A 54,305-nucleotide genomic window follows, 5' to 3' on the forward strand; every position below is an offset into this window, starting at 1 on the left:
CGATCAGCGCGTCGACGATCGGGGAGTCACCGGAGGTGCGGTACAGCGTCTGCTTGATCGCCAGCACGTCCGGATCGGCCGCGGCCTGCTCCAGGAACGCCTGGACGGAGGTCGAGAAGGAGTCGTACGGGTGGTGCAGCAGGACGTCCCGCTCGCGCAGCGCCCCGAATATGTCCGGCGCGGACGCCGACTCCACCTCGGCGAGGTCGCGGTGCGTGCCCGCGACGAACTTGGGGTACTTCAGCTCCGGCCGGTCCAGCGACGCGGTCCCGAAGAGCGCGGTCAGGTCCAGCGGGCCGGGCAGCGGATAGACCTCCGCGTCGGACACCTTCAGCTCGCGGACCAGCAGGTCGAGGACGTACGGGTCGATGGACTCCTCCACCTCCAGCCGTACGGGCGGGCCGAAGCGGCGCCGCATGAGTTCCTTCTCCAGCGCCTTGAGGAGGTTCTCGGCGTCGTCCTCCTCCACCTCCAGGTCCTCGTTCCGCGTGACCCGGAACATGTGGTGCGCGAGGACCTCCATCCCGGGGAACAGCTCCTCCAGGTGCGCGGCTATGACGTCCTCCAGCGGCACGTACCGCTGCGGCGACGCCTCCAGGAAGCGGGACAGCAGCGGCGGCACCTTCACCCGGGCGAAGTGGCGGTGGCCGGTCACCGGGTTGCGCACGACGACGGCCAGGTTGAGGGAGAGGCCGGAGATGTACGGGAACGGGTGCGCCGGGTCCACCGCCAGCGGGGTGAGGACGGGGAAGATCTGCTGCCGGAACAGCGTGAACAGGCGTGCCTGCTCCTTCTCGGTCAGCTCGGGCCAGCGGATGATGTGGATGCCCTCGTCGGCCAGGGCCGGGGCGACGTCCTGCTGGTAGCAGGCCGCGTGCCGGGCCATGAGTTCGCGCGACCGGGTCCAGATCAGGTCCAGCACCTCGCGCGGCTGGAGGCCGGAGGCGGAGCGGGTGGCGACGCCCGTCGCTATCCGTCGCTTGAGGCCGGCGACCCGGACCATGAAGAACTCGTCCAGGTTGGACGCGAAGATGGCGAGGAAGTTGGCCCGCTCCAGGAGCGGGGTCGCGGGATCCTCGGCGAGCTCCAGGACCCGCTCGTTGAACGCGAGCCAGCTGCGCTCGCGGTCCAGGAACCGACCCAGCGGCAGCTCGCCGTCGCCCCCGGGGCCGGCGCCGTCCACCTCGTACGCGTCGAGGTCGGAGTCGAGATCGGGGGCCAGGCCGGAACCGGTGGCACCGGTGGCGACCGTGTGGGGGCGGTGCGCGGCTATGAAGCCCACGGACGGCTGCTGAGGGGGCTGGGGCTGCTGGACCGGTACCTCGGCGGGCTGCTGGCTCATATCCCCATTGTTCCGCGCGGACGGGACGACGGGCGCGTCGGAAAGGGCGGGGGTGAGGCGGAAGGGGCCGGTGCTCTTGCCGTTCGGGGTGGGGGGCACAGCGGGCTGCATTCAGAGAGAGTTACAAGGGTGTCTGAATGCCCGGTAACGGCGACATGACGTGAAGGAAAGCGGGACGGGGCTCCCCGGGGGCGGGCGGCCCTGATCCCCCGGGGGCGGGACATGGCTCCCCGCGGTCGGGACGGTGATCCCCGCGGGCGGGGCCCGGCCTCCGGGGATCCCCGTCCCGCAGGGCGCGGTGCGTACACGGACACGACGTACGAGGTCAGCGTGGCGTACGTGGGGCAGCGGCGTTCGAGAACAGCGTGACGCATGCGGGTCGGCGCGGCGCACGCGGGTCGGTGCGGCGCGTGCGAGCGCTCCCCGGCCGCGGTCACCCCAGGCGGCGGACGATCCGGAACGCGGCGAACGCGGCGACCGCCGCCAGGGCCAGGACGACGCCCGTCTCCACGAGCTGGAGGGGCCAGAAGTGGGCGGCGGGGTGGTAGTCGACGAAGTGGGTGAGCCCACCGCCGGAATCCGCGCACGGGGACGGATCGAAGGGCAGGCACTCGTTGTAGGACGCCCTGCGGCCGGACGGCGTCACCGCCCCCTGCTGGACGACCCAGGCGTTCTCCTCGAAGTACTGCCGCTTGCCCTCGACCGTCACCATCGGCCACAGATGGCTCCGCAGGTACTGGGAGAAGACCGCCAGGACCGGGCCGACGGCGAGCGCGGTGACGGACATCGCCACGACCGTACGGCGCACGAGCAGTCCGACGAGCGCCCCGACCGCGATGCCGAGCAGGGCGTACGCCACGGTCAGCGGGCCGCGTCCGGTGAACGCGAGCGGTTCGTACCAGGGGAAGGCCCCGAAGTCGTCGCCGGTCGCCGACCGGGCCCAGCGCAGGACGCCGACGGCCACCGACAGCAGGGCGACCGTCCACACCGCCGGTACGGCGAGCTTCGCCGCGAGCCAGCGGGCGGGGGAGGCTGACTGGGTCCAGGCGAGCTTGTACGTGCCGGACTCCAGCTCCCGGGCGATCACCGGGCCCGCCACGAAGGCGCCGACGAGCACGGGCAGCACCAGCAGGACGACGCCCGCGTAGTTGACGTACCGGCCGAAGTCGTACCGGGTGTCCAGGAAGTCCCGGACCTGCTGGTGGCATTCCCGGGTGGTGTGCTCGACGGAGCAGCCCGACGCGGCGAAGTCATGGGTCACGCCGGAGGCGTGGAGCCGGGAGGCGAGCAGGATCCCGGCCATCAGCACCAGGATTCCGAGGCCCGCCCACAGCGTCCGGCGGTGCAGCCGGACGGTCACCAGGACCGGGCCGCGCAGGGCCGGACCGCCCGGGGCCGGCGGGCGCGGGGCCGACGTGCCGGAGGCCGGGTCGCCCGGGGCCGGCGGGCGCAGGGTCGAAGTGCTCACGCGGACACCGCCTTCCGGAGCGCGGCCGGCTCTGCCTCGGCGCTCGGCGTGAGCAGCGGCGGCGCGTCGGGGGAGCGCAGATGCGACAGCAACAGTTCCTCCAGGGACGGGGCATGGGTCTGCCAGGTGTCGTCCAGCGGGCCGTCCGGCCGGACCAGCGCGGTGAGCTGCCGGCCCGTCGTACGGGACTCGACCACCGTGTGCGGTCCCAGGTCGCCCGCCGGCCCCGTCACCACGGTGTGCGCGGTGAGGATGTCGTCCACCTCGCCGCCGAGCCGTACCCGGCCGCCGTCCATCAGCAGCAGGTAGTCGCAGGCGTTCTCCAACTCGGCGAGGATGTGCGAGGAGATCAGGACGGTGGTGCCGTGCTCCGCCGCGCCGCCCAGCAGGATGCCCATCAGCTGATGGCGGGCGAGCGGGTCGAGGTCGGCCATCGGCTCGTCCAGCAGGAGCAGTTCGGGCCGCTTGCCGAGGGCGAGGGCGAGGGCCACGCGGGTGCGCTGGCCGCCGGAGAGCGTACGGATCCGGGCGCCGCGGTCGAGCGCGCCGCCCTCGACGATCCGCTCGGCCGTCGCCGCGTCCCAGCGCCCGGGGTTCAGCGTGTGCCCCATGCGCAGTGTCTCGTCGACCGTCAACTGCGGGTAGAGCGGCTTTTCCTGGGCCACGTACGCGATGCGCTCGCGGGCGGCCGACGGGACGGCGCCGAGGGTACGGACCGAGCCCTCGGTGGGGAGCAGCAGCCCGGCCGCCTGGGCGAGCAGCGTGGACTTGCCCGCGCCGTTGGGGCCGACGAGGGCGCAGACGCGGCCCGTCGGTATCCGGAAGGAGCAGTCGCGCAGGGCCCAGCGCCCCTTCCGCCGGGTTCCGTACCGTTGAGCGAGGCCGGTCGCCTCGATCGCCGTGCTTGTCATGCGCCATCCCCTTCGGATGTCTCGTCTTCGAGCGCCTTGTCTTCGAATGTCTCGTCGATCACGGCTGTGAAGAGCGCGGTCACGTCGTCCTTCTCCATGCCTTCCGTCCGCGCGCGGGCCACCCAGGCGGCCAGTTCCGCCCGCAGGGCGCTGTCCGCCGAGCCGTGGCCGAGGGTTCCCCGTACGAACGTGCCGAGCCCGCGCCGGCCCTCGGCCAGGCCCTCGCGCTCCAGCTCGCGGTACGCCTTGAGCACGGTGTTGGGGTTGACGGCCGTTGCCTCGACCACCTCGCGGGCGGTGGGCAGCTTGTCCCCGGGTTCCAGCAGGCCGAGGCGCAGGGCTTGTTTGGTCTGCTGGACGATCTGGAGATAGGTGGCGACGCCGCTGCGCCGGTCGATGCGGTACTCGATCACCGCAAACACCCTTTCACTAAGTAAGTAGTGAAAGCATGGTCGAGGGAAGGGGCGGCGTCAATGACGCCGCCCCTTATGCCCTGGAACAGGCGGGTCAGGACTCCGTGCGGTACATCAGGTCGACCTCGTGCGTGGTGAACCCCAGCCGCTCGTACACCGATACCGCCGCCGTGTTGTCCGCGTCCACGTACAGCATCGCCGTCGGCAGCCCCTCCGCCGCCAGGTGCCGCAGGCCGATCGCGGTGAGCGCCTTGCCGAGGCCGCCGCCCTGGGCGTCGGGCCGGATGCCGAGGACGTACACCTCGCCGAGCTGCTCCGCCGCGTGCACCTTGGTCCAGTGGAAGCCGATCAGCTCGCCGCCACGCTCCGCCAGGAAGAACCCCTTGGGGTCGAACCACGGCTCGGCGGTCCGGTCGTCCAGGTCCCGCTGGGTCAGGGCGCCCTGTTCGGGGTGGTGGGCGAAGGCGGCGGCGTTGACCGCGAGCCAGGCGTCGTCGTCCTGGCCGGGGACGAACGTACGGACGGTGACGCCGGCCGGCAGTTCCGGGTCCGGGACGGTCAGCGGGACCAACGGCATCCGCAGCTGGCGCAGTTCACGGAAGAGCGTCAGCCCGAGCACCTGGGCCAGATGGCGCGCGGCCGACTTCCCGCCGTGCGCCCAGGCCCGCAGCCGCTTGCCGGAGGCGGCCATCAGCGCGGCCCCGAGCGCCCGGCCGTGGCCACGGCCCCGGCAGGCGGGGTGGACGACCAGTTCGACGGCCGGGGCCTCGACCGGGTCGGTGTCCTCCAGCTGCCCGTACCCGACGAGTCCGCCCTCGACGGTGACCAGGAAGTGCCGTACCCCCGGGCGGCGCCCGCCGCGCAGCTGGAGCCGGCCCTGCTCGGAGACGGCCTGGACGCCGTCCGACTCGGCGGCTGCCGCCAGCAGGCCGGTGACCTCCTCGGCCTGCTCGGGCGTGAGCGCGTCGAGGGTCTGGATCTGCCGGCCGGGCTCGTGGGCGCTTGCGTCAGTCATGCGTCGAGGGTACGGCGGACGTACGACGGAGCGCGGTACGGACCGGGCGTGGAGGGCCCTGTCGGGGCAGCGCGCACGCCTCCCGGCCGGTCCGGCGTCGGCCCGGCCGCCCCCAACGGCAATCAGCTCGTAACCCGGCACCCCCTGTTGTGCTACGCGCGTCGACCATAGGCTTCGGCTCGCCACCGTCACCTTGCCGGCGACCCGGCGACCCGGCGGCCGGCGGCCATCAGCCGAACGGCGAACACGTCGACGGGGCGTCCAACTCAGCAAGGGGACCAAGAGGACCGATGACAGCACCGCAGAAGAACCGCGTGGCCCGGCGAGTGCTCGCCACCGCCGCGGGCCTGGCCACCGTCGGCGCGCTCGTCGCGGCGATGCCGGCCGCCGCCAACGAGGACCGGAGCCCGAGCCCGAGCCCGGCTCAGGGGCAGGGGCAGGGGCAGGGGCAGGGCAGGACCGTCGACGTACAGCTGCTGTCCTTCAACGACCTGCACGGCAACCTGGAGCCGCCCGCGGGCTCGGCCGGCAGCGTCACGGAGAAGCAGGCAGACGGCACGACGAAGACGATCCCGGCCGGCGGGGTGGAGTACCTGGCGACCTCGCTGCGCGACGCGCGCAAGGGGCACCCGTACTCGATCACCGCGGCCGGCGGCGACATGGTCGGAGCCAGCCCGCTGCTGTCCGGCCTCTTCCACGACGAGCCGACCATCGAGGCGCTCAACAAGATCGACCTCGACGTGACGACGGTCGGCAACCACGAGTTCGACGAGGGCGCGGTCGAGCTGGCCCGGCTCCAGAACGGCGGCTGCCACCCCACCGAGGGCTGCTACGAGAAGGGGAAGAAGTTCAAGGGCGCGGACTTCCCCTACCTCGCCGCGAACGTCACGTCCGAGAAGACCGGCAAGCCGGTCCTCAAGCCGTACACGGTCTGGAAGAAGAACGGCGTCAAGGTCGGCTTCATCGGGGTGACCCTGGAGGGCACGCCGAACATCGTGACGGCCGAAGGCGTCAAGGGACTGAAGTTCCACGACGAGATCGAAACCGTCAACAAGTACGCCGAGGAATTGGACAAACAAGGCGTCAAGTCGATCGTCACGCTGATCCACGAGGGCGGGGCGCCGGCCTCGTCCTCGTACAACTACGACTGCGACAGCCCGGGCGCCGGGGACGGCATCTCCGGTCCGATCGTCGAGATCGCGAAGGGCATCACGTCCAAGGTCGACGCGCTGGTCACGGGCCACACCCACCAGGCGTACGCGTGTACGATCCCGGACCCGGCGGGCAAGCCGCGGCTGGTCACGTCGGCGTCGTCGTTCGGCAAGCTGTACACGGACACCACGCTCACCTACGACCGCCGTACGAACGACATCGTGCGGACGAGCGTGAAGAGCATGAAGACGGCGAACCACATCGTCAGCCGTGAGCAGCCCAAGGCCAAGGACATGACGGACCTGATCGGCCGCTGGAACAAGCTGGCCGCGCCGATCGCGAACGCCCCGCAGGGCTACATCTCCGCCGACATCAACGGCCGCGGCGCGACCACCCCGGAGACCCCGCTCGGCGACCTGATCGCGGACGCCCAGCTCAAGGGCATGGCCCCGGCGGACAAGGGCGGCGCCCAGATCGCGTTCATGAACCCGGGCGGCATCCGGTCCGACCTCGTCCACAAGGCGTCGGGCAGCGAGGGCGACGGGGTGGTGACGTACGGCGAGGCCTTCACGGTGCAGCCGTTCACCAACATGATGAACGCGGTCGACCTGACCGGCGCCCAGCTGATCACGGCGCTCCAGCAGCAGGTCAGCGGCTCCAACGAGGCATCCCCGAAGATCCTCCAGGTCTCCGAGGGCTTCACGTACACCCTGGACATGACCAAGACGGGCGCGGCCCGGCTGGTCACGGACTCGGTGAAGCTGAACGGCGACGCGATCGACCCGGCCAAGACCTACCGGGTCGCGATGAACGAGTTCCTGGCGGGCGGCGGCGACGGCTTCCCGGTCTTCGCCGAGGGCAAGAACAAGCTGGTCGGCGCGTCGGACCTGGACATGCTCAACGCCTACCTGGCGGCGAACTCCAGCGCACAGTCCCCCCTGGCCCCGCCGTCTGCGGACCGGATCACGTTCCTGAGGTAAACGACGTCAGCACACCACCGACGCGGAACGCCCCGGCCACCAGGACCGGGGCGTTCCGTCGTCCGCTCGTCGTCCGTTCGCCCAACGTCGTTCGGGCGTCCTGGCCGGCGACGGTGTTCACTTCCCCTGAGCTTGCTTATAGGCGTCGATGACCGCTGCGGGGATGCGGCCGCGGTCGGGGACGTCGAAGCCCTGCTCACGTGCCCAGGCGCGAGGTGCCGGCTCCGGTCGAGCAGTTCCCCCACCTCCGCGTCGCCGCGCCGCGCGCCTGCCGGCGGGTGCCAGCGCTGGACGGCCTGCCCGGCCCAGGTACGCGGCTTCGCATCCGGGTCTTCCAGCAGACCGACCGCAGCCCGAAGCGCCGCGATGCCGCCGTGCGCGTCGAGAAGCCGGAACGCGCCGACGCGAACGTGCCGCGGCCGCTCGGTACTGGTGCGCTCCTGTAGCCAGTCGGTGGGTAGTTCCTTTGCCGAGGGCCACAGGGCGACGGCCGCCGCGCGGACGACACCGGCGGCAGGGTCGTCGAGGAGCGGCCGCAGCTGTTCCGCGTCCACGCAGTCCAGCGTCCGCAGCCCCGCCACCGCCCGCGCCCCGGCCACCGGGTGCGCGAGGAGCGGGCACAGCAGCCCGGCGTCCGCGCGGTTCCCGCATTCGGCCAGCCCGATGACCGCGCCGGGCAGCAACTCGAGGTCATCCGGTGCTGTGCACCGCTTTCGGTACCAGGCTGCCGGGTCGCCTCCGTGCTGCCGTACGACGTACCGGGCACAAGCCCGCACGAGCCCGGACCGGTCGCTGAGAAACGACTCCGCCTCAGGCAGCCGTACCAGGCGATCGTAGGGTCTGGGGCTCGCGCAGGGCGCGCGAAATATGGCACAAGCTCCGCGGTCCGGCTGATCACGGCTTTCAGCACACCAACGCGGAACGCCCCGGCCAACAGGGCCGGGGCGTTCCGTTGTCCGCTCGTCGTCCGTTCGTCCCACCGCCGTTCGGGCGTCCTGGCCGGCGAACCTTGCCGTGTGACGTAGGCGCACTGGGAAGACGAAAGGTCCGCGTTCCGTCACTCGTCACAGATCGCTCTGAAGATTCCGGTCGTCACCCAGGTCGCGACGATCGTCCCCCACGACGGGAATCAGCGCCCACCCGACTCCGGATGTGTTCACCTTCGAGGCCGTGACCAGCCACACGCACACGCTCGCCAGCGGGGCCAGCAGCGTCACCAGTAGTGCGCACTCCACCACCTCCAGCGGCTCACCGAAGTCTCTGAGCGCGAAGAGGCACAACGCGCCGCTGCCCACCGCGGCGAGGAATCCGGCCAGGAGGCCCGCCCACCACGCCGGGAACGAAGGCTCCCACAGCGCCACCGTTGTCCAGATCGCCCATACCGAGAAGCCCGTAATCGGGACGACCATCAACAGAGGTGCGAAGACCAGATCTTGCCAGGTCAGTGGACGAAGCACGTCACCAGCATAAGCGTCGGCATGTCCCGTCCACGTTTGAAGCAGTCACGAAATTTCGAACGGCGGGGAGCGGTACCGGTGGTGGCGTGGTTCCATGGCGACCATGACGCGTAGCAGAACGCCATCCACTGCCGCTGTCACCGTCGTTGTCGCTGTCGTGTTCGCCGCTCTCACGTCGTGTTCCTCGAATTCTTCGAGTGAGTCCCCCGCTGAGGGCCGGCCCAGCGGGTCCGGCTCCGGGCCACCGGCGTCCGCCCCCGCGAAGACGGGCACGCCGTCGCCCTCGCCGACCGGGCCGTGCGCTGACGGCAGGTGCGAGATCGAGGTCGCCGTGGGGGACGTCGTGACAGTGCCGGAAACGTATGGCCTCGGGCCGATCGAGGTGACGGCGATCAGCGGCGGCGAGGTCGAGATGGTCGCGCGGCTGACGGGATCGGGCTTCGGCGTTTCGGGCTGTTCCGGTGGCGGAGGTGTGTCGTCGGAGGGCGGTGGCGGCGTCCGGCTCAGCTGCGGAGAGGGGCCCGCCGCGACCGTCAACGACGCCATGAGCCTGGAGGTCGTCGAAATCCTCGACACCGCCGCCGTCCTCCGTATCGAACCCGCCGGGTGATTTACGGCTCGGCGCCCGGGGCAGGGCTTTCCATGGTTCGGTACGAGGGCGCCGGTCACGCGGTAACGGTGCCGATGAAGGATGGGATCCTTTGTATGCGCAGCTCAGGGCGACCCTGGCTCAGGGTCCTGGCCATGGCTCTGTTCATCGTCGGTGGGCCCATGTTCTTCATCAACGGCGAGGCCGTACTGAACGGCGAAGCCGTCGAGTGCGACGGCAGCCTGATGAGACCCGGTCAGTGGTGCGCGCGCGTAGGCGATGAATCTCGCAGCTACGACGAGGAGAAGAAGGCCGAAGCCCGTGGAGAACTCGTCGGCTACGCCGGGGCGGGCCTCGTCACCCTCGGCATCGTCGTCTTCATCGGCAATGGGATCGCCACGCGCCGAGGAAACCGATAACGCCGCGGACGGGCTCGCCGGCCGGTGTGAGCGACCGAGTGGCCGAAGCGGGCAATGGCGGTGAACCGGTCGCGCGTAGGCGAGTCCCGGCCGGCCGGGCGATCCCGCTCGACGCCGTACGCGACTCGGCCGACGCCGAGCGGGACCGCGCGCGGCTGCGGTCTCTTGCGTGATTCGACGCGCTCGCGCGCACGATCCACGCCTATGCGAGACCCGCAGGCGCCTGGCCGCCCTGTTCCACTGAGCCGGAGGCGCGACCGGGACGCGGCCGTCCGCTTCCGCTGTTTCAGCGCCGGGCGGCGTCGGCGCCGAGGGTCCGTCCCAGGCGGTGGGCGCGGGAGGTCGGGACGGTGATATGGACGGGGTCTTTGGTGCAGTAGCAGGTGTACGTGTAGCCCTCCTCCGCGTCAATCGGCACCCATGCCTCCTCGGCCCTCGAACGGGGAACCGAGGCGTGGAGCAGCGCCAAGGCCAGTGCGATGAGGCTGACGGTGATCGACACCGCACCCCAGAGGCTCGGGTCGGCCGCGGAATCGTTCACCGTTCCGCCCCGGCCCCCGTGCTGCAGGAGGCGGGGCCGGCCAGCGTGAACCACACGGCTTTCGCGTGCGGAGCGAACGCCCCGTAGAGCGTCCAGCCCAGCCGGCGGCGATGCTGTCGACCAGTAACAAGCCCCGGCCGCCGGTGAGTTCCGCGCTGCGGGCGCTCGGCAGCGGCAGGGGGCACGGCTTGTCGTCCCGTACGTACACGGTGACGTGCCGCGGCCCGACGACACGTCCAGCCGGATCAGGCGGGAACGGGTGTGGCGGTGGGCATTGGTGACGATCTCGGTGACGCAGAGCCGTGCGTCGTAGGCCAGGTCCGGGTGGCGGGACGTGCAGCAGCGAGCCGACGAAGTCCCGGGCGACGCGGGGCGCGCAGGCGGAGTTCGGCAGGACGAGGCGGTACGGGTCGGTTCCGCGCTGGTCAGGGGGCGGAGAGTTCGGTGGGGTGGGAGTAGTCGGAGAGGGCATGGTGTCTCCCAACGCGGTTCACGGCGTGCGCATCCGGCCGCACCTGATCTCGCCGAAGCGTGGTCCTGTGCAGAGGCAGCCATAGGCTTGCCGTACGACATGTGATACGGAAGTGGAGCGCATTCAGCGCAGACTTGGCGTCGAGTTACGCAAGATGCGGGAGCGAGCAGGGTTGAAGCTGGCCGATGCCGCGGCCTTGCTCGGGACCGAACGGACCACCGTCAGCAATACCGAGTCGGGGCGATTCGGCGTGAGCGCCGACAGGGTGCGTGCTTGGGCCGAGAGCTACGCGTGCCCCGACGAGCCGTACGTCGAAGCGCTGGCCGAAATGGCTGCGGAGCGAGTGAACGGGTGGTGGGAGGACTACAGGGGTGAACTCTCCAACGGTGCCCTTGACTTGGCTGAATTGGAGCACCACGCCGTCGCCATCCGCGCTGTGCAAACCATGCATATGCCGGGCCTGCTGCAGAACGAGGACTATGTGCGGGCTGTCTTCGCAGAGGCGGTGCCACCCATGAGTCCCACTCGGCGAAGACGACAGATCTCGCACCGGCTCAAGCGACGTGATGTGCTCGACCGGGCGAACCCTCCGCAATGCACCTTCCTGATCCACGAGGCGGCGCTGCGCATGCGGTTCGGTGGTACGGCCGTCGCGCGAAGTCAAATGGCTTTCCTGCTCAAGGAGTCGGAACGCGACAACGTCACCGTGCGGGTGATCCCGTTTGCGGCAGGCGGTTTTCCGAACGCCAGCACTTCGACACACTACGTGTACGGCCCGGTTCGGCAGCTTGACACCGTGCAGACCGATACGCCGACCGGCTCTGGGTTCGTCGACGCCGAAACGCGTCTCACGAACTGGCGGGCCATGCTGGACCGCACGGAGGAGCGATCGTTGGACCCGGGCAGTTCCAGGGACTTTATCCACGAAGTCGCACGGCAAGTGTGAGGTGTGTGAGGCATGGGAATCCAGTGGCGGAAGTCTTCCAAGTCATCGGACGACGAGGACTCGAACTGCCTAGAACTTGCCGCGTTTGAAGGCGATATTCTGATACGCGAGAGCGATCTGCCTGACGTGGTCATCCGGACCAGCCGGGCCAAGCTGCGCGCGTTTCTCGGTGGTGCCAAGGACGGCGAGTTTGACGATCTGGTCTGACGCGGACTGGACCGGGCGGGCCGAGTGGTGAGGCGCCGCGCTCGTACGGACGGCTCCCGCCACACCCGGCGGGAGCCGTCCGTACGAGGCGAGGGCTGTTCGGGGGCCGCTCGGGTGGGTGGGTCAGCCGGCCTGGGACGGGGGCTGCTTCATGTCGTCGACGATCGCGCGGGTGACGATGGCGCTGACGAAGGTGACGGTGCCGGGCTTGATCAGGCCGTCGTCGCCGGACGCCCCCTTGACCTGGACGATGCGTTCGCCGAGGAAGGCGTGGGTCTTCTTGTCGAAGATCCACTCTTCGCGCGTGCCGCCGGCCGAGTCCACCCGGGCCACCGCGACCCCGTGCCGGCCCGTCGCGTCCACCGCGTCGTCCACCATGATCACGCCGGGGATCTTCGCCGCCGCCTTGAACAGGGCCGCGTAGAGCTCCGCCGGCGGGTAGCTCTCGCCCAGCAGGTCACCGATGGTGGAGAACGCCTGCTGGTCGGGGCTGTTGCCCTGGCCCTTCGTCTCCTTGTAGATCAGCTTCAGCAGTTCGTCGGGGTCCGTGGTCAGGCCGGCCAGGAAGTCGTACGTCGGGTGGTTGATGCCGGGCTTCAGCGCGTTGCCCTGCTCGTCCGGCCCGCTCAGCGTCTCCCCGTCCGGACGCTCGGACGTGGGGTCGATCAGCCAGCCCTCGGTGCCGTCGGCGGACATCCACGTCTGGCGCAGGTACGGCTTCTCGCTCACCAGGGTGGACTTGTCGTCGACGGTCTTCACGTACGTGTCGGCCGTCTTGGACGCGATGTAGATGTACTGGCCGGGCTTGACGTCGGGGTGGCCGCCCTCCGCCGCCGCCAGTGAGATCTGGTCGAGCAGCTGGGGGACGCCCTTGGTGGTCCCGGAGCCGATGTCGGTGGTCAGGGCCGGGCCGGTGGCGACATTGCCGGCTCCGGAGGTTCCGCTTCCGGAGCCTCCGTCGTATACGGCGGCTCCGACGACAACCGCTCCGGCGAGGGCGAGCGCCATCGCGGGCAGGGCGATCGCCGGGCGCGGCAGCCGGAAGCGGCGCGTCGTCGTGGTCTCTCCTACCTCCGTCGCCGGGGTGGCGGAAGCCGTCACGTTGTGCTGTTCCTGCTGGATGTGGGCCATCAGACGCTCCTTGTGGAACTGGTGACGGCCCGTCGGCAGATCATGCGCCGTCTGAGGGAGGAGGTGTGCGCTTTCCTCCCACTCGGCCGGGCTCTGCCGGGACGAGTTCGCGTTCATCGGTTTCCCTCCTGGGCGGGCCGGACCGCGTGGATGCGGTCACCTCTTGTCTGTCGGGCGCGGGGGGCGGGTTCCGTTTTTCCGCGCGGGATGTTTCCGCGCGGGATTTTTCCGGGGTCGCGTACGTTGTCGGGAGGTGGCCCCGTCGGCTGCGCCAGTTCCGCCTCGGTCAGCTTCCGCAGTTTCACCCGGGCCCGGGACAGGCGGGAGCGGACCGTGCCGACGGGGATTCCCAACGCCGTCGCGGCGGCCGTGTACTCCAGGCCCTCCCACAGACAGAGCGTCAGCACCTCGCGCTCGGTTCTGCGCAGCGTGGCGAGCGCGGTGAGCGCCGCTGCGAGGCGCCGGCGGTCGTCGATCCGGCCGGACACCTCCTCGGCGTGGTCGGGCAGCGCGCGCTCCGCAGCCGCGGCGGCGGTGGCCGCCGCTCGGTACCGCCGGTTGCTCCGGACGTGGTTGCGTGCGGTGTTGGTGGCGATACCCAGCAGCCAGGGGCGCAGCGAGCCCCCCTCGGCGGAGACCTTGTCGCGCAGTCGCCATGCCTCCATGAAGGTCGTGGCCATCACGTCCTCGGCCGTGGACCAGTCAGCGGTGAGGCGGAAGGCGTGGTTGTAGACCGCGCGGGCATAGCTGTCGAACAGCTCCGCGAAGGCGCTCGGCTCCCCAGCCCGTATCCGGGTTCGCATATCAGTGCTCACCTCAATGAGCTGTCCGGGTGAGCCTGTCGGGTTCCGCCTGTTCATTGTGACGCGGGACACACGCTCTGGGGGCTCTGGGGGCTCTGAGGGATCAGGGTGCGGTGTTCCTGCCTGGGGCTGTGTCTGTGCCCGTGTCGTTGGCGGTGGGTTTCGTCCGTCGGCGGTCCGGGTGGCCCGGGTGGAACAGTGCGCAGACGAAGGCGATGGCCAGCGTGATCGCCATGCCGTAGAAGACCGCCCTGTTGGCCTCGGCGAAGTCGAGCCGGAACACGCCGATCGCGTCGCGCGTGATCCGGTCGACGGGGCCGGTGCCGGTCGGCACGAGGTGGCCGCCGTTGCCGGTGAACCGTTCCGAGATGTCGTGCCCCACCGAGTGGGCCAGCGGGCTCGGCACGCCCGCTGATCCGAGCGTGCCCGCCATCCGGTCCGTGGTGACGTGCGTGAGGATCGTGCCGAAGACGGCGAGGCCCAGGGCGGCCGAGAAGGTACGGACGGTCTGCGTGAGGGCGGTGACCTCTTCGTACGAGGCGCCGGCGACCCGGCCGTTGGCTCGGCGCGCGGTCCCGTCGTCGGCCCGGCCGGCGGCCCTGTCGGCCGCGTCCGTCGACGCGGGAACGAGCAGGAAGCCGATGCCCGCGCCGGAGAGGGCGACGTAGGGCCACTGGCCCTGCATGGAGTGGTCCGTCAGCTTGCTCGCCCACAGCGCGAATCCGAGCGTGCCCAGGGCCGTGCCGAGCAGGATGGCCGGCTTGGCGCCCCGGACGTCCAGGAACCGGCTGCCCCACTGGTACGTGATGACGAAGCCGACGAAGAAGTACAGGAGGTAGAGCCCGGCCTGCTGGGGCGAGGAGGCGAGCGAGACCTGGGCGTAGACCGAACCGAAGAAGAACACGGGGACGAACGCCGGCATCGCGAAGAACAGCACCGCGGCGTCGACGGCGAACGCCCGGTCCTTGAAGAGCCGCAGGGGGACGAGCGGATGGTCGCCGGGGCCCCGTACGCTCAGCCTGCTCAGCGCACGCAGCTTGCCGAGATCGCGCAGACCGTACAGCTCGTAGCGACAGAACAGCGCCAGCACCAGCAGGCCCAGACCGACGCAGAGCCATGTCAGGGCCGAACTCCACCCCCAGTTCGCCGCCTGCTGGAAGCCCAGCACCGTCAGCGCCGTCCCGACGGCCACCAGCACCGCGCCCGGCACGTCAATGGGTTCGCGGCGCGCGACGTGGGGGACGCGGGCCTTCGCCATCAGTACGAGGGCGACGGCCGCCACCGGCACATTGATCCAGAAGATCGCCCGCCAGGTCCAGGCGGTGAGCCAGCCGCCCAGCAGCGGGCCGAGCACCGTGAGCACGGCGGACCACCCGAAGAACAGGGCCAGCGCCCGGCCGCGCCGTTCCGCCGGGAACGTCTCCGTCACCACCGCCAGCGCCGCCGGGAACAGCAGCGCCGCCCCTGCGCCCTGGGTGGCGCGGAACGCGATCAGCCAGCCCTGGGCGACGTCGCCGCCGGCCGGGACCACGGCGCACAGGATCGAGGAGACGACGAAGACCAGCGTTCCGGCGATCAGCATCAGCCGGTGTCCGAAGACGTGTGCCAGCCGCCCGCCGAGGGCGAAGAACGCGGCCAGCGTGAGGAGGTAGGCGTTGACCACCCACTGCATGCCGGAGGCGGTGAGGCCCAGCTCATGGACGATGGTGGGCGCCGCGATGGCCACGATGGTCTGGTCGATGAACGTCATCGAGGCGGCGACGACCATCGCCGTCAGGGTCAGGGCACCGGCCCTCCGCCCGACCCCGGCCTCGTCCGCGCGTATGCGGCTTTTGTCGTCCATGCCGGAATCTTCTCCCGGGGGTGAACATCCCGCATGTGCGGCGCGGGAAACGCGTGGGCCGGGCGTACGAAGCCGGGCGTACGAAGCCGTGCGTACGAAGTCGGTCCTGCCTCAGTCCCGCGTCAGGTGCTCGAACGCGTCCAGGTTCCGCGTCGACTCACCCCGCGACACCCGCCACGCGTACTCCTTGCGGATCGCGCTCGCGAACCCCAGCTCCAGCAGCGTGTTGAACGACCCGTCCGCCGCCTCCAGGACCGACCCCAGCAGCCGGTCGATCTCGTCCTCGGTGACGGCCCCCAGCGGGAGCTTGCCGGTGAGGTAGACGTCGCCGAGGTGGTCGACCGCGTAGCCGACCCCGTACAACTTGAGGTTGCGCTCCAGCAGCCAGCGGTGGACGCCCTCGGCGTTCTCGTCCGGGCGGCGGATCACGAAGGCGTTGACGGAGAGCGCGTGCCGGCCGACGCGCAGGGAGCAGGTCGTGGCCAGCTTGCGGGTGCCGGGGAGGGTGACGACGTACGAACCGGGCTCGGGGCTCTCCCACTCCAGCCCGGCGGAGGCCAGCGCCCGCTCGATGGTTTCTCCGGCGTCGGGCACGGGCGTGGGGCGAGCGTCAGCCATGGTGCGAGCGTACGCGACGGCGGTAGGCCTGGACGGCCGCCGTGTACACGTCCGCCGTGGCCGCCGCCGCCGTGTCCCAGCCGAACGACCGCGCGTGCCGCGCCGCCGCCTCGCCCATCCGGTCCACCAGGTCCGGGTGGTCGAGGAACTCGCGCAGCGCCCGCGCGTACGCCTCCGGCTCGTGGCCCTGGACCAGCATGCCGGTCACCTCGTCCCGTACCGCCACCGGCAGCCCGCCCACCGAGGCCGCCACCACCGGCGTGCCCGCCGCCTGGGCCTCTATCGCGACCAGGCCGAAGGACTCGCTGTACGAGGGCATGACCAGCACGGACGCCGCCCGGAACCAGTCCGCCAGCCGTGCCTGCTCCACCGGCGGCCGGAACTGGACCACATCGCCCAGGCCGAGCCGTGCCGCCAGTTTCTGGAGCCCTTCCGGCTTGGCCAGGCCCGTACCGCTCGGGCCGCCGACCACCGGCACGACCAGCCTCGTCCGCAGCGACGGGTCCTGGTCGAGGAGTACGGCCACGGCGCGCAGGAGCACGTCAGGAGCCTTCAGCGGCTGGATACGGCCCGCGAAGAGCGGGATGAACGCGTCCTGCGGCAGCCCCAGCCGGGCGCGCGCGGCGGCGCGGCCGTCCGCCGGGGAGAAGCAGTCGAGGTTGACGCCCGGGTGCACCACGGCGGCCTTCGAGGGCTCCGCGTCGTAGAAGCGGACGAGGTCCTCGGCCTCCTCCGCCGTGTTGGCGATCAGCCGGTCGGCGGCGCGCACGACCTGGCTCTCGCCGATCACGCGGGCCGCCGGCTCCGGGGTGTCGCCCTCGGCCATCGAGGCGTTCTTGACCTTGGCCATCGTGTGCATGGCGTGGACGAGGGGGACGCCCCAGCGCTCGGCGGCGAGCCAGCCGACGTGTCCCGACAGCCAGTAGTGGGAGTGCACCAGGTCGTAGTGGCCCGGCCGGTTGCCCGCCCACGCCTGCATCACGCCGTGCGTGAAGGCGCAGAGCTGCGCGGGCAGCTCCTCCTTGGCGAGGCCCTCGTACGGTCCGGCGTCCACATGCCGCACGAGGACACCGGGAGCCAGTTCCACGGCGGGGGCCAGCCCGCCGGTCGTGGCGCGGGTGAAGATCTCGACCTCGACGTCGATGGCGGCGAGCCGCTTCGCCAGTTCGACGATGTAGACGTTCATGCCGCCCGCGTCTCCCGTGCCCGGCTGGTGCAGCGGGGAGGTGTGGACGCTGAGCATGGCGACCCGGCGGGGCTTGCGGGGCTGGCCGGGGAGGCGGCGGAGGCGGGACGTCCGGGGCGCGCGCGGGGGGCCCGCCAGCGTGCCGGTGATACGGGACACGTACTGGCTCACGTCTACGGTCCTCTCGCTCACGACAACTGAGCACGACGAAAACGCGCGGTGAAGCGCACGACAAAGAGAGGGTGTGGGACGCCCTCCGGCACCGTTCAACAGCGGAGGGTCCGTCCGCATTTCCGCTTTGCCAAAACGTTGCAGTTCACGGCTCAACCAGCTCAACCGTGATGGGTGGTGCCGGGGCTCGTTACGCTCACCCTTATGGCGTATCGGCCCCCTTCATCCCACGCTGCCCATGCCGCCCACGCTGCCCACGCCGCGGGAACGGCCCGTCCCGTGGGCACGGTCACGCGCGGCACGACCCACCAGAACCGGCTGCGCCGCATGGACCGCTGGATCACCGCCGTACACGGTCCCGCGCTGCGTCGCGCGGCCGATCCGGTCGTGGTGGACCTCGGGTACGGCGCCGCTCCCTGGACCGCCGTCGAACTGCTGCGCCGGCTGCGTACGGCCGAGCCGCGCACCGAGGTCGTCGGCGTCGAGATAGACCCGGCCCGGGTCGCCGCGGCGCTGCCGTACGAACGGGACGGGCTGTGCTTCCGGCACGGCGGGTTCGAGATCCCGCTGGCCGACGGGAGGCGGCCGGTACTGATCCGGGCGGCCAATGTCCTGCGGCAGTACGAGGAGGGCGAGGTCGCCGCCGTCTGGGCGCGGCTGTGCGCCCGGCTCGCGCCGGGCGGGCTGCTGGTGGAGGGGACGTGCGACGAGATCGGGCGGCGGCATGTCTGGGTCGCGCTCGGGCCGGAGGGGCCTCGTACGGTCACGTTCGCGGCTCGCCTCGGTTCCCTCGAGCGTCCCTCCGACCTGGCGGAACGGCTGCCGAAAGCGCTGATCCACCGCAATGTGCCCGGTGAGCCGGTGCACGCGTTCCTGCGCGACTTCGACCGGGCATGGGCGGCGGCGGCCCCGTACGCCTCGCTGGGCGCGCGGCAGCGGTGGATCCGGGCGGTACGGGACGTGGCGGCCGACTGGCCGCTGGCGGACGATCCGCGCCGGCGGCGGCAGGGTGAGGTGACGGTGAACTGGGCGGCGCTCGCGCCGGTTCGGTGAGCCGGAACGGGTGAGGCGCGGAACGCGTGAGGCGCGGAGCCTGTGAGGTTCTGAGGGCCTCTGTCGTTCTGGTGCCGGACATGGCACGATCACATCGGTAATACGAAGTTATGACGTTGCATCAGAAGTGGTCGTCTCGCGTTCTGGTGTGTTCTGACGCCTTCCGGGCTGGGCGTCTTGGGGGTATGTCCGTGAACCGACGTCGCTGTGCGGCCGCGACGGTCACTCTGGTGTGCGCGCTGGCGGTACTGGCCGCGCCGGACCTGAGGATCCATGCGTACGCGACGCCCCGGACCGCCCCGGCGGCACCAGCCGCACTGGGGGCCCCGGCGGCTCCGCCCGTACCGTCCTCCTCGGCTGTACCGTCCCCGTCGGCCGTGGCCCCGCCGCCGGTCGAGTTGCCACCGGGAGCGTCGGGCGGCGCCGGCCGGCCGAGCGACACGGGGGCGGCCTCCGACGCCGCCCCCGACCCCCTCGAAGACGTACGGCGGGAGATCGACGACCTCTACCGCCAGGCCGCCTCCGCCACCGACGCCTACAACCTCGCCGAGGAACAGACCGCCAAGCAGTCGGCCGAGGTCGTCAGGCTCGCCGAGAAGATCGTCCGGAACCAGCTGCGCCTGGAGGACCTCAAGCAGCGCGCCGGGGCCGCCGCCCGTGCGCAGTACCGGAGCGGCGGACTGCCGCCCGAGGCCCGGCTGATGCTCACCGGCGACCCGCAGGGCTTCCTGGACGGCGCGGGCAGGGTCAGGCAGGGCATGAAGGCGACCAACGACCTTCTCGCGGAGCTGACCCGGACCCAGGACGACTTGAAGACGTACACGGCCGACGCCGGTACGCAGTGGGGGAAGCTCGAAGCCGGCCGGCTGAAGAAGGAGAAGGCGAAGAAGGAGATCGAGCGGCGGATCGCCGCCGCCGAGAAGCTCGAGGCGGGCCTGGAGAAGGAGGAGCGCGCCCGGCTGGCCCGGTTGGAGAGCGACGCGGCGGCCAAGGCGCAGGCGGCCTGGCTCGGCTCCGGCGCGCTCGAAGAGATCAACCGGGCGTCGAGCGCGCAGGGCAGGAAGGCGATCGAGTTCGCGACCCGGCAGATCGGCAAGCCGTACGTGTGGGGAGCGGAGGGGCCGGACTCGTACGACTGCTCCGGGCTGACCTCTCAGGCGTGGGCGGCGGCCGGGCGGACCATCCCCCGTACCTCGCAGGAGCAGTGGCGGCTGTTGCCGCGGATCGACATCAAGGACATGCGGCCCGGCGACCTGATCATCTACCACGACGACGCGAGCCATGTGGGCATGTACATAGGCGACGGCGCGATCGTGCACGCGCCCCGGCCGGGGCGGAACGTGACCCTGGCGGGGGCGGGCTCGATGCGGATCCTCGGGGTCGTCCGGCCGGACAGGTGACGGACCCGGGGTGGGCGCGGGCGTAGACGCGGCGCGGGCGGCGTGGGGCCGGGGGCCGGCCGTGCCGAGCGCGCGCCGACCGGCGCGACCCGCCCCGCCCTTCCGCGCCCGCGCCGCCTTCCGTTTCCGTCAGCCGCTCTTCCCGTCGGTCTCCGACTGGAAAAGCTCCTCGGCCTCGGAGACTGAGAAGGCCCGGTCCAGCCAACGAGCCAGAGTGTCCAGATCGGCGCAGCCCATGACGCGCTCCCGGACACTTTCGGGTACGGAGAAACGCGGCGCTGACCAGGCCGGACCCGCCCCGCCGGGATCCGCAGGACATGCCCGGGAGGGGCGGGCAGGTGCAGCATGGGAAAGGAAAAGGACACCTCTTTCTCTGTGGGAGCAGTGAGTCCGATGGCGATATTCATGGACGTCCATCACGGAATGAAGGGCCTCACCCCCGAGCAGTTCCGCCAGGCGCACGACGCGGATCTCGCGATCGAGGGCGAAGAAGGCGTCCACTTCGAGCACGCGTGGGCCGATCCCGAGTCCGGTGATGTCTTCTGCCTCTCGGAGGCGCCTTCGGCGGACGCCGTACGACGCGTCCACGAGCGCGCCGGGCACGCGGCGGACGAGGTCCACCCGGTGGCGTACAGCGCCTGAGGCGCGGGCCGTCCGTTCCTGCACCTGCCGCCTTCCTACCGCTGGAGTTCCCGGACGTCGGCGACCACGCAGCTGACGTTGTCCGGGCCGCCGACGCGGTTGGCGCGGTCGACGAGTTCGCGTACCGCCTGCTCGGGGTCGCTGACCGTCGTGACCACCTGGCGTACCTCCGTCGTCTGTACGACCGTGGACAGTCCGTCGGAGCAGAGCAGGTAGCGGTCTCCCGGCCGGACGTCGTGCAGGCGCATGTCCGGGGCGGCTTCGCCCTCTCCGCCCAGGGCGCGGACGAGCAGCGACCGCTGGGGGTGGACGGTGGCCTCCTCCGCGCTGATGCGCCCCTCGTCGACCATCGACTGCACGACGGTGTGGTCGTGGGTGATCTGGAAGAACTCTCCGTCGCGCGCGAGGTAGCAGCGGGAGTCACCGATGTGGACGAGGGCCAGCTGCGAGCCGGTCCAGAGCAGCGCGGTGAGCGTGGTGCCGACCTCGTCCGGTGAGGATTCGGTTTCGGCCGCGACCACGTGCACGGCTCGCCCCGCCTGTTCGACGGCGTCCTCGAGGATGTTGAGGAGCTCGCCCGCAGGGATCTCGAGGGTTTCGAGGTGCTTGAGGGCGTCGACGGCGGCCGCGCTCGCGGGGGCTCCGCCGCCGCCGAAGCCGTCGGCGACGGCTAGTGCCCCTCCCGGCAACGTTTGCCCCGTCGCGACGCCCGGCACGCGCGCTCGCCGCGTTGGCCAAAAGCCCAGGTAGCTCCGCTACATGGACTTCTGACCGCCTTGCGATCACACGCACCGGACGCCGCTCCTTGACGGGCAAACCTTGCCGGTCGCGGCACTAGCAGGCGGGAGCCGGCGTAGGCGGTGTCCTGGTTGCTCTCGCGGACCAGGCCGGCGTCGGACAGCGCGGCGTAACGGATTTCCAGGGGTTTGGCGGTCGCTGACATGGCGGAGTCCTTCCGGGCCAGGCGGTCGATGAGGAAGGCGGCCAGGTCCCGCCGCGCGCCGGTGTCGGCCTCGACCTGCGCCCAGAACGCCCGTACCTCCTGGGCCGCCGCGGCCGTATCCAGCGTGCGGACACGCTGGATACGGGCCAGCGGCATACCCAGCCGCCGGAGCCAGGCGACCAGCCTGGCCTGTTCCAGCTGTTCCGGGGCGTAGAGGCGGTAGCTGGTCACCGGGTCGACACGGGCGGGCGGCAGCAGGCCGAGTTCGTCGTAGAGGCGCAGTGCCTTCGGCGACAGCCGGGACGCCTTCGCGAACGCCCCGATGGTCAGCAGCCCCATGCCCGCCTCCCCGTCCTTCTTCCTCATGCCGAGCGCGTCGCCCGGCACCACCGATGCTGTGGCCTCCCCTGAGGTGAAGGTCAACCGAGGATTTCGGACCGAGGATTCAGGCGTCTCCGTCGATGGAGACGCCGCCGTCCGCGAAGGCGCCCCGGTCCGTGAAGGCCAGCTCCGCGAAGCGTTCGCCCATCAGGCGGTGGGTGGCGGCGTCCGGGTGGAGTTCGTCGGGCAGCGGCAGCTCGGCGTAGTCGGCCTCGCCGTAGAGGGCGAGGCCGTCGAGGTAGTGGAGGTTCGCGTCCTCGGCGGCCCGCTGCTCCACGATCCGGGCCAGCTCGTCCCGTACGACGCCCAGGGTCAGTTTCCCGCTCGCGCGTTCCGCCGGGTCGCCCGTCGCCCGGAACCGGAGCCGGCCGTCGCCCAGGCCGGAGAAGTCCGGAGCGCTCGGACCCGGCGTGTCCTCGTGGATCGGGCACAGGATGGGCGAGACGACCAGCAGGGGCGTGGTGGGGTGACCTTCGCGGATGGTGTCGAGGAAGCCGTGGACGGCGGGGGTGAAGGCACGCAGGCGCATGAGGTCGGCATTGACCAGGTTGAGGCCGATCTTGACGCTGATCAGATCGGCGGGAGTGTCCCGCAGGGTACGGGCGGTGAACGGGTCGAGCAGGGCGCTGCCGCTGAGGCCCAGGTTGATCAGTTCCACACCGCCGAGGCGGGCGGCGAGTGCGGGCCAGGTGGAGGTGGGGCCGGCCGCGTCGGAGCCGTGGCTGACCGAACTGCCGTGGTGCAGCCACACCCTGCGGCCCGGGTCCCGCGCGGGCTCGACGGGGGCGTTGGTGCGCAGGGCGATGAGTTCGGTGGTCTCGTTGTGCGGCAGCCAGATCTCGATGTCCTTGAGGCCGTTGCCGTTGTCGTCGCCCTTGTCGTTGCCGTCGGGCAGGTCGGTGAAGCGGAGAGTGCCGGCCGGGCCTGGCCGGTGCTCGGCGGTTCCGGTGGTCATGTCGATGGTCAGGGTGTTGCCGCCCGCGACGCTCGCCCGTGCGGCAGGGCGGCCGTCGACGAGCAGTTCGTACACGCCGTCCGGGCGGGGCGGGGCGCCCACGTAGACCCGCTTGGTGCGCCGTGTGTCCAGTTCGACGGCGGTGGCCCGGGTGCGGAAGACCAGCCGTACGCCGGAGGGCTGGGACTCGGCCATGGCCAGTTGCCCGTCTGTGTACTGGGCGCGGGCCCGGGCGGGCAGCCGGTGCGGCAGGACGCCGTGCTCGGTGTGCTCGACGTCGAGGGCTCCGCGCAGGAGGGCAGCGGTGAGGGGAGTGGTGATCCAGTTGCTTTCGGTGTGCATTGCCTCAACCTGTCGTTCCATGTGGCCCGGGTGTGACCGGCTTAGCCGAGTCCGCCGAGTCCGCCGAGTCCGCCGAGTGCGCCGGTTCCGCCGAGTCCGCCGGCCAGTTCCGCAGCAGGGCGTCGAGGGCGTCCATGATCCGCGACCAGGTTTCCCGCGAGTCGGGCGCGCTGTGGCTGAAGCCTCCCCCCAGCTCGAGGGTGACGTAGCCGTGGAAGACGCTGCCCAGCAGCCGGACCGCGTGCGTCGCGTCAGGTTCCGTCAGGTCGTAGCCGCGCAGGATCGCCCGGGTCATCCGCGAGTGTCTGCCGCCGGCGCTGGCGGCGGCCGCCTCCGGGGTGAGCCTCATCTGGGCCGCGGCGTAACGGCCGGGGTGCTCGCGGGCGTAGTCGCGGTAGACGTTCGCCAGGGCGGTCAGGGCGTCCTTGCCGGCCCGCCCGGCCAGGGCCGCGTCGCCCCGGTCGGCGAGTTCCTCCAGGGCGAGGAGGGCGATCCGGGTCTTGAGGTCCTGCGAGTTCTTCACGTGCGAGTACAGACTCGCGACCTTGACGTCGAACCGCCTGGCGAGTTCCGAGACGGTCACCCGGTCGAAGCCGACCTCGTCGGCCAGCTCCGCACCCGCCTGGGTCAGACGTCCCGTGGTCAGCCCTACGCGCACCATGTCCTCGCTCTCGTTGCCGACAACGATTATGCGTTTGCCTAATAAGTTTAGGCAAATTAGCCTCTCGTATATGAAGCCGCTGACTGAGCGCGAGATCCGTACCGCGTTCGTGAACTGCACCAAGGGCGCGGCGAAGCGCCTCTCCGTCCCCCGGGACCTGGCCGAGCGGCCCTGGGGCGACCTGGATTTCCTCGGTTGGCGCGACCCTCAGGCCCCTGACCGGGCCTATCTCGTCATCGAACTGGAGGGCGGGCCGAAGGGGCTCGCGCTGCGGTGCCCCAGTCCTTCCTCCTGGCAGGCGCGGCGCAGCATGTGCACGATGTGCCTCACCACCCATGGCGGCGGCGTCTCCCTGATGGTCGCGCCGAAGGCGGGCAAGGCCGGGCAGCAGGGCAACTCGGTGGGCGCCTACATATGCGGCGACCTCGCCTGCTCGCTGTACGTGCGGGGCAAACGGGACGCGGGCGCCGGCTCACGGCTGCACGAGACGATCACTCTGGAGGAGAAGATCCAGCGGACCGTGGCGAACGTGGCCGCGTTCGTGGCCAAGGTGACCGCGTGACGCTGATCGCCCGCCGGGTCCGCCCGCCGGACCGTACGGCGGGCGGACCCGGCCGGGAATCACGGAACGTCGTCAATCGACCGGTGCCACCCGGATCAGGTTGCCGTCCGGGTCCGCGACGACGAACGTGCGGCCGAAGACCTCGTCGTGTGGTTCCCGCACGGTCGTGACACCCTGCCTTGCCCAGTCCTGGTACTGGCGGTCGATCCGTTCAGGACCGCCGGCCAGCGTGACGCACAGTTCGCTGGTGCGCGGCGGAGTCAGGTCGTGCGAGGCCCGGCTCCACAGGGCGAGTTGAACGCCTCCGGCGAGTTCGAACGCGACGAAGCCGGGTGTTTCGAAGCTCGGCCGCATGTCGAACAGCTCCGAGTAGAAGCGCGCGGACGCGGGTGCGTCGGAGACGTGGACGATGAACATGTTCGGGACTGCCATGAGCGGTCTCCTTCAGTCGGTCTTCGCGAGTCGGTCTTTCCGGGGGCCTGGTCGGCTGACCCGGATGGCCCGCTTCTGAGGAGCCTGGCTGTCATACATGACGGATCCCGTCGTGTTTGCTGAGATTCTGATGCCGTGACGCCAGATCGGTTCTTCGCCCTCTTGCTGGCACTCCGCACACGGGAGGCAATCACCACCGGTGACCTCGCCGGCCAGGTCGGGGTCTCGGTGCGTACTGTGCTCAGAGACCTGCGCTGGCTGCAGGAGGCGGGCTTTCCGGTCCTCGTCGAACGGGGCCGCTGGGGCGGGGTGAGGCTGCTGCCCGGCGGCGCGCTCGACACGTCGCGGCTCACCCCGGCCGAGCGGGACCACCTCGCGCTCGACGGGCTCGACGACGACCAGCGGCGTCAGCTGGGGGCCGGCGCCGACAGCCGCCGAGCCCGCGAGAAGGTCGCGGTGCGTCGACAGCCGGCGCCGTCCCCGCTGCCGCTCAGTGCCGTCGTCACGACCGACAACAGACCGTGGTTCGGGCCGGACACCCGGGGCACCGATCCGAGTGCCATCGTCGGTGACGTGCGCCGGGGAGTGCGGCTGCGCATCCGCTACCGACGATCCGAGGACGTCGAACCGACCTGGCGCGTGGTCGACCCCTACGGACTGCTGGCCAAAGCGGGCCGGTGGTACCTGGTCGCCGACTGCGCGAGCGTCCCTCGGCTGTACTCGCTCGAACGGCTTGCCGACTGGCAGCCGACGCGAGTCCCCCGACGACTGCGGCCCGGGACCACCCTCACCGAGGTGGCGGCGCAACTGACGTCGAGCTGGGAGACGATCGAGACCCTCCAGGTGCACGCGGTGCTCGAAGCCCGCCTGCTCGACCGGGCCCGGCGCATCCTCGGCTCCCGCCTGACCGTCCGGGGCCCGCGATCCGAAGGGGGAGGCGAGGTCCCCGTCGTCGGGCGAGACGCGGTGTCCGTCACGGTGGCGTGCCGAGAGCTCGAGGACGTACGCCAGCTCCTGCAATTCGCGGACGGCCTCACCGTGACCGGTCCCCCCGAAGCCCGCGACCGGATGCGCGAACTCGCGACGCGGACCCTCCACCGGTACGCGTAGGGCGGGCGAGCCCGCCGTGTAACACCGGGGAGGGGCCTCACGCGGCCCGTCACAGCCGCCTCCAGGGTTGTTCACCTTGTCCTTCGTCGCGCGTTCCTTCGTCGCGCGTTCGCCGGCCCGTCAACCGGCTTCCGGTGCGGCGCTCGAGAAGTCGTACGCGGCCCAGTCTGCGAGCGGGCGATAGCCGAGGCGTTGGTAGAGGGCGTTGCTGGTGGGGTTGGACCGGTCGGCGAACAGCACGACCTCCCTCGCGCCCGCGGCCAGCGCGGCCCGGCTCACCTCCGCCGACACGGCGCCCGCGTAGCCGCGACCGCGCAGGTGGGCCGGGGTGTAGACGATGTCGACCTGGACCTGGCCGCCGATCACCGGGTTCATGCCCGCGATGGAGACGGGGGTGCCGTCCGGTGTCTCCCAGAGCGTGTAGCGCTTGTCGGCGTACCGCGTGCCGGCCCACGAGCCGGCGTCGATGGTGACGTCTTCCCCGACGGCCTTGGCGAACTCGCCGCACCAGTACATGGCTTGCTCGAGGTCCTGCTCGCCCAGGACGCGGCTCCGGCCCGTCGGCAGCGGGTCCGGTGGGGTGAGCGTGCCGAGGCGGTACAGCCGGACCTGCGTGTCGCGGAGCTTCGGCGTCGCGCCGGTGTGGCGCTGCCAGGCCTCGGCGAAAGCGGTGGCGGTGTCGTGGTCCGCGCTGACGGAGGGAAGGGGGTGCCCGAGGGCGGACAGGCGGGCGGCGAGGGCGTCGGCCTGTCCGGGGGTGAGCGGGGTGGGGCTCAGGCCGCGGGGCGGGAGGCGGTAGAAGGCGGCGTCAACCTCGCCCGCTCGCTCCAGCACGCCGAAGACGGGGGCCTTGAAGCCGAACGCGGCCGCCCCGCGCGTTCGCAGTCTCTCGGCCCACGTCAGCGGCATGACGTGCAGGCCGGGACGCGAGCGCAGGAAGTCTCCGGCCCGGTCGAGGAAGTCGTCGACGTCTTCGGTGAGGTGCCAGTCGTCCGGTCGCATGCCTCATGGTCCCCCATGCCACGGGTGTACCACCGTGGTTTTCCGCCAGGGCGAGGCCGCGGGGCCGTAGGCCGCGAGGCCGTGGGACCGCCTCACATTGTCCGCGTCTCCGCGCCATGAAGGGGCGATCACCCTGCCCGCAAAGCCCGCAAAGCCCGCGCGACGGGATACCGGGCCACTCAGGACGGCGGGCCATAGCGGGCGGCGATCGCGGCGGCGCGGTCGCGCAGGGAGGTGCGCAGCCACTGCGGCGCCAGGACCTCCGCGCGGGTGGCGTACTGCCACAGGGCCCATTCGGCGTGTCGTGAATCCTGGAAGATCACGTTCAGCCGCAGCCGGCCGTCCGCGTCGGTTTCCTCGGCGCAGACGGCCAGGGCGGTGCCGACCAGGTGCTCTCGCTGCGCCGGGTCCACCCGTACCAGCACGGCGACTTTGTCGCCGCCGGTCCGGAAGCGCGCGTTGCGTTCCTGCCAGGCCCGGTCCAGGTCGACGGTGTCCGGTCGCCGCGCGGGTTCGTCGAGTTCCTCGGCGGCCAGTACCCGGGACAACCGGTAGGTGCGGTCCTCGCCGGCTCTCTTGGCCAGCAGGTAGCCCTGTTCGCGTACGGTGACCAGGCCGATCGGGTCCACCGTGCGCCACTTCGGGGCCTGGTCCACCGCCGCGTAGTGGATGCGCACCTTGTGTCCGGCGAACACCGCGCGCCGGACCTCGGCCACGATGGCGTCGGGCACCTCCTCGGCGGCCACGGGGCGCGAGAGGAGGTCGGTCTCCGGGTCGATGAGTAATCGCTGCGCCGCGCCGGCCGCGGTGTCCCGAAGCTCCTCGGGCAACGCGTCGACCACCTTGAGCATGGCCGAGGCGAGCGCCGAACCGAGCCCGAACAGCTGTGCGCCGCGCCGCGATCCGGCCACGAGCAGGGCGAGCGCCTCGTCGGGATTCAGCCCGGTGAGCGGCATCTGGAAATCGTGCAGAAGTGCGAAACCGCCATGCCGGCCGCGCTCGGCATAGACCGGGACGCCGGCCGCGGACAGCGCCTCTATGTCGCGCAGCACGGTCCGGGTGGACACCTCCAGCTCACGAGCCAGTGTCTCCGCGGTCATCCGACCGCGCTGACGCAGCAGGAGCACCAAGGAAACCAACCGGTCGGCGCGCATGCGAAAACTCTACGAAATACATGACTGATGATGTCACGTTTTCCTGGAAGGCTCCTTTCTGCGACGTCAACGCCCTGCGGGTGCCGAGTCGCTGAACGTACGTATTGTCGGTGAACCGAATGGAGCGAGTCGGTAATGGAACGTAATGCCGTCAACCCGGTGACGTGGTCGGCCGAGATGGGCTTCAACCAGGGTGAGGTCGTCTCCGGGCACTCGCGGACCCTGTACATCTCGGGGCAGACCGCGATGAGCAAGGAAGGCAAGCCCGAGCACGACGGTGACATGGCGGCGCAGCTGGCGCTGAGCATCGACAACATCGAGGCGGTGCTCGCCGAGGCCGGCATGTCCCTCTCGAACCTCGTCCGGCTCAACGTCTACACGACCGACGTCGACCTGCTCTTCCAGCACTACGGTGTGCTGGCGGGCCGGCTGGGCGCGGCTGGGGTCGCGCCGACCACCACCATGCTCGGTGTGACGCGCCTGGCGATCCCCGGCCAGATGGTCGAGCTCGAGGGCACCGCCGTCGCGTGAGGTGACCACGTTTCCACCGCTGCTGCCCGTGCCCGTTCCGCTGAACCGGCACGGGCGACGGGCACGTGGTGCCACGCGCGCTCCCAGCGCTATCCCTCCTCGCCGCGGACGGCACGGCGGAGCCGGACGAGGCGCTCGTGCAGGACGCGCTCCTCGCCGTGGAGCGTGGGGCGGTAGTAGTCCGTCCCCACCAGGTCGTCCGGCGGGTACTGCTGCTCCAGGACTCCCTCGGGGGTCCTGTGGGGGTACCGGTAGCCGATTCCGTTGCCCTGCTCCCTGGCGCCCGCGTAGCGGCTGTACCGCAGGTGAGCGGGGATCTCGCCGACGGCGCCCGCCCGGACGTCGGCCATGGCCTCGTCGACAGCGACGATCACCGTGTTCGACTTCGGGGCCACGGCCAGGTGCACAGTGGCCTGTGCCAGGGCGAGGCGGGCCTCGGGCATGCCGATGAGCTGGACCGTCTGCGCCGCCGCGACGGCGGCCTGCAGCGCCGTGGGGTCGGCCAGCCCGACATCCTCACTGGCGTGCACCACCAGCCGCCGCGCGATGAACCGCGGGTCCTCCCCGGCCACGAGCATGCGGGCCAGGTAGTGCAGCGCGGCGTCGGGGTCCGAGCCGCGGATCGACTTGATGAACGCGCTGACGACGTCGTGGTGCTGGTCGCCCTGCCGGTCGTAGCGGACGGCCGTCTCGGCGACGGCCCGTTCCACCGCGGATACGCCGACCACCGTGCCGCCGGTGCCGGCCACCCCGTCGGCGCTCGCTTCCAGAGCGGTCAGCGCGCTCCGGGCGTCGCCGGCCGCGAGGCGTACGAGGGCGTCCTCGGCCTCGGAGGACAGGGTGACCGCGCCGCCGAGGCCCCGCTCGTCCTTCACCGCACGGCGCAGCAGCTCGCGGACCTCGTCCTCGGCCAGGGACCGGAGTCGCAGCACCAGCAGGCGTGAGAGCAACGGGGACACCACCGAGAAGGACGGGTTCTCGGTGGTGGCCGCGACGAGCAGCACGAGCCCGTCCTCCACGGCGCCGAGGAGCGCGTCCTGCTGGGTCTTGGAGAAACGGTGCACCTCGTCGATGAACAGCACGGTCCGCCGGTTCTGCCGGTCGCGGCGACGGCGCGCGTCGTTCATCACGTCGCGCAGTTCCCTGACCCCGCTGGACAGCGCCGAGAGGGCGACGAAGTGGCGGGAGGCGACATCGGCGAGCAGCCGCGCGAGAGTCGTCTTCCCGGTGCCGGGCGGACCGTGGAGCAGCACCGACGCCGCCTCCCCGCCCTCCGCCAACCGTCGCAGCGGCGCGCCGGGACGCAGCAGATGCGCCTGGCCGACGACCTCGGCGAGCGTGCGCGGCCGCATCCGAACCGCCAGCGGCGCGCCGGCCCGTGCCGGCTCGGCGGGCGGCGTGTCGTCCGATGCCGGTAACAGTCCGTTGTCCGCTGTCGGTAACGCGAACAGGCCCTCGTCCTCGGCGGCCATCACTCCACCCGTCCTTCGGGACGGTCGGGGGACGGTGCTCTGCTGGTCACGCGCGGCGGCCCTTCCTCGGTGGACACGTCACTCATGCGTTCTCGGCGGCTACGCGTACAGCGTTCCCCGGGCGACGACCACGGCGGACCCCGCCACCTGGACCGAGTCGATCCGTTCCGGCGTGCCCGTCGCGCGAGCACGCATCGTCGAAGGACGACCCATCTCCACCCCCTGGCGGATCTCGATCCACTCCCCGAACGGGATCAGCCCGTGCCGGGCCAAGTGTACCGGGAGCGAGCCGGCGGCCGAGCCTGTGGCCGCGTCCTCCACCACGCCGTAGGCGGGCGAGAACATGCGCAGCCGCCACCGGTTCCCCGAGCCCGCGAAGCAGTTGGCGGCCATGTCGGGCAGCCTCGCGAGAATCCTCTGGTCCGGCTCCAGGGCGGAGAGCGCCGCCACACTGTCCAGGCCGACGAACACGTGCCGCGGGCCGTTGTCGTAGACCTCGACCGGCAGGGTGCTGCCGGTGGCCGCCAGGTCGAGACCGGCGAGCAGTTCGTCCGCGCGGTCGTAGGTTTCCCACGTCGGGAGGGGCTGCCACATGCCGGCCGCGACGGTCCGGCCGTCGTCGTCACGCTCGAGTTCGAACGCCACGGTGCCCTTGGCGGTCTCCATCCGGAGTTCCTTCGCCTCGTGCGACTCGCCGAGCACCACGGCCGTGCCCAGGGTGGGATGTCCGGCGAACGGCAACTCGTTCACCGGAGTGAAGATGCGGACCCGCACGTCGCCGTCGTCCTGCGCGGGGAGGACGAAGACGGTCTCGGACAAGTGCATCTCCCGCGCGATCCGCTGCATGCGCTCGGTGGAGAGGCCGGAGGCGTCCAGGAAGACCGCGGTCGGGTTTCCTTCCAGCGGGGCGTCGGTGAAGACGTCGGTCACCACATATGCGTACGTACCCATGGGTTCCGTTTCTCGTAAGGGGGCGCCGGGAGTCGTCCGCCGGACGCCGTGGCGAGGTCAGTGGGTGTCGAACAGGGCCTGGTACTGGGCGACTGCCTTCTCGGTGGCCGCACGCTCGTCGAGGGTCGGGTGGAAGGGATCGGCGGCCGGCGGCAGGGCACCGAATTTCAGCAGTGCGGCCATGAGGAGCATGCGCGCCTTGGTGGCCGTGAGGTTGTTGCCCGAGACGAACGTCGGGTCGGTGCGGTACGCCATGCCCCCGGTGTTGCCGCGGCCGGTGCGGACCACCGGCATGCCGGCGAAGACGGCGACACCCAGCGCCGCGTTCCTCGCCGGGTCGGCCATCCCGAACGGTGACATGCCTTCGCACACGAAACCGGACAGGGGCGCGTTGCCGAGGTTGGCGTCGATCCGGGCGAGGATCTCGACCTCCTCCTCGGCGACGGGCGGGTTGTCGGTGCCGGTTCCCGTGGCCGCGTACCGGCTGTACTTGGTGAGGGAGACGTGCGGCATGGCGGTGGGTACGAGCCCCGCGGCGTCCTTCGTCTCGACGTCGACCGAGGACACGCCCGAGTCCAGGCTCCCGGCGACGCCGGCCACCCGCTCGGGGAGGACGGTGAGGCGCAGTTCCGAGCGGTGGGAGTGGAGACGGACGGGGAGGTAGGTGAGCTGCGGGGGGCCGTAGCCGCCGAGGTCGGCGACCACTCCTCCGTGGCCGCCGGTGACCTCGTACCCGCCCGGCCGGGCGTCGACCTTGGTCACGTCCCGGGCCGAGTAGACGAGTTCGTCGACGATCACGCAGGCACCGACGCGGTCCTCGCCCCGTTCGTCCAGGGCGACGCCCGACGCGATGAACTTCACGCCGTCCACCACGTTGCGGTCGCCGTCCGCGCTCAGTGACTGGTGGCGGCGCTGCGCCGCGTGTCCGACGAGCGGCACCTTCGTGTCGATCACCAGGCCGAGCCAGTACAGGGTCTCGTCGACGGTCGGGCTCCCCTCGAGCCACTGGACGCCGGCGAACTCCCCCGTGGCGAGGACGGCCTGGACCTGGTTGGTCGCCCGGGCGAGGTGCGCCAGGCCGGGCTCGCTCTGGAGGTGGTACGGGTAGTAGACGAAGAAGTCCTGCCCGAGGCGCTCGGACTCCGGGCCCAGGGTGTATCCACCGGACGGAGCCGCGCGGAAGAACTCGAACTCGGCGATGGACCCCAGCTCGACGGGGGTGCCGTGGTCGGCGAGGCCGAACCGCTCGATCTCCTCGTAGAGGCGGCGGGCGTCGGGATAGAACGTCTGCCGGGCGGCTCCCGGTGGTGCGTACGGTGCCGTCGAGGTCTCCTCCCAGGCGGACCCGTCCGCCTGCCTCCCCATGTAGGGAAGGGGGTAGAGACCGTCGGCGGGGTCGAGTTCGACGACGTACACCGGGGTGGCTCCGTCGGGCGGCCGCTCGGCGTGGAACGTGCCGTCCTCGTCGAGCCAGCCGTCCGGCGGGGCGTACAGTCCTGCCGCGTCCCTTTCGAGCGGGTGTGCGCTGAACGCCTCGACGTACAACGTCGCGGGCGCGGCGAGTCGTTGGGGACGCAGGATGTCGAACCGGGAGGGGCGGAGCGGCAGACCGTGGCGTGCGCGGGCCTTGTTCGACGTGACCAGGTCCGGTGTGTTCAGGATCGTCGCCGTCGGTCCGGCGAACACCGCGATCCGCGGCAGCGGCGTGCCGGGACGAAGCGTGTCGTCCGTCACAGCGGCCTCAGGTGTTCGACGGTGACGGGGTGCTGTTCGGCCAGCCGCCGGGCGACCAGCGACCGGTGGCACGCCTCGGGGTCACGCTCGACGCAGAACAGCGTCGAGACGCCGCCGCTCGGCAGCGCCGCCACGACCGGATCGAGGTCGGCCGGGTCGAGGATCTCGGCGGTGTAGCGACGGGTGTACTCGGCGGCGAGCTCGCGGCGGGAGCGCTTGCCGACCCCTTGGCGGTCGTCCTCGGCGTACTGGAGGTGACGCAGTTCGGTGGTCGGGGCGAGTTCGCGGTGGTGCCGGTAGGCGATCCCGGCCTCGGCGAGGGCCGCCTGCAGCCGGCGTGAGTTCGCCCAGGCGTAGTCCGGTCCGCGGACCCCGCGGCGCTGACGTACGTCGAGCAGCAGGCGCACGTCCGCCTGACGCAGTCGTTCCAGGAAGGAATCGCCGTCGAAGCCGTAGACGCCGATCGTTGCCAACTTGAGCACCGCGGACCTCCTGTTCGCGCTGTTGTTGGTGCCCCGTCCGGTTGTGCCCCACCCGACGGGCGTGTCCCGCTTGTTGAGCGGTGACTCCGCCCGGGGCGCGTTCTCCGCGCACCCCGTGCCGTTACGGGGTGCGCGGTGCGACGATCAGGGCGGTCGTCTCCATGGGCAGTTCCGCGGTCCCGGCGATCTCCAGGCCGGCGCGGTTCAGCAGCCGCGTGATCCGGCCGACGCTGCGGTGCTCGCCGCCCGTCGTCACCAGGAGGTGCAGGTCCCACAGGGCGGGCAGCACGGTGGAGTTATCGTCCTCGACGAACCTGTCGAGGATCAACAGCCGTGAGGAGGAGTCCGCCATGGCCCGGCGGCAGTGCTCGAAGACGCCGACGACGGCTTCGTCGTCGTGCCCGGCCAGCACCCGGCAGAGGATGTAGACGTCCCCGCCCGCCGGGACGCCCTGGAACATGTCGCCCGCGACCAGCTCGGCACGGTCCGGGCCGACGGTGGCGGACAGGTGTTCACGCGCCTTGGGCATCATGTGCTCGCGGTCGAAGAGCGTGCCCCTGGCGTCCGGCGTGGCGCCGAGGATCGTGGCGAGCAGATGCCCGCCGCCGCCACCGACGTCCACGACCTTCTTGCCGGAGAAGTCGAAGACCTCGGGCACCTGGTGGAAGAACATGCTCGCGGCGTTCATGGTGAGCTGGAACCGGCGGGCGGTGGCCGCGTCCTGTCCCAGGTACTCGTAGAACGGCCGGCCGTAAGCGGCTTCGAACCCCGAGCTCTCCGTGCTGATGGCGTGGTGGGCGTGACCCCACGCGGAGTAGAACTCCTCGCCGTACAGCAGGCACATGTCGCTCAGGGACTGGGGGCCTTCGAGGACCGCGGCGCTCACCCGGGTACAGCGGTAGCCGGTGGACTCGCTGCCCTCGAACACGCCCATGGCCACCAGCAGGCGCATCAGACGGTGGATGCCCTGCTCGTTCGCCCCGGTCGCCCTGGCCAGTTCGGCGGCGGTGGCACGGCCGGCCTCGATGTGGTCGGGCAGTCCCAGTTTGACCGCGGTGTAGAGCGCCTGCGCCTTCCATCCTCCGGTGATGATGTCGACCACGTCCCGAGTGGCCTGTACGTCGACTGTCATTGAACCCTCACCATCCCGGCTTCCCGGCCGAGGCCGGTCCGCCCGCTTCGCCGCGGTCCGCCACGGCACTCCACAACGCTTTGTGACACGACGTGCCCCCGGTTCCGGGCCCCGTCCGACGCGATGCCCCCCTGGGCGATCAGGACTGCTGCCGGGTGATGTCGAACATCCAGGTGATCCCGAACTTGTCCACGAGCGTGCCGGCCTCGTCGCCCCAGATCTGCTTCTCGAGGGGCAGCGTCACGGTGCCGCCGACGGACAGCCGCTCGAAGTACGCGCGGAGGCCGGCGTCGTCCCCGCCGAGGTAGAGCGCGACGTTGGTGCCCGGGTTGAAGGGGACCCGCTCGGGGACGTCCCACGCCATCACCGTGAAACCGGCCGCGGTGCTGAGCGTGGCGTGCATGATCCTGTCGTGGTCGGGCGACTCCGACGAGCCGAAGTCGCCGAACGTGCCCAGCTCCAGCGTGCCGCCGAGGACGTCGTGGTAGAACTCCATCGCCTGCCGGGCATCCCCGTCGAAGGAGATGTACGGATTGAGCCGAGATCCCACCTGGTGCTCCTTGCTGAGAGTACGAACGGGCGAACGTGCGAACCGGGCGACGGGCGCGGACGGACCGGCCGGGCCCGTCGCCCGGTCCCTGGTGCCGGTCGCGGCACTAGGTGGGGATGCCGCCGCGATTGATCTTCGGCACCTCGATGCCCAGCGCGCGCAACTGCTGGAAGGGGTTCATGAACTCGCGTTGCTGCTTGATCCGGCCGTCTTCGAGCAGGAACGAGTGGATGAAGTGGTTCCTGTAGTGGCCGGGCGGGTAGTCCGGGTAGAGGATCCGCCCCTCTCCGTCACACTCGACCCAGAATCTGTTGGGGTCCTGCGTCTCGAAGATCTCGACGTTCTTCCACTCCCAGTCGGGGAACATGCGCAGCGACCACTCGCCGTGCGCCTTGAGTTTCTCGTGTCCCTGGGAGCTGACCGGTTCGCCGGTGTCGCTGGTCCACAGGCCGGCGCTGCCGTCCTCGGTGAAGAGCAGGTAGCGCGTCAGCCGGTTCTCGCCCTTGCGCCGCATGTAGTCCGCGACGACGGCGCGGTGCCGGGCGCGCAGGCCCAGGTCGGCCTCGAGCCCCTCGGGCCGGGCGTCTTCCGTTCCCATCTCGTGTTCCTCGATCCATGGTCCGTGCGTGGACATTGACGTGGTGTGCGCGGCCGGCCGCCGGTCGCCGGCCGGAATCGGCCGGAGGCCGCGTCAGAGCCGGAGCTCGGGCCGGTAGACGTCCAGCCAGGTGCTCAGGTCGAGCACACGCTCCATGCCGTTGCGGACGTCGATCGGCATGGTGGCCGAGTCACGCCGCGTGATGTCCTCCAGCCAGCTCCGGTCGACCAGATCGAAGACCGGGTCGTCGGTCGTGAGCAGCTCCTTGGACTGCTGCAGCAGCGCGCTGGTGTAGTGCGGGTCCAGCGTGGCGGGGTAGGGGGCCTTCACCCGGTTCAGCACCGACCGCGGCAGCAGGTCCGCGGTCGCGGCGCGGAGCAGGCTCTTCTCCCGGCCGTCGAAGGTCTTGAGCGACCACGGGGTGTTGTAGACGTACTCGACGAGGCGGTGGTCGCAGAAGGGGACCCGGACCTCCAGCCCGACGGCCATGCTGATCCGGTCCTTGCGCTCCAGGAGCATTCGGACGAAGCGCGTCAGGTGCAGGTGGCACATCACCCGCATCCGCATCTCGTGGTCGCTCTCGCCCTCTCCCCGCTCGACCTCGCCGACCGCGTCGGAGTAGCGGTCCCGGATGTACGTGGGCAGGTCGAGGGCGGCGGTGATGTCGGCGTTGAACCGATCGGACACCTGGGCCCGCGCGCCGCTGACGAAGACGGCCATCCAGGGGAAGGTCCGCGCCGCCTGGACCTCCGGCTGGTGGAACCACCTGTACCCGCCGAAGACCTCGTCGGCGGACTCACCGGACAGGGCGACCGTGGACTGCTCCCGGATGGCCTGGAACAGCAGGTAGAGCGAGTTGTCCATGTCACCGAGGCTGAGCGGACTGTCGCGCGCGGTGATGACGGCCCGGCGCACCGCCGGGTCGGCGATCGAGGCGTGGTCGAGCACGATGGACTCGTGCTGGGAGCCGACGTGCGCGGCCACCTCCAGCGCGTACGGGGCGTCCGTCGTGCCCCGCAGTTCGTCGGCGACGAAGTCGTCCTCCCGTCCGACGAAGTCCACCGCGAAGCTGCGCACCCGTTCGCCGGGCTCGCCGTGTTCCCCGGGCCGGCCCAGCTTGGCGGCGGCCAGCGCGGTGATCACGCTGGAGTCCAGGCCGCCGGAGAGCAGGGTGCAGCGCGGGACGTCGGAGACCGTCTGGCGGCTGACGATGTCCTCGAGCAGTTCGCGCACGGTGGCGACGGTGGTCTCCCGGTCGTCGGTGTGCGGACGGGTGGGCAGCGTCCAGTAGCGGTGCTCGCGCAGGCCGGAGCGGTCGACGGTGACCAGGCCGCCCGGGACCACCTCGTTCATCCCGCACCACACGGCGCTGCCCGGCGTCTGGGTGAAGCTGACCAGTTCCCGCAGTCCGGCGAGGTCGACGGCGCGGTCCGCCAGCGGGTTGGCGAGGATCGCCTTCGGCTCGGAGCCGAATATCACCCCGTCGTCGGTGCTGGAGTAGTAGAGAGGCTTGACGCCCATCCGGTCGCGGATCATCACGAGCTTCTCGGCCCTGGAATCCCAGACGGCGAAGGCGAACATGCCGTTGAGCCGTTCGGCGACCGCTTCGCCCCACTCCAGGTAGCCGTGGAGCACGACCTCGGTGTCGCTGCGGGTCCGGAACCGATGGCCCCGACGAATCAACTCGGCCCTGAGTTCCGTGTAGTTGTAGACCTCACCGGTATAGGTGATCGTCACCGGGCCGTCGTCGGTGGGCACCACCATGGGCTGGGTGCCGCCTTCGAGGTCGATGACCGCCAGCCGTCGATGGCCGATGGCCGCATGCCGGTCGAGCCAGGCGCCGCCGGCGTCCGGTCCCCGGCAGGCCATGGTCTCCGTCATCGCGTCCAGCCGCGCGCGTTGCTGAGTCAGATCCCGGTCGAACGAGACCCAGCCCGTCATTCCACACATCGACTTGCCTTTCTTCCTGTCGAGTTCACGGTCCGGAGCGCGGTCAGGGTTGGAGCCGGCCCGTACGCCAGCCGGAACCGTCGCGCTCGTAACGCAGCCTCTGGTGCAACCGGTCCTCCGGGTCGGCCTGCCAGAACTCCACCGACGCCGGCTCCAGCAGGTAGCCCAGCCAACGGTCGGGGCGGGGCAGCGCCGAGCCGCCCCGGCCCAGTTCCCTGGCCTTCTCCCGCAGCGCGTCCTCGTCCAGCAGCGGCGCGCTCTGGTGCGCCGCCACCGACATCGGGTGCGTGCCGACGGGCCGGGCCGCCCACAGGGCCTCGGACTCCTCGTCGGGCAGCGGACGGGCCGGGCCGCTCACGCTCACCTGGCGGCCGGCCTCGCGCCAGTAGAAGACCCCGGCCGCCCAGCCGGTGCCGGCCAGGTCCCGGCCCTTGCGGCTGTCGGCGTGGCTGGCGAACACCAGACCCGTCGTGCGGACCTTGAGCACCTGGACGATCCGGTTGGAGGCGTGGCCGCGGGCGTCGACGGTGGCCAGCGCCAGCGCGCCCGGCTCGCGGACGGCGTCCGCGACCGCGCTGTCGAACCAGGCCCGGAGCAGCTCCATCGGTTCGGCGGGCGGGGCGGTGAACCCTTCGGCGGTCCGGGGCCGGGCCGACGCGCTCACGACGACTTCCCCACCGGTTCGAAGGCCAGTCCGCGTTCGACCAGCCGGCCGGAGTGGGCCCCTTCGACGACGGCCTCGACGTCGGACATCATCCGGACGGCCGGCGGGTGTCCGATGAGCTCGGTGGCCCGGTTCGGCGGCATCGGTGCCGTCAGGTCGGCGTCGGAATCCCACAGCATGACGGCGCCCCAGCGGTTGGTCTCCCGGTCGGAGATCCAGAACTTCAACCGCATTCCGCGGATCTCCGTCCACGGATCCACGCCCTCGTCGCGCAGGTACACGCGCAAGGAGTCGATGGTCTGGCCGGACCCGGTGAGGTCCCACCAGGAAATGGTGGCTTTCATGCGTTCAGTACCTCCGCGGTCTCCATCAGCGGTACGAGCAGCTCGGCCAGGACGCGCTCGCTGTCCTGGGTGAGCACGGACTCGAGGTGGAACTGCACCGAGCCGAAGCGCGGGCCGCGCAGGGCGTGCACCTCGCCCGTGCCGGCGTCGCGGCAGACCTCCACCTCGCCCACACCGGGGCACTCCAGCCGGCCGGTTCGCGCGCGGGCCGAGTAGGAGTTGTAGAACCCCACGCGTTCGCGCGAGCCGAACAGGTCGATCTCGCGCTGGGTGCCCTGGTTCGGGACGTCCCGGCGCCGCAGTTCGAGCCCGAGGTGCCGGCAGAGCAACTGATGGCTCAGGCAGACGGCGAGGAAGGGGATGCGCCGGGACAGCAACTCCTCGATGACCGAGGTGAGCCGGGCCATCCTGGGGTGGCCGGTCTCCCGCGGGTCGCCGGGGCCCGGGCCCATGACGACGAGGTCGTGTTCGTCGAGGCGGTGGGACGCGTCGAAGCCGCTGAGTTCCACGGTCAGGCCGATGGCGCGCAGCTGGTGGGCCAGCATCGCGCTGAAGGTGTCCTCGGCGTCGACGACCAGCACCCGGCGGCCGTCCAGTACCGGATGGGGCCGCGCGCGCTTCCCGGCCTCGCTGAGCCAGAAGTTCGCGAGCGTCTCGTTGCGCGTGCCCAGCGCCCCCTGGATCAGCGGGTGCGCGTCGAGCCGCCCGTCGGCACCCAGCGCCGCGAGCACACCCGCGGCCTTGGTGCGGGTCTCGGCGACCTCGGCGTCGGGGTCGGAGTGCCGGACCAGGGTCGCGCCCACGCCGACCTCGACGTGACCGGTGTCGTCGGCGTCCTGGGTCCGGATGTCGGCGGTACGGATGAGGATGGCCGAGTCCAGGGTGCGCGTGCCGTCGGCCGCACGGCCGATCAGGGCCGCGACGCCCCCGTAGTACCCGCGGCCGCGGGGCTCGTGGCGGGCGATCACCCGGCAGGCGTTCTCGAGCGGGCTGCCGGTCACGGTGGGGGCGAACATCGTCTCCCGCAGGATGTCCCGGGGATCGAGGTCGCTGTGCCCCTCGATGGTGTACTCGGTGTGCGCGAGCCAGGCCATCTCCCGCAGGAACGGCCCCGTCACGCGGCCGCCGCCCCGGCAGACCCGGGCCATCATCTTGAGTTCCTCGTCGAGGACCATGTACAGCTCGTCGGTCTCCTTGCCGTCGGAGAGGAACTCGATGACCTCCGACAGGACCGGCCCCGTGGCCGGGTAGCGGTAGGTGCCGCTGATCGGGGTCATCGCCGCGACGCCGTCGCGCAGGCTGACGTGGCGCTCCGGTGTGGCACCGACGAAGGTCCGCGTGCCGGTGTGCACGAGGAAGGTCCAGTAGGCGCCGCTCTCCCGGGTGAGCAGCCGGCGGAACAGGCTCAGTGCGCTGCGCGTCGAGTATCCGGTGATGCCGGCGACGAACGAGCGCTTGATGACGAAGTTCGAGCCCTCTCCGGTGCCTATCTCGTTCTCGAGCACGGCGCGGACCGTGTCCGCGTAGGCCGCGTCGTCGGTGTCGAAGCGCCCGCCGGTCAGGGCGATCGGCTCGTCCGGCAAGGCACTCAGCGCTTCGGCCGTGCTGATCCGCCCCTGTTCGGTCACCGACATCGCGAGCAGGGGCGAGCCGTCCTCGGCGGCTGCGAAGCCGCGCTCGGTGATCTGCCGGTGGGGCACCAGGACCAGCGTCTCGTGCCTGGCCTCTCCGGGCCGCCCGGTCCGGTCGGCCACCGGGATGTCGGCGAGCCGGGCCGGGGTGCTGACCTGGCCCAGCAGGATCTCCACACTGCCCGGGCCCACGGTCTCGGGGCGGTGCAGCAGGGCGAAGGCACCCGGATCGGGGCCGAGCACGCGCGCGAGCAACCGCGTCGAGTTCATCGGAAGACCTCCTCGGTGGTGGTGACCACCGAGCAGCGAGCGGCCGCGTAGTCGAGGGCCAGCCGGTGGTGGTCGGCGGAGAAGTCGCCGAGGGCGTCGGCGACCAGGAACGTCTGGATGTCGTTGGTGAACGCCTCCAGGGCTGTCGCCAGCACACCGACGTGTGCGTACACCCCGCAGACGATCAGCTGGTCGCGGCCCTGGGCACGCAGCCGCGCCAGCAGGTCCGAGCGGAAGAACGCGCTGTAGCGCCACTTGGTGAGCACCAGGTCCGCCGGCCGGGGTGCGAGCTCCGTGACGATCCGACGGTCGGCGGGGTCCACCCTCATGCCCGGACCCCAGAAGTCCTTGAGCAGGCCGCGGTCCTCGTCCGTCATGCCCCCGGGTTGCGCGGTGTAGAACACCGGGACATCGAGTTCGGCGCACCGCTCCCGCAGGTCCGCGCAGTGGCGCACGAGCGGGTCGCGCACCGCCGGGGGGAAGGGCGCGAGGAAGTACCGCTGCATGTCGTGGACGAGCAGGGCCGCGCGGCTCGGGGCGGGTGTCCACTGGGCCGTGCTGGTGGGCAGTTCAGCCGCTGTCGGCAGTGAGTACGCTGGGATCGGGGCTAAGCCCGCCACGGTTCTTCCTTCGCTCGGTTCGTCATCGTCTGCGTCCGCCAGGCCGACACCACGGACACCGCCTGGCGCGGATTGAGCCGCGGGTCGCACAGCGTCGTGTACTTGTCACCGATCCGGTCGATGTCGTCGGCGGTGTCGGCGCATTCGGTCACCGGGTCGGGAGTGGTCTCCAGGTGGATTCCGCCCGGTGTTCCGCCGGCCGCGCGTACGGCGGTCTGGAAGGCCGTGACCTCGCGGACGATCGTCTCCACGACTCGGGTCTTGCGTCCGTCGGCGGTGGTCACGGTGTTCCCGTGCATGGGGTCGACCAGCCAGACCACCGGGTGCCCGGCGGAGCGTACGGCCCGGACCAACGGCGGCAGCAGATCCGACGCCGCATCGGCGCCCATCCGGGCGATCAGGGTGAGGCGTCCCGGTTCCTTCCCGGGGTCGAGCCGCGCGCACACCCCGAGCAGCTCGGTGACCGTCATCCGCGGTCCGACCTTGCACGCCACGGGGTTCACCACCTGGGCCAGCAGCGCGACGTGGGCTCCCTCGAGCTGGCGGGTCCGCTCGCCGATCCAGGGCCAGTGTGTCGAAGTGAGGGCGAGCCGGCCCTCCCGGTCCGGTCGCAGCATCGGGATCTCGTAGTCGAGCAGCAGAGCCTCGTGGCTGGTCCAGACGGCCGGGGCCAGGCGCGCCCGCGGCGTCGGACAGAGGTTGGCCATGAGCCGGCTCGCCGCACGGTAGCCGGCCAGCAGGCGTCGGGGGTCGGGTCGCCGTGCTTCCGGGTCCGGCTCCGGACCGTTCACCATGTGACCTCGGTAGACCGGGATCTCGACGCCGCCGGCCAACTCGGTGTGCGCCGAACGGGGTTTGGCGTACTGGCCCGCGATCCGGCCGACCCGCACCACCCGCTGATGGGTGGTCGCGTGCATGACGCCGGCGAGTACGTCGAGGAGGTTCGCCTTCCGTTCCGCGTCCGCCGCGGTGCATTCCGCGGGATCCTCCGCGCAGTCGCCCGCCTGCACCACCTGCGCGTGCCCGGCGGCGACTTCGGCGAGCAACCCCCGGAGCCCGGTCAGCGACTCGGCCTCCACGAGCGGAGGAAGGGCCGCCAGCACATCCCGGACATGCTCGACCTGAGCCGGGTCCTCCCACTCGGGCTGCTGTCGCGCGACCGGGGCCCGCGCGATTTCCAACGAGGTGACGTTCAAGCGTTCTCCAAACATCGGGCGCGTCGGCAGCCTGCTGTCCGCGCATGGACCGCTCGCCCGCTGCCAATAGCCCATGGCGAAATCCAACAGGGCGCCGGGCGGCGCCCCGGAATACGTGATTGTGGGCGCGGCGGATTTATGGCCGACGCACGGACAAGTCGGCGGAGCGCAATGAATACGAAGACTGCCCGGACAGTCGGATCAGTGATGGGACGGCTTTCCGCGGCGGGCCGATGTTCCGCCGCCGTGGGGCGGGTACGGATTGTCCTGGACGTACAGCCACCTGCCGTCCGAATGCTGACGCACGGTGTCGCAGAAATTCCCGGTGAAGCGCTCCCGGGTGCCGTCCGGCCTGTTCTGCTCCAGGGTGTAGTCACCCATGATGGCCGCCATGCGGTCACCGCTTCCGTGCGCCCCGCCCGCCTCCACGGTCTGGCGAGGATTGACGGTGAGCACCGGATCCGCCTTGAACCAATCGATGTAGAACGCTCGGATTTCCGCGTGGCCCCTGACGAGCGTCCCGTCGTAGTTGACGAGCGCCGCGTCCGGCTCGTGGAGAGCGAGGATGCCGTCCACGTCCTTGGCTTTGATCCGCTCGCCCAGGAGTTGCAGCAACTCGGCCGGTGTGTGCGGAGGGTTCTTTGTCCGGCCGGCATCCGCCGGCCTCGCGGCAGCAGGTGACTCACTCGTAGCCGCCGACGCGTTCGCCGTATCGGTCTGGATGAAAGTAGGGCCTGCGATGCTCGCGGCCGTGAACACAATGGCCGATGCCGCGATCGACAGCGTGAGCTTGATTCTGCTCATGGCATCCCCCCGAAAATGGAGATGGCAGCAGGCTGATAGAACGCCACTATGGCGTCGGCCGTACCGAATGGCCCCCGTTTGCCACCCCGCCCCGTTGATGACGTCATGCAACATTCTGAACCGATCCCTGTCAACCCTTCCGAAAATGTAGAGGATGTCGTTCCGTTATTCCATCTGTCCCAGGTGTTGAAGTGGAACGCCGGCCGCATCGCGGAGACCTGCGGATATCGCAGTTTCCGGAGCGCCGTCCGGCAGGGCCCGGATGGCGGGGCCGGGGTGGTCGGAAAGCAGGAGCTTCGAAATCCGGAGGCCGGAATTCTGAATTCGCCGGATTGCGGCGGCGCCACCGCTATGGCGTGAGCACGTCAATTCGCGACCTTGGTCGCGTGCCCGGCCGTGCGGCGAGGCCGCCGTCGCCTCGATGGCTGCTCCAGAAACTATTGCAAGCAGTCGCTTGCAATAGTTAGCAAGCTGGCGCACCATGGGGCCATGGCATCACTCAACGTCGGCAACCTCGGCGAGTACCTGCGCGAGCAGCGGCGCACCGCGCAGTTGTCGTTGCGGCAGCTCGCCGATGCGGCCGGGGTGTCCAATCCGTATCTCAGCCAGATCGAGCGCGGCCTGCGCAAGCCGAGCGCGGACATCCTCCAGCAGCTGGCCAAGGCGCTGCGGATCTCCGCCGAGACGCTGTACGTGCAGGCCGGGATCCTGGATGAGCGGGAGCGGGAGGAGCTGGAGACGCGGGCCGTCATCCTCGCCGACCCCTCCATCAACGAGCGGCAGAAGCAGGTGCTGCTCCAGATCTACGACTCCTTCCGCAAGGAGAACGCGTCGGCCGCGGACGGCACCGCCGACGGTGCCGCGCCGGCCCCCGGCGGGGGCGTGCGAGCGGAAGGCCGTACGGAGGACGCCGCGGCCGCGGAACCCCCGGCCGGTGCCACGGAACCCGTCGCCGGTGCGGACGGCGACGGGGGCCGGGCGGCCGGCGGGCGGGCCGGCGACGGTGCCGCCATCCCACCCTCACTCTGATCCAGGAGGACCCACAGTCATGGCCATCACCGATGACCTGCGCAAGAATCTCACCGACCCGAAGCCGCTCTACTTCGCGGCCGGCGCCGCCGACCTCGTCGTCGAGCAGGCCAAGAAGGTGCCCGAGCTGATCGAGCAGCTGCGGGTCGAGGCGCCGTCGCGCATCGAGGCCGTACGGAACTCGGACCCCAAGGCCGTCCAGGACCGGGTCGCCGGTCAGGCCAAGGAGGCTCAGGCGACCGTGCAGGCCAAGTTCAACGAGGTGATCGGGGCACTGGACACCGATCTGAAGAAGCTGGGCGAGACCGCCCAGCACGTCGCGCTGCGTGGTGTGGGCGTGGCCGCCGAGTACGCGGTCAAGGCCCGGGAGACGTACGAGAAGGTCGCCGAGCGCGGCGAGCAGACCGTACGGTCCTGGCGCGGTGAGGCCGCCGACGAGATCACCGAGATCGCCGTCGCCGTCGAGCCCGAGACCTCCGCGAAGCCGGAGCCCGTGAAGACCGAGCCAGTGAAGACCGAGCCCGTGAAGACCGAGCCCGTGAAGACCGAGCCCGCGACGGGCGCCGCCAAGCCGGCGACCGCCAAGAAGCCCGCCGCGCGCAAGAGCACGGCGAAGAAGAGCACCCCGCCGTCCTCCGCCAAGTAACGGTGGCGCGGGCGCCCCGGCCGGTCCGGGGAACCGGGCGCGCGGGGGCGCGCGATTCACGCGGCGATCAGGGTGGCGATCACGCGTGATCCACGAGACAGGGATCACGCGCCGGTGGTCACGCGCGGGGAATACGCGGGTAGGAACAGCTCGGGCCGGGCACCACAGCGGTGTCCGGCCCGTTCTTCGGTTACCTTTGCGGTCGGTCCGCTAGGCGTTTCATCCATTTTTAGGCGGTGCTCAGTATGTTGCTCTCGGCGTTCGGAACGTTCCTGTGGCTGCTCAACCTGGCCATGCTCGTCCTCGCCGTCGTCGCGCTGTTCCTCTCGGCGATCGCCCGTGACGACGCGTACCGGGCCGCGGACAAGCAGACCAAGACGTTCTGGCTGATCATCCTGGGGGTCACGGTCGCGGTGAACCTCCTGGTGCCGATGCTCTTCCTCCAGATCGCCGGGTTGGTCGCGACGATCGTCTTCTTCGTCGACGTGCGGCCCGCGATCCAGCAGGTGTCCGGCGGCGGCAGGGGGCGCCGGGGCGGTTCCAGCAGCGACGGCCCTTACGGACCGTACAACGGCGGACGCTGACTGTACGGGCGGGCGCCGGCCCGGACCCGGCGCGCGTGGCGGCCCCGCCCCCGGCACGCGCGCCGACGCCCCTCGGGCCCCGTGGCCCGTACCGCTCAGACCCCGCTGTCCCGCCCCAGCAACAGCACCGCCACGTCGTCGTTCAGCTCGCCGCCGTTCAGCTCCTGCGCCTGCGTGACCGCCGCCTCCAGCAGGTCGTCGCCGCTCAGGCCCTCCGCCAGCCGACCATTGATCATGTCGAGCATGCCCTCCTGGCCGAGCCGTTCGGAGGCGCCGGGGCCGGTCCGGCCCTCGATCAGGCCGTCCGTGTACATCATCAGACCCCACGCGCCGCCCAGCTCGACGTGGCGGCGCGGCCACCGGGCGCGCGACAGCAGCCCCAGCGCCGGGCCGCCCTCCTCGTTCGGGATCAGCTGTTTGGCCCGGCCCCGGTGGGTGACCAGCGGTGACGGGTGGCCGGCCAGGCAGATCCCGGCCCGCCGGCCGTCCGGTGCGATGTCGACCGTGCAGAGCGTCGCGAAGATCTCCTCGCTCTCCCGCTCGTGCTCCAGCACCTGCTGGAGCGTGGAGAGCAGCTGATCACCGCAGAGTCCCGCCAGCGTCAGCGCGCGCCAGGCGATCCGCAGTTCCACGCCCAGCGCGGCCTCGTCGGGGCCATGGCCGGAGACGTCGCCGATCATGGCGTGAACCGTGCCGTCGGGCGTACGGACCGTGTCGTAGAAGTCACCCCCGAGCAGCGCCCGCGAGCGGCCCGGCCGGTAGCGGGCCGCGAACCGCAGGTCCGAGCCCTGGAGCAGGGGCGTGGGCAGCAGCCCGCGCTCCAGCCGGGCGTTCTCCTGGGCGCGCAGCCGGGACTCGGTGAGCTGCCGCTGTGCCACGTCCGCGCGCTTGCGCTCGACGGCGTACTGGATCGCCCTGCTCAGCAGCCGCACGTCCAGTTCGTCGCGGAACAGGTAGTCCTGTGCCCCGACCCGTACGGCCGCCGCCGCCCGCTCCGCGTCGCCCTCGGCCGCCAGGGCGAGGACGGCATGGCGCGGCGCGAGCCGCAGGACGTGCTTGAGAGGGGCGAGCTCGTCGCCGTCGTCCGCGCCCGGCAGGCCCAGGTCCACGAGGACGCAGTGGATGTCGTCCGTGAGCAGCCGCTCGGCCTCGGTGAGGTTGCGCGCGGTACGGATGCGGACACGCGTGCCCGCCGTCTCGGGCAGCTCCGAGGCGGTGAACGTGGCCGACGGGTCCTCGTCGATCACGAGGACGATCAGGTCGCCGCCCTTCGCGGGCGTCGCGGTGGCCGACGGCGCGGCCGGTCCGGCGGCACGGGGAGGCGCGGCCGAACCGGTCGGTCCGGTGGATACGGCTGCTCCGGTCGCTCCGGTCGCATTGGCAGGGCCGGTCGTTCCGGCAGGGCCGGTCGGCCTGGTCGGCTCCGGGGAGCCGGTGCAGTCTGTGGGGCTTGTGCGCTGCCGCGGTACGGGTACAGGCACGTGCATCGGTCTGGGTTTCCTTCCCTCCCCCCGAGGGCGCGGTGGAGCGACGATCGACGCACCACCAGACGGGGACCATAGCGTCAGCGGCGGTTCAAGTGGAATGCCATGGCGATGACGAGCCATCGTCATATGCCGCATCAGCCCCCGCATATGGCGTTTTTCGGGCACCGTCGGCCATGACAAACATCACGTACGAGGGAACTTCGTGCTGCGCCGGTCGTGGGCTGCGTCACACCTCGGTGTGTGACGCGTGCTCTGCGGTGAACAGCGCCACCGTTCTCCCTCAACACGCGACGGCTGCTGCCTCATCCGTTACTCGGGTCACTCCCGGCACGGTGCGTCCGCCCGCCTGCGGATCAGCGCGTCCACCCCGTCCAGCACGCACTCCAGGCCGAAGATGAAGTCCTGGGCCGGGCTGTCGGGTTGGAACATGATGTCCGAGTCCAGTACCCGGGCGACCGACGGGTAGCGGGCCGGGTCCGCGAGGCGGCGGAGCGTGGTGGTGTAGTTGGTCATGACCTGGTGCGCCGACGCGCCGCTCGCCGTGATCGCGGTCTCCAGGTCGGCCGACAGCATCGCCTCGTGCCGTACGAAACTGTTGACCAGCAGGATCACCGACAGTCTGGTGCCGTCGTCCAGGCCGGTACCGTCCAGGGCTGTTATGCCCTGTTCCCACCACGCGACCGTGTTGGGCGTCGCGGGCGGGCCCGTGACGGGGATGTGGACCGACCACAGGTGGCGGTGGTACGCCTCCCGTTGCGCCCATGCCCACCGGCTCAGGGCCTCGCGCCACCCCGTGCCCGGCGCCGGCGGGTCCGGGGGTGCGCCGATGGCGGCCTCCTGCATCAGGAGGTACAGCTCGTCCTTGGCGCCGACGTACCGGTAGAGCGACATGGTCGAGGCGCCCAGCTCCTTGGCGACCCGTCCCATCGAGACCGCGCCCAGGCCCTCCGCCGCGGCGACGGCGACCGCCGCTTCGACGATCTTCTCCAGGCTGAGGCCCGGCTTCGGGCCCTTTCCCGGGCGTTCGCGCAGTCCCCAGGCGGCCTCGATGCCCGCGGGCAGCCCCGCGTCACCGTTCTTGCCCGTCATCGCGTCATCGCCCCGCTCCTCTCGACGCCTGTGTTCCGAACCGTGCTCCACAGCCGCGCTTGCCCGGTCTCACCTGTCTTGCTTGACGCTCATCCTATTAATGCGTAAGCCTTACGCTGTAGCGCGTATGGGATACGCAGTAGTCGTGGGCCGTGCTGTCGCGCTGCGTACGGCGGCACTGGCACGGCATAAGGAGGGGGCATGAGTCCGCACACGGTCGCCGACGGCCTGGCCATCGAGGCCACCGGCCTCGAAAAGGCTTACGGAAAACCAGACAGAAGGCTTCTCGGCAAAGCCGGGAAGGGGAGGGGCGGAGGCAACGGGGAGGTGGAGGCCGGGGAGCGGGCGACCGTCCGGGCGGCCGGTCAGACGGCCGGGCAGGAAGCTGGGCAGGGCGCTGGTCGGGCGGCCGGTCGGGGCGCTGGGCAGGCGGCCGGACAGACGTCCCGGCGCACGACCGTCCTGTGCGGGATCGACCTGCGCGTGTCCCGCGGGACCGTCTTCGCCCTCCTCGGCCCCAACGGCGCGGGCAAGACCACGGCCGTACGCATCCTCGCCACGCTCACCACCGCCGACCGCGGCACCGCCCGCGTCGCCGGCCACGACGTCGTCACCGAACGGCGCCGGGTGCGCCGGGCCATCAGCCTGACCGGGCAGTTCGCGGCGGTCGACGAGAAACAGACCGGCGAGGAGAACCTCCGGATGATGGCCCGCCTCAGCGGCCTCTCGCGCGCGGACGCCAAGCGCCGGGCCGCCGAACTCCTCGACACCTTCCAGCTCACCGCCGCCTCCCGCCGCCTGGCCGGCACGTACTCCGGCGGCATGCGCCGCCGCCTCGACCTCGCCGCCGGGCTGGTCGGCGAGCCGGAGGTCGTCTTCCTGGACGAACCGACGACCGGGCTCGATCCGCGCAGCCGGCAGGAGCTGTGGCAGGTCGTACGGGGGCTCTCCGCGCGGGGCGTCACCGTCTTCCTCACCACCCAGTACCTGGAGGAGGCCGATCAGCTGGCGGACCGGATCGCCGTGCTCGACCGCGGCAGGCTGGTCGCCGAGGGCACCGCCGACGAGCTGAAGACCCGGGTCGCGGGCCACCGCCTCGATCTCGTACTGGCCGACGAGGCCGCCTACCGCCGCCTCGCACCCCGGGCCGTCCACCACAGCGCCGAGACCCTGACCGTCGGGCTCCCGACCGACGGCACAGCCGCCGAGGTACGGGCCCTGCTGGACGAGGTCGACCCGCACCGCACGGACGTGACCCGCTTCACCCTCCACAGCGCCACGCTCGACGACGTCTTCCTCGCACTCACGGGAGGGGCCGGTACGGGAGTGGGCGGTACGGGACAGGCCGCCACGAGCACGAGTGGGAGCGCCGACAGCACCGACACCACCGCCGCCCCCGCCACCACCGCCGACGACGGCAAGGAGGCCGCCCGTGTCTGAGCTTCTCGCCCACTCCACCGCCCTCGCCGGCCGCGGCCTCCGGCTCAGCCGGCGCAACGTCGACGCCGTCATCACCGCGATGCTGCTGCCGGTGATCCTGATGCTGCTCTTCGTCTACTTCTTCGGCGGAGCCATCGACACCGGCACCCGCTACGTGACGTACGTCGTCCCCGGCGTCCTCATCCTCTGCGCCGGTTTCGGCTCCTCCACCACCGCCGTCAGCGTCAGCGACGACATGAAGGGCGGCATCATCGACCGGTTCCGGTCGCTCGACATCGGCGGTGCGCCGGTCCTCGCCGGGCACGTCGCCGCGAGCGTCGTCCGTAACCTCATCTCCACCACGCTCGTGCTCGGCGTCGCCTTCCTGATCGGCTTCCGCCCCGACACGAGCCCCGGGGCCGCCCTCGCGGCGGCGGGTGTTCTGATCGCCTTCATCACGGCCGTGTCCTGGCTCTCGGCCGTGGCCGGTCTGCTGGCCAGGACACCGGAGGCGGCCGGGGGATTCACCTTCTTCGTGATGTTCCTGCCGTACCCGAGCAGCGCGTTCGTCCCGATCGACACCATGCCGAGCTGGCTGCACGGCTTCGCCGAGCACCAGCCGGTCACGCCCGTGATCGAGTCCCTGCGCGGACTGCTCCTCGGCCAGTCCGTGGGCTCGGCGCCGTGGATCGCCCTCGGCTGGTGCGCCGGGCTGCTGGTGGTGTCACTGGCGCTGTCGGGGGTGCTGTTCCGGCGGCGTACGGCCTGACGTGTCCGTGCCGTACGGCTTCGGCCCGCCGCCCGCCTGCCCGCCCGTCAGAAAATGTCCGGGCACCACGGGCGGCGGGCCGTGCGGAACAACGTGTCCGCGAACGCCGCCGCGCCCGGCCGCTCCTCCGCCAGCGCCCCCAGGGCCGCCAGCCGTACCGCCGACGCGTCGCCCAGGTGCAGCGAAGCCAACTCCCGTACGTCCAGCGTGATGTCGGCGCTTTCGGTGGTCGGCGCGCACGTCGCCGCACACGCGCCGGCACCGGCCGCGTCCGCCGCCGCGGTCTCCAGGCGGAACCGGCCGCCCGCGAGCCCCGCCGCGTCGTGGACCTCCAGCACCAGTGTGCCCGGCACCGCGTACGTGCGCGCCTCCAGTGCCCGTACCGTGTCCAGGATCCGCACCCACAGGAAATCCGCGCTGGTCACCACCCGCGCCGCCCGCGGATCCGGCAGGAATTCCGGCAGCAGGTCGTCCGGCGCCCGGTAGCCCGTCCTGACGGTCGTGATCCAGTCGACCGACCAGACGAACTCCCACAGCGCGCGCTCCGCCGTCGGGTTCAGCGCGATCAGGTTGGCCACCGTCAGGGTGTTCAGCGGCTGCTTGCGGTCGCCCCAGTGTGAATCGGCGGTGTACCGGACGAGGCCCTCCACCTCGCCGGACCCGGCGCGGTACACCGCGAAGTACGGCTCCGTCCGGGGAAAGGGACTCGGCTCCTCGCCCGTCTCCAGCCGCCACCACCGCTCGGGGCGGGAGATCGCTCCGGGCTGGTTCCGCCGGAAGCGGTCGTGCAGGTCGGGCCCGAGCTTGCGTACGTCCGCCGCGTCGACCAGCTCGATCGAGCCGCCGCCCGCCGGTCCCGACCAGCGCGGGTCCCGGCCCGAACGGGGCACGTCGATCTCCCACTCGGTGATCGCGGCGGCGGGCCCGAAGCCGTACCGGCCGTAGATCGGGTACTCGGCCGCGATCAGCGTGGCGACGACGTCGCCGCGCTCCCTGGCCGCGGCCAGGTCGGTGGCCATCATCCGGCTCAGCAGGCCGCGCCTGCGGTGGGTGGCGGTCACGGAGACGTTCGAGATCGCGTCGGCCGCGAGCACCGCACCGCCGGGCACCGTCAGCTCCTGGGCGAAGGAGCGGAAGGTCCCGACGCAGCGCCCGCCGTCGAACGCGCCTTGGGTACGGGCGAGATCGGCGTCGGCGAGCCGGCTCGCCACGACTTCGTCCGAACTCGTGGGCGGGCGCAGGAATCCGGTGTCGAGAGCCCGCGCCCAGTCGGTGAACTCGGACGCGGTGACATGACGGATCTCAAGGCTCATGGGGCTCACGCTAGGCGTGCCCTGCGGGAATGTCGCGTGCTTTTAGCCGCTTCCGGAGCGCCGCCCGGTCCTCCCGAGCGCCGTCCGGCCTTCCCGGTGCGCCGCCGGTCTTCCGACCCGATGTGTGTCCGGCGCGGCGTGAGCGCGTGTACGCCCTCACAGCAGCAGGTCCTCCACCTGCGCCTCGCCCTCACGGTACCGGCGGGCGATCTCGGCCGTGCAGTTGTCGGTCGTGCGCTGCAACTGCTGGCGACGTTTGGACAGTTGCTGTTCGTTGCGGATCAGTCTGCCCATCGCCGCGTTCAGTTCCTCGTCCGTACGCGCGTCCAGGTCCGACAGCTCCACCTCCGCGAGCGTCTCGGCCGCCAGCACCCGGTACTCCTCCCGGCGCGGGGTGGACAGCGTCACGTGGCGCGCCGAGCTGCGGTGCCGCGAAGGGGTGTCGGTCAGGATCTCGGAGAGCCGGTCGACCACCGGGGTCTCGGGCGCGGTACGGCGGGCCAGTTCGGCGCGCAGGATGTCGATGCGGCCCTGGAGCAGCCGGCGCAGGTAGCTCAGGTCGGCCTCGTCGCGCTGGGAGTCCCGGCGCAGCGCGCGCAGTTCCGGCAGGTGCAGCACGGTGACGTCGTACGGCCGGGGCGCGGGCAGCGAGTCGGGGCCGTCGGCCCGCTGGACGGGGGGCCGCGGCCCGCCGCTGCCGCCGTCGGTCTCGGCGCCGCCCCCCGCCGGGCCACTGCCGGTACCGCGGGTCGTGGGACTCCCCCCGGCCGGACGGGGCGTCGTCGGTACGGAACCGGGCGGCTGCCCGGCGCCAGGTGTGCTCATCGCGCGTACTTCCCCTCACTCAGCTGGGAACCCCATCCCTCGGTCCGCTGGGAACCCCACCCTCGACCGGTGCGCGCACGCACCGCCTCCGTGCATCGTGCCACTCATGCCGCCGCATATGCTGCCGGTCTGCACCCGTTCGGACCCGGATAGGTTGGTCTGTATGCGTGCAGTGGTGCAGAGAGTCGACGGCGCGAGCGTCGCCGTCGTGACCGGGTCCGGGACCGAGACGGTGGGGGAGTTCACGGGGGAGGGCCTGTGTGTGCTGGTGGGGGTCACCCACGAGGACACCAAGGAGCAGGCGGCCCGGCTGGCCAGGAAGCTCTGGTCGATACGGATGCTGGAGGGCGAGAAGTCCTGTTCGGAGGTGAACGCCCCGCTCCTGGTCGTCTCCCAGTTCACTCTCTACGGGGACGCCCGCAAGGGCCGCCGCCCCACCTGGAACGCGGCGGCCCCGGGTCCGGTGGCCGAACCGCTGGTGGACGAGGTGGTGGCGTGCCTGCGCGCGCTGGGGGCGCGGGTGGAAACGGGCCGGTTCGGCGCGGACATGCGCCTCACGCTCACCAATCACGGCCCGTTCACCGTTCAACTGGAGATGTGACCGCCCCGCCTTCTCAAGGCTCGACCGCCTTAAGGCTCGACCACGACCTCCTGTGACGCCGCCGTCTCCTCCACGAGGAGCGGCGCGTCCACCGGCACGTTGCGCTTGACCAGTGCCAGCGCGATCGGTCCCAGCTCGTGGTGGCGGGCCGAGGTGGTCACGAAGCCCAGCTGGCGCCCCTCGGCACCGTCCGCCGCGAGCCGCACCGGCGCGCCGTGCCCGGGCAGGTGCACCTCGCTGCCGTCCAGGTGCAGGAAGACCAGCCGGCGCGGCGGTTTCCCCAGGTTGTGGACGCGGGCCACGGTCTCCTGGCCCCGGTAGCAGCCCTTCTGCAGGTGCACGGCGGTGCCGATCAGGCCCAGCTCGTGCGGAATGGTCCGGTGGTCCGTCTCGAAGCGGACCCGGGGCCGGTGGCCCTCCACGCGCAGGGCCTCGTACGCCAGGATCCCGGCGAGCGGGCCGTGCCCGGCGGCGTACGGCTCCAGCTCGGCCCGGGGCAGGAACAGGTCCCGGCCGTGCGCGGTCTCCCGTACGACCACGCCCTCGGGCACCTCGGCGATGGAGCCGGCCGGCAGGTGGACCACCGCGATGTCGTCCGTGCGGTCCGCGATCTCGACCCGGTAGAAGAACTTCATCGACTCCAGGTACGCGATCAGCGCCTCGCGCGTGCCCGGCTCTACGTGCGCCCAGACCGTCTCGCCGTCGTCCACGAGGTAGAGCGCGTGCTCGATGTGGCCGTGCGCGGAGAGGATCAGTGCCTCCGTGGCCTGTCCCACGGGCAGCTCGCTGACGTGCTGGGTGAGCAGCAGATGCAGCCAGCTGAGCCGGTCCTCGCCGGTGACGGTGACGACACCGCGGTGCGAGAGGTCGACCAGCCCCGTGCCGTCGGCGAGGGCGCGCTGTTCCCGGAAGAGGTCGCCGTAGTGCGCCGCGACGCCTTCGTCCACGCCCTCGGCCGGAACGGCTCCGGGCAGGGAGAGCAGAGGGCTGATGGTGGAGTGTCGCTGCTGTGGCTGCATGGTGATCAGCCTACGACTGCTGGGGATTCGCTGTCCGGTGCGCGTCCGCCGCACCGGGCGTGCCCGACGTGTCCGACCCGCCCGGCACGGCTGACCCGCCCGGCACGGCCGACTCGCCCGGCACGGCCGACTCGCCCGACGATCTCAACGTGCACGAACCGCAGCGACCGAAGATCGCGAAGTGCTTCATGTCCGTGTCGAAGCCGAAGTCCGCGCGCAGCTTGGCGGTGAAGTCCGCGGCGACCTCGACGTCCGCCTCGATGACCTCCGTACAGTCCCGGCAGACCAGGTGGA

At 71.2% G+C, this 54,305-nt stretch carries 56 protein-coding genes and 3 pseudogenes (2 of these 59 running past the window's edge); 18 read left to right on the forward strand and 41 right to left on the reverse strand.

The features are described 5' to 3' along the window. The 5 genes from ACU6P3_RS18030 to mshD all read right to left on the reverse strand — a co-directional run. Positions 1 to 1,342, reverse strand: the 5' portion of a protein-coding gene (locus tag ACU6P3_RS18030; RefSeq protein ID WP_447193203.1) for an RNA degradosome polyphosphate kinase. 911 nt of this gene lie to the left of the window's left edge; the window shows 1,342 of its 2,253 coding nt (coding positions 1-1,342); it begins with the start codon at positions 1,340 to 1,342; the stop codon falls past the left edge of the window. 433 nt (positions 1,343 to 1,775) lie between these two features. Beyond that, the gene (locus ACU6P3_RS18035; RefSeq protein WP_447193204.1) at positions 1,776 to 2,810 is read right to left on the reverse strand and encodes an ABC-2 membrane transporter-related protein; all 1,035 of its coding nucleotides are present in this window, start codon (positions 2,808 to 2,810) and stop codon (positions 1,776 to 1,778) included. Beyond that, the gene (locus ACU6P3_RS18040; RefSeq protein ID WP_447193205.1) at positions 2,807 to 3,721 is read right to left on the reverse strand and encodes an ABC transporter ATP-binding protein; all 915 of its coding nucleotides are present in this window, start codon (positions 3,719 to 3,721) and stop codon (positions 2,807 to 2,809) included. The genes ACU6P3_RS18035 and ACU6P3_RS18040 overlap by 4 nt, the downstream gene beginning before the upstream one ends. After that, positions 3,718 to 4,134, reverse strand: a complete 417-nt coding sequence (locus ACU6P3_RS18045; RefSeq protein ID WP_447193206.1) for a GntR family transcriptional regulator — start codon at positions 4,132 to 4,134, stop codon at positions 3,718 to 3,720. The genes ACU6P3_RS18040 and ACU6P3_RS18045 overlap by 4 nt, the downstream gene beginning before the upstream one ends. A gap of 94 nt (positions 4,135 to 4,228) precedes the next feature. Further along, positions 4,229 to 5,149, reverse strand: a complete 921-nt coding sequence (gene mshD / locus ACU6P3_RS18050; protein ID WP_447193207.1) for a mycothiol synthase — start codon at positions 5,147 to 5,149, stop codon at positions 4,229 to 4,231. A 290-nt stretch (positions 5,150 to 5,439) separates the two neighbouring features. Between mshD and ACU6P3_RS18055 the strand changes: the two genes are divergently transcribed. After that, on the forward strand, positions 5,440 to 7,281 hold the full coding sequence (locus ACU6P3_RS18055) for a bifunctional metallophosphatase/5'-nucleotidase (protein WP_447193208.1): 1,842 nt from the start codon (positions 5,440 to 5,442) through the stop codon (positions 7,279 to 7,281). Between the two features lie 117 nt (positions 7,282 to 7,398). Here the strand turns inward: ACU6P3_RS18055 and ACU6P3_RS18060 are convergent, their stop codons facing one another. From ACU6P3_RS18060 to ACU6P3_RS18070, 3 genes and pseudogenes are all read right to left on the reverse strand, one after another. After that, positions 7,399 to 7,566, reverse strand: a complete 168-nt coding sequence (locus ACU6P3_RS18060; RefSeq protein WP_447197943.1) for an Lsr2 family DNA-binding protein — start codon at positions 7,564 to 7,566, stop codon at positions 7,399 to 7,401. Next, positions 7,494 to 8,090: pseudogene (locus ACU6P3_RS18065) on the reverse strand (hypothetical protein); the annotation flags it as partial. The pseudogene ACU6P3_RS18065 and the gene ACU6P3_RS18060, both read right to left, overlap by 73 nt. A 255-nt stretch (positions 8,091 to 8,345) precedes the next feature. Further along, a complete protein-coding gene (locus ACU6P3_RS18070) occupies positions 8,346 to 8,738 on the reverse strand; it encodes a hypothetical protein (RefSeq protein WP_447193209.1) in 393 nt (130 codons plus the stop codon). Between the two features lie 343 nt (positions 8,739 to 9,081). Between ACU6P3_RS18070 and ACU6P3_RS18075 the strand changes: the two genes are divergently transcribed. Both ACU6P3_RS18075 and ACU6P3_RS18080 read left to right on the forward strand, forming a co-directional pair. Then, entirely contained in the window at positions 9,082 to 9,348 is a 267-nt protein-coding gene (locus ACU6P3_RS18075) for a hypothetical protein (protein ID WP_447193210.1), read from the forward strand. Between the two features lie 134 nt (positions 9,349 to 9,482). Beyond that, a complete protein-coding gene (locus ACU6P3_RS18080) occupies positions 9,483 to 9,746 on the forward strand; it encodes a hypothetical protein (RefSeq protein WP_447193211.1) in 264 nt (87 codons plus the stop codon). A 286-nt stretch (positions 9,747 to 10,032) separates the two neighbouring features. On the opposite strand, the gene ACU6P3_RS18085 is transcribed toward ACU6P3_RS18080, so the two are convergent. Next, on the reverse strand, positions 10,033 to 10,287 hold the full coding sequence (locus tag ACU6P3_RS18085) for a hypothetical protein (RefSeq protein ID WP_447193212.1): 255 nt from the start codon (positions 10,285 to 10,287) through the stop codon (positions 10,033 to 10,035). Between the two features lie 584 nt (positions 10,288 to 10,871). Here ACU6P3_RS18085 and ACU6P3_RS18090 point away from each other — a divergent pair. Then, positions 10,872 to 11,705 (forward strand): DUF5753 domain-containing protein, encoded by an 834-nt coding sequence (locus tag ACU6P3_RS18090; RefSeq protein ID WP_447193213.1) that lies wholly within the window; start codon positions 10,872 to 10,874, stop codon positions 11,703 to 11,705. 12 nt (positions 11,706 to 11,717) lie between these two features. After that, a complete protein-coding gene (locus tag ACU6P3_RS18095) occupies positions 11,718 to 11,912 on the forward strand; it encodes a DUF397 domain-containing protein (RefSeq protein ID WP_447193214.1) in 195 nt (64 codons plus the stop codon). Positions 11,913 to 12,035: 123 nt separating this feature from the next. Here the strand turns inward: ACU6P3_RS18095 and ACU6P3_RS18100 are convergent, their stop codons facing one another. The 5 genes from ACU6P3_RS18100 to mshA all read right to left on the reverse strand — a co-directional run bounded on the left by ACU6P3_RS18100 (position 12,036) and on the right by mshA (position 17,664). Next, the gene (locus ACU6P3_RS18100; protein ID WP_447193215.1) at positions 12,036 to 13,160 is read right to left on the reverse strand and encodes a CU044_5270 family protein; all 1,125 of its coding nucleotides are present in this window, start codon (positions 13,158 to 13,160) and stop codon (positions 12,036 to 12,038) included. Then, a complete protein-coding gene (locus ACU6P3_RS18105) occupies positions 13,157 to 13,846 on the reverse strand; it encodes an RNA polymerase sigma factor (RefSeq protein WP_447193216.1) in 690 nt (229 codons plus the stop codon). The genes ACU6P3_RS18100 and ACU6P3_RS18105 overlap by 4 nt, the downstream gene beginning before the upstream one ends. A gap of 103 nt (positions 13,847 to 13,949) precedes the next feature. Then, positions 13,950 to 15,689 (reverse strand): MFS transporter, encoded by a 1,740-nt coding sequence (locus tag ACU6P3_RS18110; RefSeq protein WP_447193217.1) that lies wholly within the window; start codon positions 15,687 to 15,689, stop codon positions 13,950 to 13,952. 111 nt (positions 15,690 to 15,800) lie between these two features. Further along, on the reverse strand, positions 15,801 to 16,307 hold the full coding sequence (locus tag ACU6P3_RS18115) for a type III secretion system chaperone family protein (protein WP_447193218.1): 507 nt from the start codon (positions 16,305 to 16,307) through the stop codon (positions 15,801 to 15,803). Next, entirely contained in the window at positions 16,300 to 17,664 is a 1,365-nt protein-coding gene (gene mshA, locus ACU6P3_RS18120; RefSeq protein ID WP_447193219.1) for a D-inositol-3-phosphate glycosyltransferase, read from the reverse strand. Before mshA ends, ACU6P3_RS18115 begins: the two co-directional genes overlap by 8 nt. 327 nt (positions 17,665 to 17,991) lie before the next feature. Here mshA and ACU6P3_RS18125 point away from each other — a divergent pair, with 327 nt between their 5' ends. The 3 genes from ACU6P3_RS18125 (at position 17,992) to ACU6P3_RS18135 (ending at position 20,759) form a co-directional block, all read left to right on the forward strand. Then, on the forward strand, positions 17,992 to 18,717 hold the full coding sequence (locus ACU6P3_RS18125) for a class I SAM-dependent methyltransferase (protein WP_447197944.1): 726 nt from the start codon (positions 17,992 to 17,994) through the stop codon (positions 18,715 to 18,717). A gap of 191 nt (positions 18,718 to 18,908) precedes the next feature. Next, entirely contained in the window at positions 18,909 to 20,117 is a 1,209-nt protein-coding gene (locus tag ACU6P3_RS18130; protein WP_447197945.1) for a C40 family peptidase, read from the forward strand. Positions 20,118 to 20,510: 393 nt separating this feature from the next. After that, positions 20,511 to 20,759 carry an SCO4226 family nickel-binding protein gene (locus ACU6P3_RS18135; protein ID WP_447193220.1) on the forward strand — a complete coding sequence of 83 codons (249 nt, stop codon included), beginning with the start codon at positions 20,511 to 20,513 and terminating at the stop codon, positions 20,757 to 20,759. A gap of 35 nt (positions 20,760 to 20,794) precedes the next feature. Here ACU6P3_RS18135 and ACU6P3_RS18140 read toward each other — a convergent pair. From ACU6P3_RS18140 to ACU6P3_RS18155, 4 genes and pseudogenes are all read right to left on the reverse strand, one after another. Next, positions 20,795 to 21,433: pseudogene (locus ACU6P3_RS18140) on the reverse strand (PP2C family protein-serine/threonine phosphatase); the annotation flags it as partial. Positions 21,434 to 21,597: 164 nt separating this feature from the next. Beyond that, a pseudogene (locus ACU6P3_RS18145) lies at positions 21,598 to 22,041 on the reverse strand (MerR family transcriptional regulator); the annotation flags it as partial. Between the two features lie 106 nt (positions 22,042 to 22,147). Continuing rightward, complete coding sequence (locus tag ACU6P3_RS18150) at positions 22,148 to 23,380, reverse strand: GDSL-type esterase/lipase family protein (RefSeq protein WP_447193221.1); 1,233 nt, start codon at positions 23,378 to 23,380, stop codon at positions 22,148 to 22,150. A 4-nt stretch (positions 23,381 to 23,384) separates the two neighbouring features. Beyond that, entirely contained in the window at positions 23,385 to 24,041 is a 657-nt protein-coding gene (locus tag ACU6P3_RS18155; RefSeq protein ID WP_447193222.1) for a TetR/AcrR family transcriptional regulator, read from the reverse strand. Positions 24,042 to 24,111: 70 nt separating this feature from the next. Between ACU6P3_RS18155 and ACU6P3_RS18160 the strand changes: the two genes are divergently transcribed. Further along, positions 24,112 to 24,603, forward strand: a complete 492-nt coding sequence (locus ACU6P3_RS18160; RefSeq protein WP_447193223.1) for an FBP domain-containing protein — start codon at positions 24,112 to 24,114, stop codon at positions 24,601 to 24,603. 72 nt (positions 24,604 to 24,675) lie between these two features. On the opposite strand, the gene ACU6P3_RS18165 is transcribed toward ACU6P3_RS18160, so the two are convergent. Beyond that, the gene (locus ACU6P3_RS18165) at positions 24,676 to 25,035 is read right to left on the reverse strand and encodes a VOC family protein (protein WP_447193224.1); all 360 of its coding nucleotides are present in this window, start codon (positions 25,033 to 25,035) and stop codon (positions 24,676 to 24,678) included. A 135-nt stretch (positions 25,036 to 25,170) separates the two neighbouring features. Here ACU6P3_RS18165 and ACU6P3_RS18170 point away from each other — a divergent pair, with 135 nt between their 5' ends. After that, on the forward strand, positions 25,171 to 26,145 hold the full coding sequence (locus ACU6P3_RS18170; RefSeq protein WP_447193225.1) for a helix-turn-helix transcriptional regulator: 975 nt from the start codon (positions 25,171 to 25,173) through the stop codon (positions 26,143 to 26,145). Positions 26,146 to 26,265: 120 nt separating this feature from the next. On the opposite strand, the gene ACU6P3_RS18175 is transcribed toward ACU6P3_RS18170, so the two are convergent. After that, on the reverse strand, positions 26,266 to 27,147 hold the full coding sequence (locus ACU6P3_RS18175; RefSeq protein ID WP_447193226.1) for a GNAT family N-acetyltransferase: 882 nt from the start codon (positions 27,145 to 27,147) through the stop codon (positions 26,266 to 26,268). Positions 27,148 to 27,326: 179 nt separating this feature from the next. After that, positions 27,327 to 28,301 (reverse strand): helix-turn-helix transcriptional regulator, encoded by a 975-nt coding sequence (locus tag ACU6P3_RS18180; RefSeq protein WP_447193227.1) that lies wholly within the window; start codon positions 28,299 to 28,301, stop codon positions 27,327 to 27,329. A gap of 135 nt (positions 28,302 to 28,436) precedes the next feature. Between ACU6P3_RS18180 and ACU6P3_RS18185 the strand changes: the two genes are divergently transcribed. Beyond that, positions 28,437 to 28,832, forward strand: a complete 396-nt coding sequence (locus tag ACU6P3_RS18185; protein ID WP_447193228.1) for a RidA family protein — start codon at positions 28,437 to 28,439, stop codon at positions 28,830 to 28,832. A gap of 89 nt (positions 28,833 to 28,921) precedes the next feature. On the opposite strand, the gene ACU6P3_RS18190 is transcribed toward ACU6P3_RS18185, so the two are convergent. The 14 genes from ACU6P3_RS18190 to ACU6P3_RS18255 all read right to left on the reverse strand — a co-directional run bounded on the left by ACU6P3_RS18190 (position 28,922) and on the right by ACU6P3_RS18255 (position 43,041). Next, positions 28,922 to 30,304 carry a replication-associated recombination protein A gene (locus ACU6P3_RS18190; RefSeq protein WP_447193229.1) on the reverse strand — a complete coding sequence of 461 codons (1,383 nt, stop codon included), beginning with the start codon at positions 30,302 to 30,304 and terminating at the stop codon, positions 28,922 to 28,924. 99 nt (positions 30,305 to 30,403) lie between these two features. Continuing rightward, the gene (locus ACU6P3_RS18195; RefSeq protein WP_447193230.1) at positions 30,404 to 31,255 is read right to left on the reverse strand and encodes a PhzF family protein; all 852 of its coding nucleotides are present in this window, start codon (positions 31,253 to 31,255) and stop codon (positions 30,404 to 30,406) included. A 57-nt stretch (positions 31,256 to 31,312) separates the two neighbouring features. Beyond that, entirely contained in the window at positions 31,313 to 32,989 is a 1,677-nt protein-coding gene (locus tag ACU6P3_RS18200) for an asparaginase domain-containing protein (protein ID WP_447193231.1), read from the reverse strand. Further along, positions 32,986 to 33,471: a DUF488 domain-containing protein gene (locus tag ACU6P3_RS18205; RefSeq protein ID WP_447193232.1), complete on the reverse strand. Its 486-nt coding sequence runs from the start codon at positions 33,469 to 33,471 to the stop codon at positions 32,986 to 32,988. Before ACU6P3_RS18205 ends, ACU6P3_RS18200 begins: the two co-directional genes overlap by 4 nt. A 121-nt stretch (positions 33,472 to 33,592) precedes the next feature. Further along, complete coding sequence (locus ACU6P3_RS18210; protein WP_447193233.1) at positions 33,593 to 34,603, reverse strand: methyltransferase; 1,011 nt, start codon at positions 34,601 to 34,603, stop codon at positions 33,593 to 33,595. Between the two features lie 139 nt (positions 34,604 to 34,742). Beyond that, positions 34,743 to 35,153, reverse strand: coding sequence for a VOC family protein (locus tag ACU6P3_RS18215; RefSeq protein ID WP_447193234.1), 411 nt, complete (start codon positions 35,151 to 35,153; stop codon positions 34,743 to 34,745). 106 nt (positions 35,154 to 35,259) lie between these two features. Then, positions 35,260 to 35,751 carry a PhzA/PhzB family protein gene (locus ACU6P3_RS18220; protein WP_447193235.1) on the reverse strand — a complete coding sequence of 164 codons (492 nt, stop codon included), beginning with the start codon at positions 35,749 to 35,751 and terminating at the stop codon, positions 35,260 to 35,262. A gap of 93 nt (positions 35,752 to 35,844) precedes the next feature. Further along, positions 35,845 to 37,701 (reverse strand): asparagine synthase (glutamine-hydrolyzing), encoded by a 1,857-nt coding sequence (gene asnB / locus ACU6P3_RS18225; protein WP_447193236.1) that lies wholly within the window; start codon positions 37,699 to 37,701, stop codon positions 35,845 to 35,847. Between the two features lie 43 nt (positions 37,702 to 37,744). Further along, complete coding sequence (phzG, locus tag ACU6P3_RS18230) at positions 37,745 to 38,365, reverse strand: phenazine biosynthesis FMN-dependent oxidase PhzG (protein WP_447193237.1); 621 nt, start codon at positions 38,363 to 38,365, stop codon at positions 37,745 to 37,747. Beyond that, on the reverse strand, positions 38,362 to 38,709 hold the full coding sequence (locus tag ACU6P3_RS18235; protein WP_447193238.1) for a hypothetical protein: 348 nt from the start codon (positions 38,707 to 38,709) through the stop codon (positions 38,362 to 38,364). The genes phzG and ACU6P3_RS18235 overlap by 4 nt, the downstream gene beginning before the upstream one ends. Next, positions 38,706 to 40,610, reverse strand: a complete 1,905-nt coding sequence (locus tag ACU6P3_RS18240; RefSeq protein ID WP_447193239.1) for an anthranilate synthase family protein — start codon at positions 40,608 to 40,610, stop codon at positions 38,706 to 38,708. The genes ACU6P3_RS18235 and ACU6P3_RS18240 overlap by 4 nt, the downstream gene beginning before the upstream one ends. Further along, complete coding sequence (locus tag ACU6P3_RS18245; RefSeq protein WP_447193240.1) at positions 40,607 to 41,230, reverse strand: isochorismatase family protein; 624 nt, start codon at positions 41,228 to 41,230, stop codon at positions 40,607 to 40,609. Before ACU6P3_RS18245 ends, ACU6P3_RS18240 begins: the two co-directional genes overlap by 4 nt. Beyond that, positions 41,218 to 42,426 (reverse strand): 3-deoxy-7-phosphoheptulonate synthase, encoded by a 1,209-nt coding sequence (locus tag ACU6P3_RS18250; RefSeq protein WP_447193241.1) that lies wholly within the window; start codon positions 42,424 to 42,426, stop codon positions 41,218 to 41,220. Before ACU6P3_RS18250 ends, ACU6P3_RS18245 begins: the two co-directional genes overlap by 13 nt. A 201-nt stretch (positions 42,427 to 42,627) precedes the next feature. Next, complete coding sequence (locus ACU6P3_RS18255; RefSeq protein WP_447193242.1) at positions 42,628 to 43,041, reverse strand: YybH family protein; 414 nt, start codon at positions 43,039 to 43,041, stop codon at positions 42,628 to 42,630. Between the two features lie 294 nt (positions 43,042 to 43,335). Between ACU6P3_RS18255 and ACU6P3_RS18260 the strand changes: the two genes are divergently transcribed. The 4 genes from ACU6P3_RS18260 to ACU6P3_RS18275 all read left to right on the forward strand — a co-directional run bounded on the left by ACU6P3_RS18260 (position 43,336) and on the right by ACU6P3_RS18275 (position 45,489). Further along, the gene (locus tag ACU6P3_RS18260) at positions 43,336 to 43,590 is read left to right on the forward strand and encodes a hypothetical protein (protein WP_447193243.1); all 255 of its coding nucleotides are present in this window, start codon (positions 43,336 to 43,338) and stop codon (positions 43,588 to 43,590) included. A gap of 129 nt (positions 43,591 to 43,719) precedes the next feature. After that, a complete protein-coding gene (locus ACU6P3_RS18265) occupies positions 43,720 to 44,259 on the forward strand; it encodes a helix-turn-helix domain-containing protein (RefSeq protein WP_447193244.1) in 540 nt (179 codons plus the stop codon). Between the two features lie 19 nt (positions 44,260 to 44,278). Further along, positions 44,279 to 44,905, forward strand: coding sequence for a hypothetical protein (locus ACU6P3_RS18270; protein WP_447193245.1), 627 nt, complete (start codon positions 44,279 to 44,281; stop codon positions 44,903 to 44,905). Positions 44,906 to 45,150: 245 nt separating this feature from the next. Beyond that, positions 45,151 to 45,489, forward strand: a complete 339-nt coding sequence (locus ACU6P3_RS18275; protein WP_447197946.1) for a DUF2516 family protein — start codon at positions 45,151 to 45,153, stop codon at positions 45,487 to 45,489. Positions 45,490 to 45,584: 95 nt separating this feature from the next. Here ACU6P3_RS18275 and ACU6P3_RS18280 read toward each other — a convergent pair whose 3' ends face one another. Continuing rightward, a complete protein-coding gene (locus ACU6P3_RS18280; protein ID WP_447197947.1) occupies positions 45,585 to 46,970 on the reverse strand; it encodes a PP2C family protein-serine/threonine phosphatase in 1,386 nt (461 codons plus the stop codon). 324 nt (positions 46,971 to 47,294) lie between these two features. After that, positions 47,295 to 48,065: a TetR/AcrR family transcriptional regulator gene (locus ACU6P3_RS18285; RefSeq protein WP_447193246.1), complete on the reverse strand. Its 771-nt coding sequence runs from the start codon at positions 48,063 to 48,065 to the stop codon at positions 47,295 to 47,297. A 201-nt stretch (positions 48,066 to 48,266) separates the two neighbouring features. Between ACU6P3_RS18285 and ACU6P3_RS18290 the strand changes: the two genes are divergently transcribed. Further along, positions 48,267 to 49,505, forward strand: a complete 1,239-nt coding sequence (locus ACU6P3_RS18290; protein ID WP_447193247.1) for an efflux ABC transporter ATPase subunit, DrrA-related — start codon at positions 48,267 to 48,269, stop codon at positions 49,503 to 49,505. After that, on the forward strand, positions 49,498 to 50,253 hold the full coding sequence (locus tag ACU6P3_RS18295; RefSeq protein ID WP_344271719.1) for an ABC transporter permease: 756 nt from the start codon (positions 49,498 to 49,500) through the stop codon (positions 50,251 to 50,253). The genes ACU6P3_RS18290 and ACU6P3_RS18295 overlap by 8 nt, the downstream gene beginning before the upstream one ends. 47 nt (positions 50,254 to 50,300) lie before the next feature. Here the strand turns inward: ACU6P3_RS18295 and ACU6P3_RS18300 are convergent, their stop codons facing one another. Both ACU6P3_RS18300 and ACU6P3_RS18305 read right to left on the reverse strand, forming a co-directional pair. Then, a complete protein-coding gene (locus ACU6P3_RS18300; RefSeq protein WP_447193248.1) occupies positions 50,301 to 51,566 on the reverse strand; it encodes a GNAT family N-acetyltransferase in 1,266 nt (421 codons plus the stop codon). A 156-nt stretch (positions 51,567 to 51,722) separates the two neighbouring features. Further along, complete coding sequence (locus ACU6P3_RS18305; RefSeq protein ID WP_447193249.1) at positions 51,723 to 52,391, reverse strand: RsiG family protein; 669 nt, start codon at positions 52,389 to 52,391, stop codon at positions 51,723 to 51,725. 163 nt (positions 52,392 to 52,554) lie between these two features. On the opposite strand from ACU6P3_RS18305, the gene dtd reads away from it, so the two are divergent. After that, the gene (dtd, locus tag ACU6P3_RS18310; protein WP_030756366.1) at positions 52,555 to 52,992 is read left to right on the forward strand and encodes a D-aminoacyl-tRNA deacylase; all 438 of its coding nucleotides are present in this window, start codon (positions 52,555 to 52,557) and stop codon (positions 52,990 to 52,992) included. 29 nt (positions 52,993 to 53,021) lie between these two features. On the opposite strand, the gene ygfZ is transcribed toward dtd, so the two are convergent. Then, positions 53,022 to 54,011: a CAF17-like 4Fe-4S cluster assembly/insertion protein YgfZ gene (ygfZ, locus tag ACU6P3_RS18315; protein ID WP_447193250.1), complete on the reverse strand. Its 990-nt coding sequence runs from the start codon at positions 54,009 to 54,011 to the stop codon at positions 53,022 to 53,024. A gap of 10 nt (positions 54,012 to 54,021) precedes the next feature. Next, positions 54,022 to 54,305, reverse strand: partial view of a Fur family transcriptional regulator gene (locus ACU6P3_RS18320; protein WP_447193251.1) — the 3' portion only. 265 nt of this gene lie beyond the right edge of the window; only the last 284 of its 549 coding nucleotides appear in the window; its start codon lies beyond the right edge, outside the window — the gene reads right to left on this strand; the stop codon is at positions 54,022 to 54,024.

Source organism: Streptomyces hebeiensis (genome assembly GCF_052983195.1).

What these genes read in the sequence shown, in the direction of transcription:
- ACU6P3_RS18110 (WP_447193217.1), bottom strand. Translation starts at nt 15,689, where the DNA reads ATGGACGACAAAAGCCGCATACGCGCGGACGAGGCCGGGGTCGGGCGG.
- ACU6P3_RS18270 (WP_447193245.1), top strand. Translation starts at nt 44,279, where the DNA reads ATGGCCATCACCGATGACCTGCGCAAGAATCTCACCGACCCGAAGCCG.
- ACU6P3_RS18300 (WP_447193248.1), bottom strand. Translation starts at nt 51,566, where the DNA reads ATGAGCCTTGAGATCCGTCATGTCACCGCGTCCGAGTTCACCGACTGG.
- ACU6P3_RS18165 (WP_447193224.1), bottom strand. Translation starts at nt 25,035, where the DNA reads ATGGCAGTCCCGAACATGTTCATCGTCCACGTCTCCGACGCACCCGCG.
- ACU6P3_RS18190 (WP_447193229.1), bottom strand. Translation starts at nt 30,304, where the DNA reads ATGGCCGCCGAGGACGAGGGCCTGTTCGCGTTACCGACAGCGGACAAC.
- ACU6P3_RS18105 (WP_447193216.1), bottom strand. Translation starts at nt 13,846, where the DNA reads ATGCGAACCCGGATACGGGCTGGGGAGCCGAGCGCCTTCGCGGAGCTG.
- ACU6P3_RS18220 (WP_447193235.1), bottom strand. Translation starts at nt 35,751, where the DNA reads ATGGGAACGGAAGACGCCCGGCCCGAGGGGCTCGAGGCCGACCTGGGC.
- ACU6P3_RS18185 (WP_447193228.1), top strand. Translation starts at nt 28,437, where the DNA reads ATGGAACGTAATGCCGTCAACCCGGTGACGTGGTCGGCCGAGATGGGC.
- ACU6P3_RS18175 (WP_447193226.1), bottom strand. Translation starts at nt 27,147, where the DNA reads ATGCGACCGGACGACTGGCACCTCACCGAAGACGTCGACGACTTCCTC.
- ACU6P3_RS18155 (WP_447193222.1), bottom strand. Translation starts at nt 24,041, where the DNA reads ATGGTGCGCGTAGGGCTGACCACGGGACGTCTGACCCAGGCGGGTGCG.
- ACU6P3_RS18180 (WP_447193227.1), bottom strand. Translation starts at nt 28,301, where the DNA reads ATGCGCGCCGACCGGTTGGTTTCCTTGGTGCTCCTGCTGCGTCAGCGC.
- ACU6P3_RS18100 (WP_447193215.1), bottom strand. Translation starts at nt 13,160, where the DNA reads ATGAACGCGAACTCGTCCCGGCAGAGCCCGGCCGAGTGGGAGGAAAGC.
- ACU6P3_RS18150 (WP_447193221.1), bottom strand. Translation starts at nt 23,380, where the DNA reads ATGCACACCGAAAGCAACTGGATCACCACTCCCCTCACCGCTGCCCTC.
- ygfZ (WP_447193250.1), bottom strand. Translation starts at nt 54,011, where the DNA reads ATGCAGCCACAGCAGCGACACTCCACCATCAGCCCTCTGCTCTCCCTG.
- ACU6P3_RS18055 (WP_447193208.1), top strand. Translation starts at nt 5,440, where the DNA reads ATGACAGCACCGCAGAAGAACCGCGTGGCCCGGCGAGTGCTCGCCACC.
- ACU6P3_RS18210 (WP_447193233.1), bottom strand. Translation starts at nt 34,603, where the DNA reads ATGACAGTCGACGTACAGGCCACTCGGGACGTGGTCGACATCATCACC.
- ACU6P3_RS18235 (WP_447193238.1), bottom strand. Translation starts at nt 38,709, where the DNA reads ATGAAAGCCACCATTTCCTGGTGGGACCTCACCGGGTCCGGCCAGACC.
- ACU6P3_RS18305 (WP_447193249.1), bottom strand. Translation starts at nt 52,391, where the DNA reads ATGAGCACACCTGGCGCCGGGCAGCCGCCCGGTTCCGTACCGACGACG.
- ACU6P3_RS18265 (WP_447193244.1), top strand. Translation starts at nt 43,720, where the DNA reads ATGGCATCACTCAACGTCGGCAACCTCGGCGAGTACCTGCGCGAGCAG.
- ACU6P3_RS18285 (WP_447193246.1), bottom strand. Translation starts at nt 48,065, where the DNA reads ATGACGGGCAAGAACGGTGACGCGGGGCTGCCCGCGGGCATCGAGGCC.
- ACU6P3_RS18260 (WP_447193243.1), top strand. Translation starts at nt 43,336, where the DNA reads ATGCAACATTCTGAACCGATCCCTGTCAACCCTTCCGAAAATGTAGAG.
- ACU6P3_RS18195 (WP_447193230.1), bottom strand. Translation starts at nt 31,255, where the DNA reads ATGGGTACGTACGCATATGTGGTGACCGACGTCTTCACCGACGCCCCG.
- dtd (WP_030756366.1), top strand. Translation starts at nt 52,555, where the DNA reads ATGCGTGCAGTGGTGCAGAGAGTCGACGGCGCGAGCGTCGCCGTCGTG.
- ACU6P3_RS18125 (WP_447197944.1), top strand. Translation starts at nt 17,992, where the DNA reads ATGGACCGCTGGATCACCGCCGTACACGGTCCCGCGCTGCGTCGCGCG.
- ACU6P3_RS18240 (WP_447193239.1), bottom strand. Translation starts at nt 40,610, where the DNA reads ATGAACTCGACGCGGTTGCTCGCGCGCGTGCTCGGCCCCGATCCGGGT.
- mshD (WP_447193207.1), bottom strand. Translation starts at nt 5,149, where the DNA reads ATGACTGACGCAAGCGCCCACGAGCCCGGCCGGCAGATCCAGACCCTC.
- ACU6P3_RS18160 (WP_447193223.1), top strand. Translation starts at nt 24,112, where the DNA reads ATGAAGCCGCTGACTGAGCGCGAGATCCGTACCGCGTTCGTGAACTGC.
- ACU6P3_RS18095 (WP_447193214.1), top strand. Translation starts at nt 11,718, where the DNA reads ATGGGAATCCAGTGGCGGAAGTCTTCCAAGTCATCGGACGACGAGGAC.
- ACU6P3_RS18275 (WP_447197946.1), top strand. Translation starts at nt 45,151, where the DNA reads ATGTTGCTCTCGGCGTTCGGAACGTTCCTGTGGCTGCTCAACCTGGCC.
- ACU6P3_RS18290 (WP_447193247.1), top strand. Translation starts at nt 48,267, where the DNA reads ATGAGTCCGCACACGGTCGCCGACGGCCTGGCCATCGAGGCCACCGGC.
- ACU6P3_RS18040 (WP_447193205.1), bottom strand. Translation starts at nt 3,721, where the DNA reads ATGACAAGCACGGCGATCGAGGCGACCGGCCTCGCTCAACGGTACGGA.
- asnB (WP_447193236.1), bottom strand. Translation starts at nt 37,701, where the DNA reads ATGTGTGGAATGACGGGCTGGGTCTCGTTCGACCGGGATCTGACTCAG.
- ACU6P3_RS18080 (WP_447193211.1), top strand. Translation starts at nt 9,483, where the DNA reads ATGGCTCTGTTCATCGTCGGTGGGCCCATGTTCTTCATCAACGGCGAG.
- ACU6P3_RS18135 (WP_447193220.1), top strand. Translation starts at nt 20,511, where the DNA reads ATGGCGATATTCATGGACGTCCATCACGGAATGAAGGGCCTCACCCCC.
- ACU6P3_RS18115 (WP_447193218.1), bottom strand. Translation starts at nt 16,307, where the DNA reads ATGGCTGACGCTCGCCCCACGCCCGTGCCCGACGCCGGAGAAACCATC.